The organism is Paraglaciecola chathamensis S18K6 (genome assembly GCA_000314955.1).
GTDB classification, from domain to species: Bacteria; Pseudomonadota; Gammaproteobacteria; order Enterobacterales; family Alteromonadaceae; genus Paraglaciecola; species Paraglaciecola chathamensis.
The window spans coordinates 1-57,671 of the sequence record BAEM01000038.1 but is presented as its reverse complement, the minus strand read 5'-3'; the positions used below and the strand labels follow the sequence as shown (position 1 = coordinate 57,671).

The following is a 57,671-nucleotide window of genomic DNA, read 5'->3' as shown; positions in this document are numbered from 1 at the left end:
AAACACGGCATGAATGGCTTGACCCGCGTAGCGGCGATTGAGCTAGGTAGCCACAAAATCAACGTCAATGAAATTTGCCCAAATCATGTCACAACAGGTTTAGGTGCATGGCAAAACGCACACTTTTCTGAAGTAACCGGTAAGGGTTATGAGCAGTACATGCAAGACATGCGAGACCGCATTCCTTTAGGGCGGCCGGGCTTGCAAGAAGACACGGCCAAAGCCTGCGCATTTCTATGTTCAGACCAAGCCAGTTACATCACGGGCGAATGCATGAACGTGTCCGGTGGCGAAGAATATCACTAGTCGTTAAAGCGCCCGTAAAGCAGAAATGTCCAAGAAAAAGCATGAAAGAAGATAAGAGAGCAATTTAATGTCAGATTTTAAATGGCCAAAAGACAAACGACTCGCCATGTCCATCGTGGTGAACGTAGAAGAAGGCTCTGAGTACAGTGTTAAAGAGGGTGACAAAGGCATGGAGCCAGTGGACGAGCTGCAAGTGCATCTTAAGAAGCCCATGCGCAATTACGGAAACGAGTCGAATTATCAATACGGCATTAATGAGGGGGCTCCGCGCATCATTAAGTTGCTCGACAAGTATCAAACGCCAGCCACTTGGACTGCCGCAGCGCTGAGCTTAGAACGCGCGCCGCAAATAGCACAAGCGATACGCCGCAGGAATGACGAAACTTGCTCTCACGGTTATCGCTGGGTATTTCAGTTTCGTATGGATGAAAACGAAGAACGTCAGTTTATCAAAGACGCTGTCACCAGCATTGAAAAAACCACAGGTAAGCGCCCTTTAGGTTGGCTATCACGCTATTTACTGACTGAAAATACTCGGCGCATTTTGCAAGAAGAAGGCTTCTTGTATCACATGGATGATTACAGCGCCGATGCGCCTTTTTGGGATGCAGTGCAAGGTTCAGATGAGCCCATGGTGATCGTGCCATACGCACTAGATTCAAATGATATGAAAATGTGGGTAGCGCCTTCGTTAACGCCAGATGCGTGGCTTAAATACGCTATTGATACCTTTGACGTGCTTTACGAGGAAGGTGCAGAGCAACCCAGAATGATGAGCTTGGGTTTGCATCTACGCATTATTGGACGCCCAGGGCGCATAGGTGCGCTTGAAGCGTTCTTGAAATATGTCAGCGAAAAGCCCGGCGTGTGGTTCGCAACACGCCAACAAATAGCTGAAACCTTTCAACAGCAGGTGCCCGCGCCAGATATTACACCCACTGATGGGAAGGGAGCGTAGTCATGAACGACGTTTTACGCTCTTTGTTGTTTGTGCCAGGTTCTCGCCCTGAGCGCTTTGAAAAAGCCTTAGGGGCAGGTGCTGATTTAGTCTGCATTGATTTAGAAGATGCTGTGCTACCGAATGACAAAGATTCAGCACGTGACGCCGTTTTAAAGTGCGTACAACAAACGCAATCGCTTTGCGTGCGCATTAACCCAGTGGGCAGTGAAGCGGGAGAAAAAGACCTACAGGCTTTTGCCAATGCGCCTCTAGCACCTGAAGTAGTGATGCTAGCTAAATGTGAATCAGCAGAAGATGTGTTGCATGCACAGAGTGTTATTGGCAACCCAAGTACACGCTTTTTGCCCCTCATTGAAACGTTAAAAGGGGTTGAAAACGCCTATCAGATAGCCAGCGCCAGTAAGCAGGTCGAGCACATCATGTTTGGCGGGGCGGATATGGCAGCAGAGCTACGCTGTGATTTTAGCTATCAGCCCTTGCTATTCGTGCGTAGCCAGTTGGTATTCGCCGCTGCGAAGGCCAATGTAGGCCTTATCGATGTGCCCTTTGTCGACATAAAAGACCAAGCGGGGCTGGCAGCTGAAACCAGCAAAGTGAAGGCCCTCGGGTTTAGTGCTAAAGCGGCGATCCATCCTTGTCAGATTCACACTATTCACCACACCTTTATGCCCAGCGAAGCGCAAGTAGCTTACGCCAAAGAAGTGATGGCGGCCGTCGATGGCCCTGATGCGGGCGTAGTGGTGGTAAACAATAAAATGGTCGATAGGCCGATAATTTTGGCCTGTCAACGAACGCTAGCGTTAGTTAATAGTGCTTCTTCAAATTGATAACCGAGAGAGAAAACTAATGGTACAGAATGTAAAAAAAGTCGGCGAAAACCGTTATCGTGAAACGTTCGGCAGATGTTTTGAAGAGTTTACCGTCGGAGACACCTACGAGCACCGTCCAGGTCGCACAATTACCAAAACAGACAACACCTGGTTTACTTTGTTAACCATGAATACCCACCCAATGCACTTTGACGACGAGTACGCCAAAGCCAGTGAATTTGGTAAATGTATCGTTTGCTCACCTTTCACCGTTGCTTTGATGGTGGGAATGAGCGTCACTGATGTCAGCCAAAAAGCGATTGCAAATTTGGGCTGGGAAGACATCAAAATGACCTACCCACTGTTTGAAGATGACACCTTGTATGCTGAGTCAAAAGTGATTGACAAGCGCGAGTCTAAATCGCGTCCAGGCGCAGGCATAGTGACCGTGGAAACACTGGGCTTTAATCAGGATGGCAAGCAAGTGTGTAGCTTTGTGCGCAAAATGCTTATTGCCAAACAAGGACACTCTGTAGAAGAGAAAGTTAACTATTAATCGGTAGATAATCAGTAGAGGTTTGCTATGTCTGAAGCATGGTCAAAAGAAGATGAGTTAGGGATCATAGACATGATCGACAAATGGGTAGAAAACGATGTTCGACCCATTGCCAAAGAGCATGATCAACAAGATAAATATCCCCATGCGCTTGCTGAGCAAATGAAAGAGTTGGGTCTATTTGGTGCCACCATAGGCCAGGAGTTCGGTGGCCTTGGATTACCCGCATCTATTTACGCCAAAATCGTGATGAAGGTGGCCTCTGCATGGATGGCCCCAAGTGGCATCTTCAATTCGCATTTAATTCAAGCCTCAGCGATTGAACGTTGCGGTACCCAAGCACAAAAAGAGCGGTTTTTACCGCGTATGGCAACAGGTGAACTACGCGGTGGCGTCGCATTGACCGAGCCAAATGCTGGCACCGATTTACAAGCCATTCGCACCACCGCAGTGAAAGATGGCGATGAATACATTATTAATGGCGCAAAAACCTGGATCACCAATTCGTTAAATGGCAATTCATTAGCTGTATTGGTGAAAACAGATCTCGACGCTGTGCCAGCCCACAAGGGCACCAGCATGTTTATCGTGGAAACCAAAGACGCACAAGGCAATTTCAAACCTGGGATCACCGTCTCAAAAATGACCAAGCTAGGTTATCGCTCAATTGATACTTGCGAAGTGGTGTTTGAAAACGTACGAGTGCCCGCTGCCAATTTAGTCGGCGAAAAAGAAGGTTCTGGCTTTAAACACGCCATTGGAGGCCTAGAGCTCGGTCGCATTAACGTTGCTGCACGCGGCGCTGGTATTGCTCAGGGAGCAACGGAGTTAGCAGTGCGCTACGCCCAAGAACGTGAAACATTTGGTAAGGCGATATGCCAGCATCAGGCTATTCAACTCAAATTAGGCGAAATGGCCACTCAGGTTGAAGCAGCTCGCTTGTTAATAGAGCAAGCGGCGACAAAGTATGACGCTAACGAACGCTGCGATATGGAAGCAGGCATGGCGAAATACTTTGGCTCAGAAGCTGGTGTGTTTTGTGCCAACGAAGCCATGCGTATCTTTGGCGGCTACAGCTACTCAGTAGAGTACGACATTGAGCGCTACTACCGAGATGCCATGTTGATGTGTATCGGTGAAGGCACGAACGAAATGCAGCGCATCATTATTGCTAAGCAATTAATCGATAAAAACAAAATTTAGAGACTTTCATTGCGCCATGATGAACACGGGCAAGTTCGCGTGATTATTTGGCGCATTACAACAGGACACAAGCATGACACAACTCCCTCTTGATGGTGTGAGGATCATCGCCGTTGAACAATACGGTGCAGGTCCATACGGCTCTATGTATTTGGCTGATTTAGGCGCAGAGGTCATAAAAATTGAGAACCCAGCCATAGGGGGAGACGTATCTCGCCAAACTGGGCCGTTTTTTATCGGTGAAAACGACAGCTATTTTTATCAGACTTTCAACGTGAATAAAAAAAGTCTTACCTTGAATTTAAAGTCAGAAGAAGGGCGCAAGGTGTTTGAAGAGCTGGTTAGAACCGCCGATGCCGTGACCAACAATTTACGTGGCGACCAACCGCAAAAGTTGGGCATTACCTATGAACAATTAAAACAGGTGAACCCTAAAATTGTGTGTGGCCATTTATCTGCCTATGGGCGTGATAATGACCGTGCCAGTTGGCCGGGTTATGATTACTTGATGCAGGCCGAAGCAGGCTTGATGTCGCTTACAGGTGAGCCCGACCAAGCGCCCACGCGTTTTGGGGTTTCCATGGTTGATTTCATGACCGGAGCTGTGGCGTCGTTAGGGCTAACCGCTGGCATACTTGGCGCCCATCGCACAGGTCAGGGCAGGGATGTTGACGTCTCATTATTTGATGTGGCATTGCACCAATTGTCTTACCCTGCAACTTGGTATCTGAATGAGCAGCATGTTGTGCAGCGGGTGGCGCGCTCAGCCCACCCGGCGACGGTGCCTTGTCAATTGTACAAAACCCAAGACAGCTTTGTATTTTTGATGGCCATGACAGATAAGTTCTGGGATGTGTTAGTCGATATTTTAGATGATGAAGTGTTAAAAGAAGACCGTTTTGCGCAAGTCGCCGGGCGGCGCGAAAATCGCGATGTTTTGACCACAGAAATCGATCGCGTTTTAGCTACTCATCCCACCGCACATTGGTTGGAAGTGCTAAAAGGGCGTATTCCTTGTGCGCCGGTTTACGATGTACCAGAAGCGTTGAATAACCAGTACATTCGAGACATTGGCATGGTGCAGTCTGTTCCTCATCCGCACAACCAAGATATGGAAATTCTAGCGAACCCTATCAAGCTTGACGGACAACGCCTATCAGGCAAAGCGGCGGTCGCTATGGGTAACGACACTGAGATTTTGCTAAAAGAGCTGGGTTACAGCGAGCAGGAAATAACCCATCTTAGCCAGAACAACGTGGTCTAATCCCTCAGCAAACTTCAGGAGCACAGCAAAGTGAAATTACAGGGTATTCGCGTATTAGATTTATCCCTCTTTTTGCCCGGGCCACACTTCACCATGATGATGGCCGATCACGGGGCAGAAGTCATCAGCCTTGAACCGCCAACAGGCGAACCGGTGCGAAACATTGGCCTGAAGCAAAACGGCCAGTCTGTGTGGTTTAGAAACGTATTTCGTGGCAAGAAAAGCATCAACTTGAATTTAAAAAGTGACGCAGGAAAACAGGCGTTTTATAAGCTGTGCGAAACCGTTGATGTGGTGGTTGAAGCCTTTAGGCCCGGCGTGGTTGAGCGACTAGGGATTGACTTCGATACCATCGCAAAGATTAACCCTAAGTTAGTTTACTGTTCTATTTCGGCCTATGGGCAAACCGGTCCTAAACGATTGAATCCGGCTCATGACCTGAGTATTCAGGCAGATTCTGGCGCCGTGCAAATTAACCAAGGGCAAGATGCTAAACCAGCGCAGCCCGGTATGCCAGTGGCTGATATGGCTGGCAGTCTAATGGCCTTTTCTGGAGTGTTGATGGCGCTGTTGCGCTGTCAGCAAACAGGTAAAGGTGACTACCTTGATATCTCTATGCAGGACTCTTTGGTCGCTTGGTATGCCAATGTCATGGGGCCGCCATTCGCCGAAAACCGTTCACCTGAGCCCAAACAGGAACGCAGCTGGGGCGGTGCCGCGATGTACAACATATATCAAACCGCAGATGACAAATATTTAACCCTAGGGGGGAGCGAACTTAAATTTGCAGTAAACCTGCTTACTGCGCTTGGCAGAGAAGACTTAATTAATTTGTGCCAGTTGCCACCGGGGCCAGATCAAGCACCAGTGACAGCCTTTCTTCAGTCTACCTTTTTAGAAAAGACACTTGACCAGTGGCAGGCATTTTTAGCGAACATTGATGTGTGTTGGTCGCCGGTTCGCAGTTTAAACGAGGCCGTACGTGACGAACATTTGGTGCAACGCGATATGTTGCTCAATGACGAGCAGGGCAACTTGCACCTGGGTGTACCCGTTAAGTTTCGCCATGAACCGGCTCAGCCGAATCTTACCTTGCCGTCCTTTAGTCAAGACACCCAAGCGCTGTTAGCAGAGCTGGGCTATAGCGAACAAGATATTGCCAATATGCGCAGTGAAAATGCGTTCATTTAACCAAGTAGGGAAAGTTATGAAACAGATCATCGCTGCACTTTGTGTGGCTGCTAGTTTAGTCGGTTGTGCGAGCCAAAAGAGCGCCACTCAAGAACGAGCCTCATCGACCCAAGCTCAGGTACAGGCCAAAGACACTATTCAAGAAGCGCTTTTTCATCAGTGGTTTGCCGCTGAGTTTGATAACCACGAACAGCACTGGCAAGACAATATCAATAAGGAAAAAGAGCCTGATTTACAGGTCCATGAGCATATCCATCATGTCTTTGCGCCACTGGCAACGCCAGCACTTGAAGGCACCACTTACTTTGTAAAGCAATACATGGACGGTGATCCGAGTAAGGTATATCGCCAGCGGTTGTACCAATTTCTGCCCAACGAAGATAAGGGCGCTTTGCAGCTCAATATCTTTCGTTTCAAGGACGAAGCTAAGTATGCTGATGCGCATTTACACCCCGAACTTTATGAAAAATTAAGCCGAGATGAAATTGTGACTTACCCAGGGTGTGAAGTGTACTGGCGATTTAACGGTAAGTACTTTGACGGCACCATGGGGCAGAACACCTGTAGTATTGTGTCTAAACGTAGCGGTAAAAAAATCTTTTTTAACGATACCTTGCGTCTAACAGACAACGAAATTTGGATCGCGGATAAAGCCGCAGATGAAGACGGTAATTATGTTTTCGGCAACAAAGCGGGTATTCCCCATAAAAATCGCAAAGTGACTTACTTTACTGGCTGGGGCGGCGCTCGAGTCGGCGGAAAAGAGGCCTCGGAAGATGCAAGATGGATTTTTAATCGTGACTTGTTACTGCACAACGAAGGGCAAATTGTTGCCTTGCAAGATGCGAAAACAGGGGAAAAAACGGGTTACTCGATTCAACTGGCGTTGTTGACCTATCAGAATACCTCTGACCCCATTTTTAAATTTGGTCTGATTGATGATGCCACTGGCAAAACCATTACCTATATTTGGAGCGACCGTAGCAACCCAACAACGGGAATGAATTTACGATGGATGCAAGCGGGCGTAAAAGTTAAACAAATCCGGCCCCATTTTAGCTTCTAAGCGCGCCGTTTCGGCGATACGTAAATAAGGCGGGCAATTAATGTCCCGCCTTTTTTTTGTATCACTGACAAGGAGTTACCTATACTTAAATAGGTAGATTTATCGCGTCTTTATAACTTTTTTACAGCTTTTTTATAACAGTGGTTAACTTTGACATTTGTCAAACGAATTTGATTGATAAATGTCAATCGAGGAATTTTTCAACGAATTTGTCCGTGCAAATTTGGCTAGAGTGATATCTGCCAACTAGAGACATTGTCGGTTTCGGGTTGCACATAACGCCAAATTATTACAATAAAGTTAGAGGACCACCCATGAACATGCATTTTAGCCGCAGTAAAGTAGCGCAAATGATCAAGCTAGCCTTAATGGCACCGCTTGTAAGTATGCCGCTTGGAGCAATGGCTCAAGAAACAGCACCTGATACAGAAACGGTGTTCGATCAAGAAGTGATTGAGCAAATTGAAGTTACGTCTCGTTATCGTAAAGAAACATTAAATAAAATCCCGATTTCAGTGACGACCTTTAGTGCGGACGATATCGAAGAAGCCGGTTTGAGGAATATCAACGATATCGCGGTGAGTGCCGTGGGTATGTCGATGGAGCGTACATTCGGACGCCAATCTGATATTCCTGTCATCCGCGGTGTGTCATGGATCCCAGGCTTTGGCTCTCAAAAAGCCTCGTATTTTATTGATGGTGTATATTTTGGAGGCTCGATTCAAAGTTTACCGCTGGATTTGATTGAGCGAGTAGAAATTGTAAAAGGTCCGCAAAGTGCTCAGTACGGCCGTCGTACTTTCTCTGGGGCAATTAACTTTATTACCAGTCGTCCGAGTGACGAGTTATCAGGTTACGTTAACCTCACGTTAGGTCAAAACGGAAACCAGAAATTAGCCGCCGGGGTATCGAGTAAGCTATCCGATATGTTTGCCTTTCGAGCGTCTATTTCTGCAGATAGTTATGATGGTGACTGGGAAAACACCAAGGAAGATGGCCCAGATGTTGGTGGCGAGAAAACCAAATCTGGCATGTTAGGTTTCTATTTTACACCGAGTAAAAATACTGATATTTCCGTTAACTACATATATAACGAAAATGATGATGAGGCGCAGCCTTTTGGTTATCAAGGGGCGGCTGATAACAACTGCTTTTTGGATACTAGGCCATATTATTGCGGAGAAGCGCTCAGAAATCAGCCCATTAGTATCGGTGGTGGCGGATTCTTAGATAATGATGATTATGGGCTAAGGGTAACCAGTGAGCATATTAGCTTTAAAGTTAATCACCATTTTGATTTTGGTACTCTTTCTTGGATCAGCGGCTGGAACTCGCGTGATGGGGAAACCGGTTTAGACCAAACTTACAATGGCGCTGAAGAATCCTTTAGTTTTGGGTTTTTCAGTGGTGGCCCTTTCTTAGTGCCAGCAGACTCATGGTACACCTTGGATTCATCAGGTACGGATGAGTACAGCCACGAAATACGCTTCAACTCTAGTGCTTTCGACGATCGTTTGTATTGGTCAGTGGGCGCATATTTATGGCATTCAGAAGCTGAACCAAATGCAGTGGATAGTTTTGCCGAAGAACTAGAAAACCAAGCATTGATGGCCATGGCGACCTACGAATTTACCGATGATTTTCGTTTGTCAGCTGAAATTCGTCGCTCCAGTGATGAAGTTAATACGCAGGCCTATGATGAGTTAATTCAAAACGCGGAATTTGCTAATGTCAGTAACGAGTTTGATAGCACCACCACGCGTTTTATCGCTGAGTATGATGTGAGTGACGACACGCTAATGTACTTAACGCGCTCTGAAGGCAACAGCCCTGGAGGGTTTAATACAAGTACTTTGCTGCCCAATGATTTGGTCGTTATAGACGAAGAAGACATGGTGATGTATGAACTTGGGGTGAAATCTACCTTGTTCGATGGAAGCTTGTACGTGTCAGCAGCCGCTTACACCATGGATTGGACCAAACAGCAGCTAACCGATAGCTTTGATGAAGTAGAAGGCCCGCCAGTTTCATATACATCTAATGCCGGCTCTACAGAAATCAAAGGGCTTGAGATTGAAGGTACTTGGCTTATCAATGAGAATTTTAGTTTAGAATTTGGTTTATCACGCACCGATGCGCAATTTGAAGAATTGTTTGATAGTAATCAGTGCCGCTTCTTTGCGCCGGGGGGAGCATCAAGCTTCTGTGTGGGGGATAACCTACGTGAATTTGGTGATCTAAAAGGCAATTCACCGCCTCAAGTACCGAAGAACGAAGCCACATTAGCACTGAGCTATTCCACGCAAGTAAAAGAAGGGGTAGAAGTCTTTAGTCGTATGGACTTTTCATATGATTCAAGCCGTTATGCCCACGTACACAACTTAATTGAGACAGGATCACGTCAGTTAGTTAATTTAAAAGCTGGGGTACAACTGGAAAATGTACGCTTAACCGCATGGGTAAATAATGTGACGGATAATGACACCCCAACCTATGTATTTAGGTATGTTGATGTGCAGAGTTTTGCTTATGGTTCGCGCGCGTTTCCTGTGGCGCCCAGCAGAGGCCGAGAAGTGGGCATAACCGCATCTTATAAATTTTAAGACGTTAGCCTAGCTAAAAATATAGCGGGCCAAGGGCTCGCTTCATTGCCAACCTTTAAAAGCGAGTTATCTCGCTTTTTTATTGACTACTATTCAGTGTTAGTTTCAACAGAGGTAAATCATGCATCGTAGGCAAATCATTAAAGGCTTAGGGGCTAGCTCATTAATGTTGGGCGCAGGTGGCATTACTGCGCCGTTGTGGGCTAGTGGTAGTCATCGCGCAGATGTCATTATTATCGGTGCCGGATTAGCCGGCTTAACCAGTGCCCGTTATTTAAAAGCGCAGGGGCTCAAGGTGTTACTGCTAGAAGCGCGCAAGCGCGTTGGCGGGCGAATTCAAACCATTAATACACATGGCATACATGCTGAGGTTGGAGGGCTGCAAATCGGTCAGGGGTACGGTTTAATGCGTACCTTTGCCCAGCAACTTGATTTACCTCTTGTGTCGTTGGGGCAATATGCTGAACAAAACACCTTTGTGATAAACGGACAACGTATAAGCGCCGATGAGTGGCCAACTCACCCGCAAAATTCGCTAGCAGCATCTGAAAAAAACACTCTGCCTTCACGTTTGTATTATCAGATGTTAAGCAAAGGCCCAGAATATGCTCTGCCTTGGGATTGGACATCAGAAAAATACGCACCGTTAGACATATCATTAGAGGCCTATTTTAAACAGCAAAACATATCCCCAGAAGCGCTGCGCTTAATGGATGCCAATATTAATGCTTTGAGCTTAAAAGAGTTGTCAGCCGCAGATGCGTTCTACCGTTTGAGTCTAGCCCGCATCGGCGGAAGAGGTGCGCAAAAAATCAAAGGTGGAAATAGCCGTTTTATTCAGGCTCTGGCTGATGATCTCACAGAGGAATTGCTCACGGCGAAAATCGTAACGAGTATAAGTCAAAGCAGCGATAAAGTGGCAGTGCGCTGTGAAGATGGCAGCCAGTATATTGGCAAGCGCTGTATTATCACCAGCCCATTTTCCGCATTAAAAGATGTTGATATTAAGGCCGATATCAGCCCGCAAAAACGCCATGCGATTCAGCATGCGCAGTATACACCCGTTACCCAAGTACATTTTGCAGTGAAAAATCAAGCGGATGTTTCTATGGTGCAGGCCACAAACTTGTGGACAGATAACGCTCTTGGCCGCGTGTTTAGTCAAGTCGATGATGCCGGTGAGTTGCGCTACTTAACCAGTTGGATAAACGGCCAGCAAGCTAAAGTGTTAGATAGACTTAGCACGAGCGAAGCGGTAAACATCGTCAAAAAAGCCCTAGATAAGCATTACCCAGGGCTAAAAGGTAAAACCGAGGTCGTTCATCATCAATCGTGGGCTAACGAGCGGTTCTCAAAGGGGGCATATATTCAATTCGCGCCTGGACAAGTACAAACATTAGTACCGCATATGGCCAGTATTGAGGGAAAGTTACATTTTGCGGGTGAGCATACAGAGTTTATGTACTCGGGTATGGAGTCTGCGATAGTCTCGGGGCAACGGGCAGCGCAAGAAGTCAGCGAGCGGCTCTAATACCAATCCGCATTAATAAGTGACCGTCTCAGAATGCGTCCAGCGGTTTTTGATTAAGCCCTTCCTATTATGGTTTTGCTGTGATGCTGCGCTGTTGTTCATTCGATTATGTTAGGGAAACCAAGATGAAGCCACACATTAAAGCTCATTTGCCAAAATCGTTACTCATATCATTTGTGATCGTTAGTATGCAGGCATGTAGCCCACAAGCGAGCATCGAAGATAAAAAACGCCAGGAGGCAGAAGATGCAAAGCAGTACACTCAGGTGATTTTTGAATGTGAGCGCAATGACCCTGTTACCGTGCGTTTTTACCAAGACAGTGAACGCGCGGTCATGACCCGTAACAACGAAGACATAGAGCTTACGCAGCAGCCCACAGCGTCAGGGTTTTCATACTCCAATGGACCGAACAGCATTCGCGGTAAAGGCGATGATTTAACGGTGCACATAGGCCGTATGGCAGCAATCCATTGCCGAGCGATGTAACCGCCTGAGGGCTTATTGTCCGCCTGAGGCCAATACCCGCCTGAGGCCAATAACCGCCAGGGGTCCGTTAAGGACGCAGTTATCGCGCGCCGCCGATGTAGTGCTGGGTTTTATCCAAATTCGTTACTGATCGTAAAAATAGCAATAAAGCACTGGCACAGTCACCGAGCTTAATACATACTTGAACAGTCGTTCATATTGGTGCGCAAACCGCTGCTTTGTTGGTTAAGTACCAATACTTATTATTACCTTAGTAGGACAAATTAAATGATTAAAGTCAGTGTGTTATACCCAAACAGTGAAAACGCCACCTTTGATATGGATTATTACCGTGCTACGCACCTGCCGCTTGTAGCCGAGTTAGTCGGTAAGGCGCTTGTGTCGGCTCATGCTGATTTAGGCCTAGCGGGTGGTGCTCCGGGACAAAGCGCTACGTACATCGCTATGGGGCATTTGGTGTTTGAATCGGTGGAATCGTTCCAGCAGGCATTCGGCCCTCACCAAGAAGTGATTTTGGCGGATTTAGTTAACTTCACCAATACGCAACCCAGCGTGCAAATCAGCGAAATTAAGCAATAAAGCCATAAAGTAATAAAGCAACAATTCACCTCTTTCGAAGCACGTATTAGAAGCAAGAATTCGAGACGTATTAATAACCTTTTACCAAAATAAAGTGAGCGTGCCCGCGCTCACTTTAACTTAAGTAAATTTAATCTAGGTAAAATCTAAGCGATGCAATTGGGTGTAGAATGCCCTGTGGGATGCGGTGTTCTCGCGTTTTTTGCTTTTCCGCTTTTAGGTTTATGTTTCACGCACTTATTTCTATCGATATCTCTCTAAAGGGTTACTGGCCTTTCGTTTACTGGTCGTTATAGTGCGTAGTCGTTTCAATAGTCTCTTCATTGGTCGCTTCAATACAGCATTGTATTCTTAGCTGTTGTCGTGTGCTTGATTCTGGCGTTAAAAAAACATTAACGGCAGTGCAGGACAAAATAAGTTTTCTGTTTGATTATAACCACTCATCATTAGATGAAATTATTCATGATCCCCCGAATCAATAATAATCGCTCTTGCGCAGTACGTGACACGGTCAGTTATCAGCTGATAACACAGGCCGTTATTTTGTGACGATTAATTCTATGACGAGTAATTTTATGATGAGTAAAGAGCAAGCCATTGAAAAGATAAATCAACATGCCCCTAAGTTCATAAGTTTACTTGGAGGAAAGTTGGTCGATTTTGACGTCGACAAAGACGCTTGTCGATTTGAATTCGATATAGGCAAAGACTATTGCCACTCCGTAGACATAGTACAGGGCGGCTTTGTCACTGCCATGCTTGATACCGCAATGAGCCACGCGGTAATGGCGCTAAGCAGAGATATTACCACTATTTCGTCATTGGAAATAAAAACTACCTACTTGGAGCCCACCCGCGCAGGAAAGTTACGGGTCGAAGGTTGGGCGGTGAAGAAAGGTTATAAAGTAGCCTTTATTGAAGGCCATATTTACAACGACAAAAACGTACTGACGGCTACTGCAAGCTCGGTGGCCAAGCTATCTAGAAGAGCCGAATAATAGTTTGCGTGCTATCCCTTAGGCCTATTTGCCTGAACACGCAACCAGCGTTTAATGTGTTAATAGGCACTTTTTAAGGTTAATCGCTACGGACTTTACCATAAATTCGGAAATGCTAATGTCGCAAAATCGCCCTAAAAATTATGCTGTACGACTACACGATGGTCACAAAAAAAGCACTACCTTGAATGTTTACGAATGGCAGGGCAGTGGTCCGCCGTTGTTACTGGTGCACGCTGCTGGGTTTCATGCGCGCGTATGGGATAAAGTTATAGCGCAATTGGGTGACAGGCATGTGTACGCAGTTGATTTACGTAATCATGGTTTAAGTGATAATTCAGCACCACCTTACAGTTTTCAGTTATTTGGCGATGATCTTGTCGCGTTAATCGAAGCGCTAGATTTGAGCGACATTACCGCATGTGGTCACTCAATGGGCGGGCATGTCGTTTTACAAGCTGCGAGCAGTTTGCCTCATCGATTCAAGCATATCTTGTTATTAGACCCTGTTATTTTTACCCCAGATTCTCCGGACCCAATAGAAACTGATCCGGCAAAAAGCCCCATCGCCGCTAGGCGCAACGAATGGGCGAGTGCAGATGAAATGTTTACTCGCTTTTGCAGCCTTTCGCCTTTTAGCGAGTGGGATCCACAAGTGCTGCGAGACTATTGCGAATATGGCCTTTTGCCAAAAAGCGAAAGTGGACTGTTTGAATTAGCTTGCCCGCCTTTGTGCGAGGCGGCGATTTACCAAAGTTCTGGCAATGGTTTGCTGCTCGAGCAGTTATCCTCAATCACAGCAACGGTAAAAATATTGCGGGTAAAAGAGCGCACAAAAGACGACGCGCCTTTTGATTTTCGCCCCTCAGCTACATTCAAAGGCTTAGTTGGGCTCATTCCAGGGGCAACCGAAAACTACTTACCGCAACATACGCATTTTATCCCAATGGAAGATCCAAACTTGGTAACCAAAGAAATTGATACCCTGCCACGTTAATTAATAAGTGAGCACTTATACCATTCCACGTTAATAAGTGATGACTCAGCGAGAGTTTAAAAGGGCTTAAACAAGGCGCATGACTGAATGAATAGTTGTTCTCTTTCGAAGTCATGCAACGCAGTGTAAGCCCTTTTAAAACTCGCCTACAAGGAATGCCCCAGCGGCTTTTGCTCTGCGTTCTCACTATTTGAAAGGGAACAACCATTACTACATAGCGACGCCTTAATCAAAAACCGCTGGACGCATTCCGAGGCGGTCACTTATTAATGCGGATTGGTATTATTAATGCCGATTGGTATTAATTTCATTTGGCGGCTTGGGTAAAAGTCGCTAGAGTTCTGGCTTATTGATTGTTTATCTTAGGAGCCAGTTAACATGCCTGATGGGCAACGCCTGCATATTAAGCCTCACTCACCATTGGCCGTCTATCAGTCGCAATTAGGGGAGACCTTAAGTGAAGACGCCTGTCAGCTTCAAGCGGTAGAAGCCCTTGACCGGCTGTATTATCAAATCACCGAGCCGAATCTGCATACCACCGTAGGGACAAAAGGGCTTTATATGTGGGGCGATGTGGGTCGGGGGAAAACGTTCTTAATGGATTTGTTTTATGATTGCTTGGCGCAAGAAGGCAAGTTACGGCTACATTTTCACCGCTTTATGGCACAGATACATCAATCGCTCAACGAGTACAGCGGGCAACAAGACCCATTAGTTAAGGTAGCAAAAGCACTTGTTGCGTCACTGGGCGATGGTCAGCGAGTAGTGTGTTTTGATGAGTTTTTTGTCTCTGACATCGGCGATGCGATGCTTTTATCCGGCTTGTTCGAGTGCCTGTTTAGTGAAGGGGTCGTGCTGGTTGCGACTTCGAATATTCCCATCGAACGCTTGTATGAGAACGGCTTGGCACGGCATAAGTTTTTGCCTTGCATTGGTTTATTGCAGCGCCACACGCAGATGATTCACCTCAACGGGCAGGTGGATCATCGCTTGCAGGATATGGCGCAAACGGACAATACTGATTGTTTAATACCTTCAGATTACATCGGGCTGAGCACGCAAATGGATTTTGCCAAGTCATTTAAGCAGCTTGCTCACGGGCGCGGTGTAAAGTGGCAACGAGATACCCACATTCAAATATGTCGGCGACACATTGATGTTATTCAGGTCACTCAAGAGGAACCACAAACGGCGCCAAGTATTGTTTGGTTTGATTTTCATGCACTGTGCGATGGGCCGCGCTCTCAACTAGATTACATGGAAATAGCCCAACAGTTTGCGATTGTCATGATAAGCAATGTGCCGGCACTTGGGGCAAAACCTCGTAATTGGATAAAAGCCCGTGGCACGGAAGATGGTGTGGGTAGTGACCAGGCAGCAACCACTGGGGAACGAGTCGTGAATTACTCAAAAAACGATAACAAGGCCAGGCGGTTTATTAGCCTTATCGATGAGCTGTACGACCAAAATGTTACGCTGTATTTAAGTTGCGATGTGCCGCTTACTGAGTTGTATTTAGATGGCGCGTTGATCTTTGAGTTTCGGCGAACCTACAGCCGGTTAGTTGAAATGAGCAGGGGACCAGCACAGATCCCCTCAAGTCATGCATTAAGCAATTAGCCGTTAAAAACGATACGTCATATCGATGCCCACTTGACGCCCGCGGCGAGCGGCACTGAAGAAAGCCCTAGGGGAGCCATTGTCAGCCCCCTCTGGCGCGGTGTTGAGAGATGAGAAGGTAAAGTAAGGGATACCCAACCAACGGGAAGTTAAAACAGGGGCGTCTTCATCTGTTAAATTTCTGGCATACAAACTTACTCGCCAGTTTTCGCCGTTTACCCCCATTCTAGCCCCCATGATAATGGCGCTGGGCACATAAGCTAAATTATGCACCTGCACGAATTTCTTCGACTCATAACTCGCATCGACATTAAAGAATGCTTCGAGATCCCCAGAAATAGGGGCAATATATTCTAAAAATGCACTGGCCTGATGTTTTGAACTTAGAGGGAAAGCATTGCCCTCGATAGAACAACTGGCTGGTGTGGTTATGCCAAAATCAGCGCGGAAATCCGTTCCCGTTGTTGTGCCAGGGGTTAGTACACCGCCGCCACTGGTTAAGGCCCACTGAAAGTCGTCACAGCCTTTGGTAAATTTGGTGTCAGCTAATGCATAAGTAAAACGCCCAGACAAGTTATCACTAAATTGAGCGTTGATATCCATTTCTACACCGAATACTTCTCCGGCCCCCTGATTGGTTGCCACAGATGTCACGTTACCGGAAGGCACATTGAGCGGGGTAGTGAGTTGCACATCGCTTACATCATTGAAAAACATAGAGACAGTCGCATAGACATTCTCTAGGGCACTGCTTTTTATGCCAATTTCGTAAGTGGTGATTTCTTCCTGTTCGTAGGTCGGCTTGCCTGTGTCAGCACCGGCTGAACCATTAATTCCGCCAGGTTTTACGCCCTGGGCTAAAATTCCGTAAAAGATAGTTTTGTTGTCGTAACGGTAATTTAGCGTGGCTCTGGGGGTAAAGTTGTTCCAACTACCCTGTGCATCAAATGTCGTTTGGCCATCTGGGGCAAACTCGGTAACCGTTTTTTCTTCTTCGGCCCAGCGGGCTTCAAGTGTACCGTCAAGCTTATCGCTAATTTGATAATCAATTGAGGCATAAACTGCTTTGTTGGTCACTGTACTGTTGTCTTGAAATATACCTACCTTGGCATCATCAAAGGTTAAGTCGAAGTTATCTCTGTCTTGGTCATAGTAAAAGGCACCTGCCATCCAAGCCAATTTACCCTCGGGAGAGCGCAAGGTAAATTCCACCGTTTTGTCTTCGGTTTCTTGGCGCGACGTATTGGCAAAAAACGCTTCTTGGCCTGGTGCGAACGTGTAGTTGACTGAGGTGTTATCACCATCTGAGCCTGTGCTCGTATCATCGTCGCGATAACCTAGCGCCAACGACATGCTATAGCCAGCTTCGGTTGCATAATCCATCGCTAAGCTCGAGATGATTAAGTCGCGACCAACACCATCGAAGGCGGTGCCATCGGCTGTGTCATACGGGGTACCAAAAAAGGTTGAGCCAGAAGGCAGAAAACTATTTACCGGTACACCGGGGACTTCATTTGGAATGCCATCGGCATCTGCTTTATCGTTAAGGGCGATAGGCTGGTTTTTAATTTCACCACAGTAATATTGAAAGTTATTCTCAGAGCCTGATGCTGCCCAAGAAGAAAGAGAACGGTAGCCAGGTGCGCAGTTGTTGTCGCTGGTGGGTGTTAAGAAAAACGGGCGTGTTTCATCTCTGTCTTCTTGGCTTTGAAAGCGAAAGCGTACGCCAAAATTATCAGAGGGAGCAGCGTCTAACACTAGGCTTACAGAGCGCGTGTCTTCACCGCCAACAATCTCATCAGTCACTATGTTGCGCCAATCGTCATCACCATCAACTTGGTAGTCTCGCACGCTTAAACTCGCCGCTAACCAATCAGTTAGTGGGCCACTGATATAGGCCGAAGCGGTGCGCTCAGCGTCTTGCGCTAGGTTCAACTTCACGTTACCAGTAAAATCACCGTGATCTGGGCCTTTGGTGATAAAGTTGATTGCACCTGAATAGGAATTACGCCCGTACAGAGCACTTTGTGGGCCTTTGACGACCTCTACTCGGGCGATGTCAGACATGTCTAAGCTTTGCACATCACCAGAGTAATAATTGCCATCTATAAAGTATGCAGCACCTGATTCAACACCAAACTGTATGCCAGCGAGCACGTTACCCATACCACGAATAACAGGGCGTTCTGTCGCGCGGCCGAAGGCTTTAGAGAAACTTAATCCTGATGAAAAGCGCGCGATATCATCGATGCTCTGGAAACCTTGTTGTTCAATCATGGTGTCAGAAAAAGCAGATACCGCCACAGGAATACGATTCAATGACTCTACTTTTTTACGGGAACTTACTTCAATTATTTCCAGAGATTCATCGCTGGCAGAGGCTGATGAGGCTTCTTGCGCGATAGTCGTTAATGATTGGGTCATCAAGATAGACGCAATCGCCAGAGGGAGCTTTTTTATTATTAATGTCATTGGCATTCCTGTTGTGTGTGGGTATGTACGGACAAATTATTGTTTTAATGGCTGCGCCAATCTAGCACCGGTTACTTATCACTGACTTGATAAAAATCAACAAAGCCATTTAGTGAAAATGACTGGTTGAGCAGTGAAAGCGTAGGCGTATTTACCGAGGGGACACGCAGTAAAACAGCAGAATAACGTTAGGTTATCCTGCTGTTTAAAAACGAGAGTGGGGTAGTGCTATGTATTGTACTGGGCTGGTTCTTTTTAATCGCTGGCTTTGGCTGGCGCGTCAAGCAACTGGTTAACTTCAATCCAGTAGCCATCAGGATCGCGTATCATAGACACCATTACCGCGATTTTTCCACCGCCAGCTCTAGGGTATTCAACATGATGAGGTGCTTCTATCACTTCTACCTCAGGCGATTTTTCGACGGCTGGCCAGCGGGTGTCTAAATCTGACACGTTCATTACCATAATGGGATCACCTGGAACCGGTTCATCGAAATGTTCCTGGCGTTGGGGTTTCACAGGGTGAATGTATTGCAACAACCCAAGTGCACCAATAAAGGTGTCATTGGCTTGCATCAGTACCAAGCGGCGTTTGCGTGTTTCACCGTTTTCCATGGGGCTGTTAATCATCTGGTCATAAATCACATTTAAGCCAAGGGCATCACGGTAGAGCTTTAGAGATGTATCAATGTCGTTAACAATAAAAGTGGTGCGACGTATATCCACAGATATGCGTTTATCCTCACTGACAGGCTCTGCTAAAGCGTGGGAGCTGACCAAGACGCACAGCATAAAGGCGAACAAAGAGGATGTTATTTTCATGATTGGTTTCCATTATATTGATAAGTGACATTGTTGAAGCGAGGCTTCAATATCAACGCCATTTGAAAATGGCGCATTGACAATGATCAACTGTGTCAGTTTGCATGCCCTTGCGCGTGCTTAATCTGTGCTCGTCTATAACGGGCAAGTTTTTAATCTGCGTAGGAAATCAGCTTTTCGTTGTCTAACACTGTGATGTGATAGTTACTTTCGATGTCGATTAACCCGTCCTTTTTTAACCGACTAAAGCCGCGGCTAGCGGTTTCTAAACTCATGCCTAAGTAATCAGCAATGTCTTGGCGACTCATAGGTAATAAGAATCTATGGGTACCACGGCCTAATCTGTGCTCCATATCAAGTAAAAAGTGGGCGAGACGCTGATGTGCCGATTTTTGGCCCATGATGAAGAGTTGGTCCAAAATCAGAGATAAAATATGCCCTGTCACATCATGGTAGCGTTTAGCAACCGATGGGTACTTGTCGAAGATGTCTTGCATCAATTTACGACTAATGCGAATCACCACGCAGTTGGTGAGGGCCTTTGCACTGAAGCTATAGCTCACACTTTCTGACAGGCCAGCGAGGTTTCCAGTGAACAAAAAAGCAAATACTTGACGTGAACCCGATGCCGTAGAGCGCTCAAGCATGAGTGAACCTGACTCAGGAATATACACATATTCCGGTGCGTCTTTTTCACGAAACACATATTCGCCTTGTTCGAAAGAAATCTCTTCGGCATCCTGAGCCAGTTCGTCGATGAAGGCATTTGCCCCTTCAACTTCTTTAAAATGACTACCAAAGCATGAAGCCAACGAGGTTTTTATAACTACTTTATTGATATCGAGTGACATGGTTTTAGCCTATTTTATTATTGTGTCTACTACCTGATAGAACTCTATCCATGTCCGGTCTGGCGTCCTGATTGCCAGCATGTCCACCTGTCCATATGGCGCTAACGTCAGGCTGGTTTGAGATACGATTTCCACTTTATTTTCAAACAGATGCGCGCGTAATGCAGCTAGATTGTCTACTGGAAAACGCAAGGTGACAATGCCTAAATTGGGTGGAGATGCCAATTCGCTGACATTTTTTCCCTGCGCACCATGAAATTGTAGCAACTCTATGGACCCTTCATTGCGTTTTTGCGGGTGTAATATGTACACAGAGCGGGGAATTTTAGTGGTCAAGTTGAAGGGTAACCCTAACACATTGGGGCCCGCTTCTTTACTGGCGCCCTTGTGCTGCAAATACACTTTGAAGCCCAGCACATCTCGATAAAAGGCTAAAGAGGAATCGATATCTTTTACCACTTGGGTAGAATTAAATACGCGGCTGAAGTGTTTTAGGTTTGGCCATCCCTCCAACACGGGTTTATGGCGCTGTATTAGGGCAAAACTGACCCCGTCAAATCCGGATGTGATCCACTCGGATACCTCGTAAGGCCCAAAGGTAAATGACACGGGATCGCTTGTTCCGCGCCAGCCTACATCTTGTAATTGTTTTCGTTTACTGGCCATATCAGCCACTCTGACATTCACATCGAATATACCGCCGACGTCCCAAGACTGTGTATTGGCACGGATCACTTGTTGCGGCACGTTGTCGATTTGTATCAAGCGAACATATCCGCGGTTTTCACCTTTATTGGCCAGTAAAACCTGTTGTAGTTTAGCTTGTTGGGGCAGTTGCCAAAGCTGTCTCAGCTCAGGTGATACTTGCGCTTTCGAGCGTACTTCCCAGCCTGCATAATCCTGATAAAATTGACTGCTTTTGTTTATATCAGAGACGATGAAAACGGCTTCAGTAAAGCCCTTTAAGGTAAAATCCTGAGCATGACTGACCCAGCTAAACACAAAGAAAAATGCTATGAATATGCGCATTATTCTTGTACCTCGAAAACTTCGATTAAAAAGCCGTTTGGCGCGCGCAGCGTCGCAACATCAACCGTACCGATCAGTGGGTCCGAAATGCTTTTTTTAACACTGACAACGTCTGCTTTGTAGGCTTTGGCATTATCAAGCACAGTTTGCAACGAACGCACTGGAAAGCTCCACATACCTAAGCCAAGGTTAGGCAAACTAGGGCGGTTCTTGGGTTTAATAGGCTGTATGTTGTGAAAATCAACGAACAACATGTGGCCAGTGGTCGCCCCTTTACTGTAGACAATCGCGAAACGAAATTCAGTGCCGTTGGGCAGGTTCATCGCGCCTTTGTCTCCAGCCGATTTAAATACCCGATCAGAGCGGATCTCTAAGCCTAAAACTTGGGTATAAAAGGTTAATTGCGATTCTGAATCTGTGATCACTTGAGCAGAGTAGGCTGGGCCGCCCAATCCGCTTTCATCGGTCGGGCCAAGCTGAGCCATTCCATTGCCGCGCGTAATTGCCACACCATGATTGAAATCGGGTGCATTAAAAATGGTCTCATCAATTTGATAGCTCGAACCATCAGGACGAGGTATAGGGTAGCTTTCAAGCGTATTTAATGCGCCAAAACCGACTTTGCGAATATGTTTGTCCAGCGCTACCGTATCGGTATTGGGAAATCCCAATGAGAAAGGCCCAAGCTCTCGAGAATCCCAACTATCATGGATACTGGGCATCGGTTTGCTAAGAACCAGTAAACGGATCTGAATAGCGTTATCAACTCCTTTACGGTACAAGCGGTACGTGTCCCAATCTAGATCTTCGGGCATGCCCCACAGTGTTTGCTGGGCTTGCTTTAATTCGCTAGCAATTTTCAATGGCCCTTCAACGGTTAGGCCCATGCCATCACGGTAAAACAGTAAACTTTGTTCCAAAGATACCGTGGCAATTGTCACTGTGTGTAAGGGCAAGGCAAGCGCATCTGTCACTTGGCTTTTTGGTGCTAAAGCGTCGTTACTAGCGGCATGAACTAAGCGCGCCAAACTGCTGACAGCGAGTAATGAGCCCATGATAAAAATCAAAACGAAGGGCTTTAATGTGTTATTCATTAAAATTTGTCCGTACAAATATTGGTGTCAATAAATCATATACAAGTACAGTCAAAAAGGTAACTAAATGAAAAAATAGTTGAATCTATCGATTTGGGGCCTGCTAGTAAGTGTGACTTGGGTGAATGTTAGTGAGTGTAAACCCTTGTCTGATAACGGATTTAGCGAGGTTTACGAAATTTTTATTGGCACAGGTAACGGGGTCACCTTGCTTAAATATCTTCACCAATTTGGCTTTGAGTAAATTGACAAAAATCAAATTGGCCTGAAAAAGTACATTGGGTATATGGCGTTGGCAGTGCCTTGACGCCTTAGCGTTTACAAATTGCTGCCACAGACAGTCATGCTTTCATTCGCATTCATGTTGTTTTTGCCGATGTACACAAGGCCGCGCAAATATACTTAGTTAACGAACCTGTGTACGCCGATTTATATGCACATGTTTGAAAAGCTGGTAGTTTTAGCAAATAAAAAATGCATTTTATTTGAAAAACGGAGCGCAAACAGATGCAGATAGCAGTAGATAGATTAACCTGCGATGGCGTGCGCGGCTTGTTAGAAGCGCACTTAGCGGATATGTATGCAACCTCGCCAGCTGAAAGTGTGCATGCGCTAGATATGCAAGGACTCAAACACCAGTCAATAACGTTTTGGTCAGCCCGTGAAAATGGCAAGGTGTTAGGTTGTGTGGCATTGAAACATTTAGCTGGAGAGCATGGCGAGATCAAATCCATGCGCAGCGCTGAAAATGCCCGTCATCGCGGTGTGGCTACTGCCTTGTTGCAGCATTTAATCACCCAAGCTAAACATAGGGGATATTGTCGTTTAATACCAATCCGCATTAATAAGTGACCGCCTCAGAATGCGTCCAGCGGTTTTTGATTAAGGCGTCGCTATGTAGTAATGGTTGTTCCCTTTCAAATAGTGAGAACGCAGAGCAAAAGCCGCTGGGGCATTCCTTGTAGGCGAGTTTTAAAAGGGCTTACACTGCGTTGCATGACTTCGAAAGAGAACAACTATTCATTCAGTCATGCGCCTTGTTTAAGCCCTTTTAAACTCTCGCTGAGTGATCACTTATTAACGTGGAATGGTATAAGTCTAGAAACAGGGACTATGGAATATTTCGAACCCGCTAAATCTTTGTACCGTAAATTTGGCTTTGTCGATTGTGGCCCTTTTGCTGATTATCCCCTAGATCCAAACAGTTGCTTTATGACATTAGTGTTAGAAAGAGCGCCTATTTAGCCTTTATATAAACGTACTGATGAAAGAGCCAACAGGTAAAAAAAAGGTGACGACTAAACGCTTCGCCACCTTTTACCGGGAAAATAGCTGACAGCAAGTCAGTAGCTGCCAGATGCTTGATACATCTGCATTTTCGATGGGCGAGGGCGCTTTCGATGAGGCGCGTATGCACCTTTGACCCGATCGAAATCGTCAGGCGTTCGAAAACTCGGAATAAAGTCTCCACTGGCTAAAATCCACTTATCAAGAATGTCACTGTGATGCCTAAGAACACTGAGGTAGTTTTCGTCAGTCGCCAGATTTGTCAGCTCGAATGGGTCGTTGAGTAAATCATACAATTCTTCTTTAGGCCTAGGCGCTAGAAAAGGTCTAGCTTGATGTTCAGTTAATGCGCCTTGTTCGAATAAGCGCGTGAGTTCCCACCATGTTTTGTGGTAAACCGTATCAGCACTGGGCGTGGCCGGTAAATCGTTGTAGTTGTTACGAATGTAGCGATATCGCTTAGTGCGTACCGAACGACCATGATCTTCAAAGTCATGCCAGTTCCGCTCTGATACTGCGTAATCGCGAAATGATGCGCTAGGGTTTTTAAATAGCGAGAAAAGGCTACGTCCTTCAAAAGAGGTAGGCGTATCGGCTTTGGCTAACGCGGTGAATGTAGGCGCTAAGTCTATGCTACTGATAATACTATCGCTGATACTGCCTTTGGCGATCCCGTCAGGCCAGTGGGCAATAAATGGCGTTTTTACCCCTGAGTCATACAATGTGGTTTTGTCTCTGGCGAAAGGGCGGCCGTTGTCGGCAACAAAGATGATCAAAGTATTGCCTTTCACTCCTTGTCTTTCGAGCGTACTGACCACCTTGCCAACGTGTTCGTCTAAACGAGAAATCTCGTCGTAATAGGCGGCGAAATCATTCATATAAAGTTCGGTCGCTGGATAATATGGGGGCAAGCGCACATCTTCTTGTGAATGGCTATGGGGATATTCCCCTTGATAAAATGGACGGTGCGAATCCCATGAGGCTAACCACAAGAAAAACGGTTTTTCTTTAGGGCGCATTTCTAAAAGGGGCACCCATTGTGCGCTACCCGATGGCTCGTCAATACCATATTTTGATTCTCGCACTTCATCAAAACGCTGTTTGGTGTCTTCGCCTAAGTGCCATTTGCCAGCTGCTGCTGTCCAATATCCTGCGTCGCGCAGCGTTTGAGAGACGGTTAGCTGCTCTTTTGGAAGTGGCCAGTGAAGTTGCTCTGCATCGGTATTATGCGGGTAGCGACCGGTGATCATACTCGCGCGGCTAGGGCTGCAAGAGCTAGCAGTTAAAAACGCGTTATCAAAGCGCATACCGTTTTTTGCGAGTTTATCTAGGTTAGGGGTTTTTACGCCAGTGTTGCCATAGGCGCCCAGATCGTCCCAATTCAGGTCATCGGCAACAATTAAAATAATGTTTGGACGCTGCTCAGCAAAAGCATTAGGCACAAGCAATAAAATGCACAGTGTTAGCAGTGATTGCCCTGGCGTTTTTAGACGCATGTTGTTTATAAAACTAAACATTCTGAGTTCCTTTATTGCGTTTACTAAAGACAGGGGCAATGTGCTGCACCCTGTCTTATTTTCAACTGCGTTAGAATTTAGCGCTGACACCTATGTTGTACCTAGCACCAAATTGCTCTGCACTGATGAGTTGATCAGCGAACCGGCCATGGCGACGGGTAGTTTCTTCGGTGATGTTTAATCCTTCAACAAACACAGACACATTTTCATTGATGTCGTAGCTCACATTGATATCCCACTGGCCATACGCTTCTACAAAATTAGGCTCGCCTTGGCGCTGTGGTTGGTAAAGTGCCAATAAGAAATCATCTCGCCAGTTGTAAGCAATACGTGCTTGAAAGCCGTCTTTCTCATAAAAAGCGATGAGGTTTGCAGAGTCGCTTAGTCCAGTTAAGGCAAAGGTGCTATCGACGTCGTAAACATCATATTTCACATTGCCGTCGACAAATGTCATGTTGGCGACGGTGCCAAAGCCGCTTTCACCGAACATGTGTTGTAGATTAAGCTCCCAACCATCGACTTCAGCGTCATTCAAGTTGTCGGGCGAGGAAATCAAGAAGGTTATTTGTGGATCATCCGAGGTCGAGAAACACGCTGGGTTACCGCCAACCACCTCATCTGGGCATCCAGGGCGAGGATTGATACTCGGATCTGTAAGGGGGTTGCCATTCACATCGGGCATGGTGCCTTCACGAGTGGTAATGCCAATAAAATTCTCGACGTATTTCTTAAAGAAGCCTACTGAAGCGTAGCTACCGTTGCCGTAATACCATTCTAGTGATAAATCGATATTTTTTGACTCAAGTGGAAGTAACCCAGGATTGCCGATAGATGCATTGTAAGGGCCGTCTGGGCGCGCATCGATAGTAGTAGATGGAAACAACGACGATAAATCAGGACGACTTAAGGTGGTGCTGTATGATACACGGCCCACTAGATCGTCGGTAAATTCAATGTTGAAGTCCATATTTGGCAGTAAACGCGTATAGCTGCCTTGCAGACTAATATTGGTTGGCTCATCGGTAAATACTTCGCCAAATCGCCCAGCGGTATTAACGTAATTTAAAGCCTTGATACCCCGTTGCAAGGATACCGATGTTACGTCTGTATCTTCCCAGCGCAGCCCTGCAGTAAATTTAATCGGCATTTGATTGAAATCGGTCTCGAAATCAAAGGACAAATAAAGGGCTAGGGTTTCCTCATTAACACCGTTATATACGGGGTCTTCTTGAAAATAAAAGCCTTGGTCCTTCACCAATTGCAATGCATCTTGGGCACTGTAATTTGAGAGCAAAGGGAAGAAGTTGCTATTGCCGCCTATGTCTTTGCCAAAACCATCACTGCTGTTGAATTGAATATCCAAACTTGAAATATCAAGTGGTACGAAAGCAATCGTTCTTTTGGCGTAGGTATCTATGGTGTAATCGGTATTGGCGATACCGAAATTAATTTTGCTTAGCGCACCGCTGTAAGCATTAACCCATTGACCATGTAGCTGGGCCTGCTTAATGTTGTTTTCAATTTCGTAGCCGCGGGTTTGAAACAAATCAAATTGTATGTTTTCACTGGCGTACGGGTCTTGACCAGGTAAATCGGCCGCATCAAAGAATATGTCTGGCCGCCCATTTGGGTCAGTAACTATGCTTACATCTACACCGCCACGATCGGCAATACCATCACCATTGGTGTCGTTAACCCGCGGGTTTTTTAGATTTGAGATGGTTTCCGAGTTACGCCCATTAGGCTGAGAGTGTGAGGTAGAGTCATGGTAATCGAAATTAAAGCTTAAATTTTCAGTGGCTTGATATTCAAGGTTTAAACCAATCGAGTCATTCTCGGTATTGAAGTAATTGTGATAGGACCAAAAGTTGAGTTCATCATCATTTCGAAACGGGTTAGTGACAGTGCCATTGGCATCTGCATCGCCACCCGTGTCGCCGTCAAACCAAAAACTAGTACGATTGATATTCGAGGTTTCTTCAAATCGGGAAAGGGTATAATCCAATGTTGCTACCAAGGTGTCAGTGGGCGCCATTTGCAGTACCAATTGTGCATTTTGTCGCTCTCTTTGGTTGTCGTGGGTATCAACACTGATGGCCAGTGGCGCCCAGTGGGTACGACTTGGATTTAGACTGGTATCAATGCCACTTTTATCCACATTAGAACCACGCTCAGGCACCCAGCCTGGTGTACCTACACGCTCTTTACGGCTGTCACGTTCAGCATGCGACAAAGACAAAAGCACACCCACTTTGCCATCAGCGAATTGCTGACTGACCATGCCTGATACCTCAGGTGTAACGCTATCACCGACTTCGACACTGGTATCAACCACACCTTTGACTGTTGCGACGGCTTTGAAGCCATCGTAATCAAAGGGCTTTGCTGTTTTTATATTGATAGTGGAACCGATACCACCCGAGGATATATTGGCTTTACCTGTTTTGTATACTTCTACGCCGGACACGCTTTCTGCTGCTATTTCGCGAAAGTTAAAGCTGCGATCAATACCGTCTTCTAACAAGGTAGATGAGGTTGGCATTTGACGATTGTTTAATGTGACGAGGTTAAAACTAGGACCAAACCCTCGTACGGTAACCTGATTGCCTTCATTATTTGAGCGGTCAATCGAAACCCCTGTTATACGCTGCAGGGATTCCGCTAAATTGGTATCAGGAAATTTACCGATATCTTGTGCAGTAATGGCGTCGACGACGCCGTCTGAATCGCGTTTAATGTTTGCTGCGCTAACCAGTGCACCTCTAACGCCTTTAACATTGATAACTTCTACGTCTTGTTCATCTGCTTGTTGAGCATACACAGGTGAAGTAGCGTGCAAACTCATTAGTGCAAACGTCACAGCACTGGCTAGCTTGGTATGAGTAAAACTGTGTGTAAAGTGTTTCATGCGTTTCTACCTTGTTGTCCGTAATTATATCTAAGTACCAGTTTGGTCTTGAACGAGACTGCTTAACTTCGCCTGTATAACCCACTGTATTTAAAAGTAATTTAACTATTCCCTCCTTGAGAACTGCTATTTTTCAAGGAGGATATCGTTAATTGCAACATTTAATTGTTAACAATTAAGGCGGATAATTGCACATTGTTTTAACAAGCTCAACACAATATTTGTATTTTTTGTGTGTTAAGTATTAAGGATTGTGTGTAATTTTCGTTTTGTAGGTAAGGAATTTAAGTTGTTTTTTTATGCGCTTTTTTATGCACTTTTTTGCGCTCAGCCAATGTTGCTGCGCACTTCAAATGAAAAAAGCAGTGAAAATAGCTAAGAGATAAAGCGCTCGTTGGCATAGTTGACGCAGTTGGCATAGTAGACGCAACGGTTAGGTTGAGCAGGCTGCAACGTAAAGGCACCGGACGGATATATTCAATGCAGTAATAGCAGGTTAATATAGTGCATTGTTGGGTCGTATCCCGCATTGCGTGTTATAGCACCACAGTAGCTTGGTGCTACTGAATCGAACGGGTGACAAGAGGCTGTCAATGTGTGCTGGTCTTAGTAAAATCAAGGTATCGAGTTAACCCTCTTTTTCTGCAAGTCAAAATAACAGGACCTCAATGAGTGAAAATAGTGTGTCAAATAAACAGGTGTTAACCTCGCCATTACTGGTCGAGCAAAACAGCATTTATAGCAAAATGCTAAGTGACATTATCAACGCCGTTTTCGTCAGTGGCGATCGATTAGTCACTACTCAGTTAGCAGAGCGTTATAACACAAGCATCAACCCTGTCCGAGAAGCGTTAAAACAGTTGCAAGGGGAAGGGTTTGTTAACATTGCCCTAAATTCGGGCGCCAGTGTGACAAAGTTTGAAGCGACTAATACGCGAGACGTATTCGAAGTATTGCAACTGCTCGACCCTTATTTGATGGAGTGGTTTGTTGAAGAGCACAGCGATGAGCAGCGCGATGAATTGTCAGAAATTCTATCGGCAATGGAAAAGGTTGCCTTAAGCGCCGAGCCTGCTCATGCGCTATACCGTCATTTAGACACGCAGTTTCATTGGCTTATGTATAAAGACCACTACAATAAAAATGCCGTAGAGTTATGGCGGCGCAACAGACTCATTTTGCATGTCGCTCACGCTAGTCTAACACTGAGTAAACGGCGTATTGAGCAAAGTATTTCTGAGCATAGAACCTTGCTGCAAACCCTTGAAAAACGCGATGTTGGTAAAACCTTAAAAACGCTGAAAGCGCACATCGCCAATAGCGGACGCTATTGGTCACGATACCAAGTTCGTTAACATGGATTTTAAACAATAAAAAAGTCGCTCAGCGTGCGGGCGTTGCGACTTGTTAATTAAACTGCTTTAAGTGAAATACAGTACTGACAGTTTAGGCCAAGAGCTTAGACATCGCCTTGTAACCTTGCTGAATAGTTTTCAATTTATCGTCTGTTTTGTCTCGTTCTACAAATCTGTGCTCAACGCCTGAAAGTGCAGATTGAGCGAAAATAGGCGCAAAATCTATTGTTCCTGTTCCTACATCGGCGAAGTTACCTGCTTCGTCCATGTCTTTTACGTGCCATAATTTAAAGCGACCTGGATGTTGCTTGAAGTAGCTGAGAGGGTCTTTGTTGGCTTTGAACATCCAAAATAAATCCATTTCCATGGACATCAAATTTTTGTCTGTTTCGTTAAGTAGCACGTCGTAAGGTAATTGACCGTCACGCATTTCAAACTCAAACGCATGGTTGTGATAAGCCAATTGCAGTCCCGCTTTGTTACATGCTTCACCAATAACATTACAGCGCTCTGCTAATTTTTTGTATACGTCAATGCCTGTTCCTCTTTGTTCTTCAGTCAAATACGGAATAACAACGTATTGATGGCCGACTTCCAAAGCGTGGTCGATGACACTATTGACGCCTTTATCAAATTCAGCAAGGCCAATATGCCCAGAAGGAGCGGTTAATCCTTCGTTGCGCAAAATGGTGTTAACTTCACTGGCTTTATGTCCGAAGTAGCCTGCAAATTCTAATTCTTTATAACCCACAGCGGCCACTAACTTTAATGTAGCGGGTAAGCTTACTGTCATCATATCTCGCAGGGTATACAGTTGTAGGCCAACTGCGGCTGGTGTGGTGAGCTTATTCGCGGCAAAAGCAATTGATACGGGCATGGCGGCGAGCCCCATGGCAGCCGCGCTGAGCTTAATGAAACGACGACGCCCTTTTTGCTGAGCCAAATCGAAATTTAACGTATCGGAACAAGATACGCTGCGAGCGGTGTTTTTCATGTTTATTCTCCGAGTGAATACGTGTGGATGAAGTATTAGCTAGTTGTTTGGGCGCTAGGCGCTGGCCCAGTACTGGCACGCACAACTAATTCAAATGGCATGATGACTTTGGGTGCTTTGGTTATCTTGCCTTCGAGTAAATCAATCAATAATGACACCGCACTTTGGCCAAACTCTTCCGCTGGCTGGGCGATGGTCGTCAGTGGTGGATCGCAAAACGCGGAAAATGAAATGTCATCAAACCCCGCTATTGAGACATCTTGTGGAATGTTAAGGCCTGCTTGCTTAAAGCACTGCATGGCCCCAATGGCGGTTTCGTCGTTCTCACAAAATACCGCTGTTGGGCGATGCTCACTGGCAATAATCTTGGTCGCAGCGTCATGACCTGATTGCAGCGTAAAATCACCGGGGTAGAGCAGGGATTCGTCAAATTTTAAACCTGCTTCGGTTAACGCATCACGATAACCTGCTAAACGATCACGCGTCAGCGGACTAGACTGAGGGCCTTTGATAAGCGCTATTCTTCGATGACCTTGTGCAATTAAATGCATGGTCATTGCTTTAGCTGCAGCGCGATTATCGAGGGTTACCACGGGGCAGTTAATGTCATGCATCACTTCACACACATTTACCATAGGCAACAATTCATTTGGCTTGTTAATGGATTCATCAAACGGGTTATGTGCTCTTAATTGAATAAGGCCATCCGCTTGAGAGGTTTGTACCATCTTGGCGTAATTCGCTTCGATACTGGCATCACCTAATGTGTTGGCGAGTAAAATTGAGTAACCACGTTCAGCAGCAGCTATTTGCATTCCACTTATAACCCGTGCAAAAAACACGTTTGCTACGGTAGGCACCAAGGCAACTAAATTATGGGTTTTGCCGGAGCGAAACTTCACTGCCATTAGATTTGGTTTATAGCCCACTTCGTTTACGGCAAGCATGACCTTATTACGTGTTTTAGGGGAAACACGCTCAGGTTGTTGCAGCGCTCTAGACACTGTCGCTACTGAAACACCTGCCATGTTGGCTACTTGACGAATATTACTCATATGGGCCTTTTAACGAACTCTTTGCGGATAACGTTCAAATGTAACCGTTAGCATTTGATGTAAAAATAATACCGAACTAAAACGAAAAAGCTAGATAATTTATCTTCTTTACAGCTTTATTACACCATTATGACAACGTTAAATTAACAATTGTCGATAATAAGTCATACTTATTGCCTTTTTCAGTTGACATGACCAAATGAAACCCGTTACATTTTAACGAGATTGTACATTTGTATAACAATTGGCTGTGGGCCTTAACAGCATGGGAGTGATTTGGTGGCAAAAATGAACAAAGTACGTATGGGCATGGTAGGCGGCGGCGAGGGGGCTTTTATCGGCGCTGTGCACCGTCACGCCTTGGCTCTTGATGGTCAAATTGAATTGGTTTGCGGTGCATTTAGTCGCGATGAAGGCAACAACCAACGGACCGCAGATGCCTTAGGTTTAGATGAAAATCGAGCATATCCCAGTTGGGAGGCGCTGTTAAAAGCAGAGCAAGCATTACCCGAAGATGAGCGCATGCAAGTGCTCATTATCGTGACGCCTAACCATCTTCACGTGCCAATTTCTATTGCAGCTGTTGAAGCGGGATTTCACGTATTTTGTGAAAAGCCGGCGGCTATTTCACTTGAAGAAGCAAGCCGTTTAAAAAGCACATTAAAAAATAGTTCGGCGTTATATGGCTTGGCGCACACCTATTTGGGCTACCCCATGGTGTGGCAAGCGCAACATATGGTGTCAAGTGGCGCACTGGGTACTATTCGCAAAGTTTACGTTGAGTATCCTCAAGGATGGTTGTCAGCCAACGAAGAAAGCCACAATAAACAAGCATCTTGGCGCACTGATCCTGCGCAATCAGGTGGCAGCGGCTGCATGGGCGATATTGGCACCCACGCTTTTGGCCTTGTGGAGTTCGTGCTTGGGCAACAAGTGACGTCACTGTGTGCTGAATTACAAACCCATGTTGAAGGTCGCAGATTAGATGATGACGGCGCTGCCCTTATCCGCACAGAGGGCGGAGCAAGCGGTGTGTTAATCGCAAGTCAAGTATGTGCCGGTGAAGAAAACGCCTTAAAAATTCGAGTATACGGTGATAAAGGCGGCATCGAGTGGCAACAAATGGAGCCTAACTCGATCATCTATCGTCCTTTAGGCGAACCTTTTCAAGTACTGCGTGCAGGGATGGGCCAGCCCGGTTTATGTGACGAGGCAACTGATCGTTGCCGTACCCCAGGGGGCCACCCAGAGGGTTATTTAGAAGCTATGGCTAATTTGTACAGCTACTTTGCCAAAGCGGTTAAAGCCGCAGACGCTGATGGCGCATCTCACCATGCCAATGCACTAGGCAAAGCTGCCGGTGTGCCTGGGATTGACTCTGGATTGAGAGGAATGGCATTTATTGACGCCATGTTAGCCAGCAGTGACAGTGAAATTAAGTGGCATGACGTGCCAAGTACTAACGAATGAATCAATTAAAGCACGCGGATTAAATGCATCTTTAGGTCATTAAAGCGCGAATAACAGCTAAACCTATCACGGTTTAGCGATGTGCAAAATTAAGGAGAAGGCAATGCCGGCAATCAAAGGCCCCGGAATATTTCTAGCCCAATTTATGAGTGATGAAGCGCCATTTAACGATTTGGAATCTATCGCCACATGGGCCGCTTCACTAGGTTATAAAGGAATACAAGTTCCTACTGGTGACACTGCTATTTTCGATTTAGAACGCGCGGCTAACAGTCAAGAATACTGTGATGAAGTGATGGCGATTTGTAAGAAGGCGGGTGTGCAAATTTCTGAGCTCTCTACGCATTTGCAAGGCCAATTGGTGGCTGTGCACCCAGCATATGACGAGCTGTTCGATAACTTCGCCCCTGAAGCGTTACGGGGCAAGCCAGCCGAGCGCACTGAGTGGGCAATTCAGCAAATGAAGTGGGCTGCAAAGGCAAGCCAGCGCCTTGGCCTCACTGCTCACGCTACTTTCTCAGGTGCATTTTTGTGGCATTTGGCTTACCCCTGGCCCCAGCGCCCTGCAGGTCTAGTTGAGCAAGGGTTTGCTGAATTGGCGAAACGTTGGTTACCGATTTTAGATGCATTTGATGAAGCGGGTGTCGATGTATGTTACGAGATCCACCCAGGTGAAGACTTGCACGACGGTGCCTCATTTGAAATGTTTTTGGATGCGGTGAATGGCCACCCACGGGCCAATATTTTATTTGACCCGAGTCACTTTGTTTTACAACAGCTCGATTATTTACAGTTCATCGATTTGTACCATGAGCGCATTAAGATGTTCCATGTAAAAGATGCTGAGTTTAACCCTAACGGTCGTTCAGGTGTGTACGGAGGTTATCAGGATTGGAAAGAGCGTCCTGGACGTTTTCGTTCATTAGGTGACGGGCAAGTCGACTTCAAAGGAATATTCAGCAAATTAACTCAGTATGGGTTTGATGGTTGGGCGATTTTGGAGTGGGAATGCTGTTTGAAAGACTCAAACCAAGGCGCTGCCGAAGGTGCACCGTTTATCGCAAATCATATTATTACCCCCGCAGGGCGTGCGTTTGATGACTTTGCCGGAGCAGAAAGCGACCAACAGCGTAATCGCAAAATTTTGGGCCTATAAGGCGTAAAGCGCTGCACTGACTGGACTATCGCCGGTCAGTGAAGCAAAGGACATGATGAGTCGGCGCGGACAAAAACTTGCCAGTGCCATAATCAAGGGTTAGAAAATGAATACGATAACAACGCGATTAAGCGTGATGATGTTTCTGCAGTTTTTTATCTGGGGTGGCTGGTTTGTGACCCTGGGCACGTTTTTGGCCAATACCTTACAAGCAACGGGCGGCGAAATAGGCATGGCCTTTTCTACCCAGTCTTGGGGCGCGATCATTGCTCCGTTTGTGATTGGCCTGATTGCAGATAGGTACTTTAATGCCGAACGTATTTTAGGTGTGCTGCACCTTATCGGCGCAGTATTAATGTACTGCTTATATCAAGCGGCTGATTTTGACGCTTTCTATCCTTTTGTGTTGGGTTACATGATTGCTTATATGCCGACCTTGGCGCTGGTGAACTCAGTATCGTTTGCGCAAATGGATAACCCATCGAAACAGTTTGGCAAAATTCGGGTGTGGGGAACCGTTGGTTGGATAGTGGCAGGTTTAGCAATTAGTTATGCCTTCTCATGGGATTCGAAGCAGGCCATTGAAGATGGCATGTTACGCAACACGTTTTTACTGTGCGCAGTGGCATCATTGATACTGGGCTTGTTTAGCTTTACGTTACCAAAAACACCCCCTAAAAGTGCTGGTGAGCAAGTAGGTTTAAAAGCCGTACTTGGACTTGACGCTCTGGCTTTACTCAAAGACAAAAACTTTTTAGTGTTCTTTTTATCGTCGGTTTTAATTTGTATTCCGTTGGCGTTTTATTACCAAAATGCGAACCCGTTTCTAACTGAAATAGGTGTGGATAACGCCACAGGGAAAATGACCCTAGGCCAAGTGTCAGAAGTGTTATTCATGTTGGCTCTACCGGTTTTCTTAAATCGCTTTGGTATCAAAATTACCTTATTAATTGGCATGCTAGCTTGGGTGGTACGTTATGTATTGTTCGCCTATGGCGATGCAGATGGAGGCGTAGCGTTATTACTTGTGGGGATTGCACTGCACGGGATCTGTTACGACTTTTTCTTTGTATCGGGGCAAATCTACACAGATTCAAAAGCCGGTGACAAAGTGAAAAGTGCCGCTCAGGGGTTAATTACATTAGCCACTTACGGCGTGGGCATGCTTATTGGCTTCTGGGTCGCTGGGCAAATAACCGATAAATACACAACGGGTACAGGCCATGCTTGGTTTGATATTTGGTTGTTCCCTGCGGCCTTCGCTTTAGGTGTATTTGTTATTTTCATGTTTACTTTCAAAGGCGAAAAGGTGTCAGCTAATGAGTAACTCTCGTCGAAATATGCTCAAGGGCATGGCGCTTAGCAGCGCCGCGCTAGCAGCCAGTACCGTGGTCAGTGGTTGTGCTTCTAGCGCAAATAACCAAGCGCCAGCGAATGCCAGCAAAGATGCGGTGCCCAGATTTAAAGGCAATATTAATCATTCGGTGGCCCGCTGGACCTACGGGGATTTATCGATTGAAGAGCTTTGCCAAGTGGTGAAATCGCTGGGCTTTTCGGCCATCGATTTAATTGGTCCTGAAGGTTGGCCGATCCTCAAACGCTATGGCATTGACTCATCCATGTGTAACGGGGCTGAGCTAAACCTAGTCGATGGTTTTATTCACCCTGAATTTCACGATGAGCTTGAACAACGCTACCTAAAGCACATCGACTTAGTGGCCGAGGCGGGTTACAAAAATCTTATTTGTTTTAGTGGTAATGCTCGGGGGATGAGTAAAGAACAAGGCCTTAAAAACGCTGTTGCGGGCCTTAAGCGTATTCTGCCCTACGCTGAACAAAAAGGTGTGGTGATACAAATGGAGCTGTTTAACAGCCGTGTTGATCACCCAGACTATATGGCTGATAGCTCAAAGTGGGGAGTCGATTTGTGTAAAGCGCTTGGCTCAGAGCATTTCAAGCTACTGTATGACATCTACCATATGCAGGTGAATGAAGGCGATATTATTCGCACCATTGAAGATAACCATCAGTATTTTGGCCACTATCACACTGCAGGTGTGCCGGGGCGCCATGAAATTGGAGATAACCAAGAGCTTTATTATCCAGCCATTGCCCGAGCAATTAGGGATGTGGGCTTTACCGGATACCTCGCACAGGAATTTATTCCTGCTGCAGAAACCAAAACAGGCAAAATCGAATCGCTACGTGAAGCAATTCATATCTGTGATGTGTGACTTTTTATCTACGCGTTTTTTATCGCAACGCAGCACACATTAGACATCACGCAACAAGAAGTTAGGGACCAAAAATGGCAAATAATCATTACGACGCAATCGTTGTTGGCTCAGGTATCAGCGGTGGTTGGGCGGCAAAAGAGTTAACCGAAAAAGGGCTTAAAGTGTTAATGCTAGAAAGAGGCAGAAACATTGAGCATGTTAAAGACTACACGAATGCCCATAAGGAAGCGTGGGATTACCCTCATCGCGGCGAGCGTACGCAGGAAATGATTGAAAATTATCCGGTGTTAAAGCGCGATTATCCCCTTAATGAGCCAACGCTTGGTATGTGGGCGAATGAAAAAGATAGCCCTTACGTGGAAGAAAAGCGCTTCGATTGGTTTCGTGGTTATCACATGGGCGGGCGCTCACTTACTTGGGGTCGTCAAAGTTACCGATTGAATAAAGAAGACTTTTTAGCCAACGCCAAAGAAGGTATCGCTGTTGATTGGCCTATTCGCTATGAAGATGTGTCACCTTGGTATGACTACGTAGAGCGCTTCGCTGGCATCAGTGGCAGCAAAGACGGCTTAGATGTATTGCCCGACGGTGAGTACCAAATGCCGATGCCTCTTAACTGCGTTGAAAAAGATGTGGCAGCAAGGATTCAGAAAACCTTTAAAGGGCAACGTCACTTAATTCCGGGCCGTACCTCAAACATGACCGAGCCAAAGCCGAAAGAAGGCCGCACAAATTGTCAGTACCGAAATAAATGCTGGTTGGGATGTCCTTTTGGTGGGTATTTCAGTACCCAGTCATCGACGCTTCCTGCAGCCGTTAAAACCGGTAACTTGACCGTACGACCTTATTCTATCGTGACCGAGATTTTGTACGATAAAGATAAAAAACGTGCCAAGGGTGTGGCGATTATCGATGCCGAAACTAATGAGACGTATGAATTCACCAGCAAAATACTGTTCGTGAATGCCTCATCATTCAATTCGACCTGGCTACTGATGAACTCTGCTACCGATATTTGGCAAGGGGGCTTGGGCAGCAGCAGTGGTGAGCTTGGTCACAACGTAATGGATCACCACTTTAGAATTGGCGCTCATGCCATGGTTGAGGGATACGACGACAAGTATTACTACGGGCGACGCCCAAGCGGCTTTTACGTGCCACGTTTTCGTAACTGGGGTGACGATAAGCGTGATTATGTGCGCGGTTTTGGTTATCAAGGCTCTGCTAGTCGCCAAGGCTGGGGACGTGATGTGGCCGAAATGGGCATAGGTGCTGACTTAAAGAATGCGATCAGTGAACCAGGTTCATGGCAGATAGGTATGACGGCATTTGGTGAAATGTTGCCTGATCACAGCAATCGAATTTTCCTCGATAAAACCAAGCGCGATAAATGGGGCTTGCCTGTACTGGCCATGGACGTTGAGATAAAAGACAACGAAAAACGCATGCGCAAAGACATGATGCAAGATGCGATTGACATGTTCGAAGCAGCAGGCATGAAGAACGTACAAGGTTATGACGGCAATTATTTCCCTGGTCAAGGCATACACGAAATGGGCACAGCACGTATGGGCCGTGATCCTAAAACCTCCGTTTTAAATGGCAATAACCAAGTGTGGGATGCCCTGAACGTATTTGTGACTGATGGTGCTTGTATGACCTCTGCATCTTGCGTGAACCCATCACTGACTTATATGGCATTGACCGCCAGAGCGGCTAACTTTGCTGTTGAAGAGCTGAAGAAAGGAAACCTGTAATCATGAGTATGAACAGACGCGAATTACTTAAAATGATTGCCGCTGCCACAGGCACGGCGTTTGTCAGTGCGAATGCGATGGCGTATGTCACGCTGCCGATGAAGACCATTAATCAAACGGCATTCTCAAAAGATGATGTGGCGTTTTTTAATGAGGTGGGCGAAGTGATTATTCCTCGCACTGATACCCCAGGTGCAAAAGATGTCAACGTCGGCTATATGATGGCGGTGATGGTAACAGATTGTTATACCCCAGCTCAGCAAGCGGCGTTCAAAGAAGGCATTGCTTCAATAAAGGCACTGGCAAAATCAACTTACGGTAAAGACTTTCTTTTACTCAATACTGACGAGCGTACACGCTTGCTAGCTACCTTGAATGATGAAGCCGATGTGTTTAATCGCAAAGCTAAATTGGCAAATGACGATGCGGAAAAACCTATGCCACACGGATTCACGTTAATTAAACAGTTAACTCTATTTACTTTTTTCACGTCTAAAGAAGGAGCAAATAAAGTCTTGCGCTATGTGGCTATTCCCGGTCGTTATGATGGTGAAATGCCGTATAAAAAAGGGGATCGTGCTTGGGCGACCTAGCGTAGTTGTCGCGCGTGATTTTGTAATTACGAGACTTGTAGCAACAATTGCGATGTTTAATTTTCAAAACGGATAATACATATGAAGTTAACAAAACACATTTTTAGCCTAACGTTAGCCTTGGCTAGTGGTGCGCTGCTTAGCCATACTGCAAGTGCCGAACAAAGCCAAGCTGAACGTGAAGCACAGGCCCAAAAGACCGAAGTATGGGAGCCAGTGCCGAAAAGCGTAGCGACGCCTATCGGCAAAGCGCCTTCAGATGCAGTGATTCTTTTTAGCGGAGATGATTTAAGCGCCTGGGAAGGGCTTAAAGGAGGAGAAGCACCTTGGACTATCAGTGGCGATGTGCTGACGGTTAAACCCGGGGCAGGTGATATTAAAACAAAGCAAAACTTCTGCGATGTACAGCTGCATATGGAATGGCGTACACCGACTCAAGTCGAAGGAATGCGCGGTCAGCAACGTAATAACAGCGGTATCTTCTTTCAGCAACGATATGAAGTGCAAGTGCTTGATTCTTATGAAAACCCTACCTATTCAAATGGGCAAGCGGGCAGTGTATATAAGCAAACAATCCCTCTTGTAAATGCAATGCGCCCCGCAGGCGAGTGGCAATATTACGACATTATCTATAGCGCTCCACGTTTCGATGGCGAACAGCTTAAGACGCCGGGCTACATAACGGTAATGCACAATGGCGTGGTAGTACAAAATCATACAGAAATTCAAGGTAAAACAGAGTGGATAGGGGCACCTAGCTACGAGGCTCACGGTTGTGCTCCTTTGCAGTTGCAAGATCATGGTAATTTAGTCAGCTTCCGAAATATTTGGCTGCGGGAACTCTAACCTATATTGATCTCGTTACTATCAGTGAAATGAGCCGCTTTTTGCGGCTCTTTTTGTACCATTACACCTTAATAAATGAGCATTAGGCGAGAATGTAAAACTCGCCTGATAGGATTGCACCAGCGGCTTTGCTCAGGGCCCTTTCGATTTGACAGTGTTATCTCGATTTGACAGGGTCCGCTCGATTTGACAGGGAATAGCCATCCCTTCATAGCACCACCTTAAAAAATAACGGCTGGATGCATTCTGAGACGGTCACTTATTAATGCGGATTAGTCTTATAGGTGCGCTAAAAGCAAGTGTAAAAAATGAAGTTGATAGGCAAAGCAAAAAGCGCGTTTTGCACAGCCCTCTTAAGCTCGTGTTACTAGCAAATTCATTGCTCTAGGTCTATTGAATTGCTCCATGAGTGTTGCAGAGTTTGTTGTTGGAGGCGTTAGACGTTATATTTCAATACAAGGTGAACCGATTTCATTTTCATTGGCGTTACTTAATAGTTGCTGTATGGTTTTTCATCATGGCTGACTAGAGCAACAAAGCTGAAGAGAAAAATAAGCTAAGCCAAAAGAAAAAGTCTGTTGGGTTTGTTCTTTGCAAAAGCAAACAGTCAAATTCGGCTAATAAAAACAAGGATAATAATAAATGCGCTATTCACTCGACCCCATCGATTTGGTGGTGTTTATCGTCTATGCCGTGGGCCTACTTGCGCTCGCACTATGGATCTCTCGTGAAGAGAAATCCCATAACCGTAGCACCCAAGATTACTTTTTGGCGAGTAAGTCATTGCCTTGGTGGGCGATTGGTGCGTCACTCATTGCGGCGAATATTTCTGCAGAGCAAATTATTGGTATGTCAGGCTCAGGTTTCGCTTTAGGCCTTGGTATCGCATCGTACGAATGGATGGCGGCGATTACGCTTATTCTTGTGGGCAAATACTTACTGCCAATCTTTCTCAAAAACGGTATTTACACCATGCCTCAATACCTAGAGCAGCGTTTTGACAGCCGAGTTAAAACCACCTTGGCACTGTTTTGGTTAGGGGTATTTATATTTGTAAATTTAACCTCAGTGTTATGGCTAGGTGGTCTGGCAATACAAAGTGTGGCAGGCATTGACTGGCTGTATGGCATGATTTTTCTGGCTATATTCTCTGTGGCTTATTCAACCTATGGAGGCCTAAAAGCGGTGGCGTATACCGACATTATTCAAGTCGTGCTGCTGGTTTTCGGCGGCTTCTTTTTAAGTTATTTAGCGTTGCAGCAGATATCCGGCGGGGAAGGGGTGCTCAAGGGTTTTACCCTGTTGACAGAAAAGGTGCCGGGGCATTTTGATATGATTTTAAGCCCAGATAACAGTGAGTATATGAATCTGCCTGGAATATCTGTACTGGTGGGCGGCTTATGGGTAATGAACGTCGGTTACTGGGGCTTTAATCAATATATTATTCAGCGGGCTTTGGCGGCTAAAAACATTCAAGAAGCGCAAAAAGGCATTGCCTTTGCTGCTTATTTAAAGTTACTGATGCCAATTATTGTGGTACTTCCTGGCATTGCAGCGGTTATATTGTTTCCTGACATTGAAAAGCCCGATCAAGCGTATCCATCTATGATGTCTTTGATGCCGGTAGGGATAAAAGGCTTGGTGTTTGCTGCGCTTGTGGCGGCAATTGTTTCATCTTTAGCGTCGATGACCAACAGCATCTCTACCATTTTTACTATGGATATTTACCGCCCTATGCGTGCGGACAAAGACGAAAATCATTATGTAAATATAGGGCGTTTGTCGACGGTGACATCTCTTATCGTAGCAGTGTGTGTGGCACAGCCTCTTATCGGCCAGTCAGAGCAGGCGTTTCAGTACATTCAGGAATTTACTGGCTTGTTTTCTCCTGGTATTACTGTGATTTTCTTAATGGGTATGTTTTGGAAGCGCACCACCTCATCAGGAGCGTTAGCTGCAGCAATTGGCTCTGCGTTGTTTTCTGTACTGTTTGCCGTTTACGTTCCAGAGTTACCCTTTATGGACCGAATCGGAATAGTATTCTTAATGTGCTTAGGATTAACGTATTTCGTCTCTGCTAGGGGCACAGCTCCTAAAGATGATAGCAGTGTCGACATAAGCGATGTGAGCTTTGCGACCACGTCTAGCTTTAATATCGCAGGTATCGGGTGCGTGCTCATATTGATTGGCTTGTACGCCACTTGGTGGTAACGCACTAAAAGTACTTATAGTAGGGCTGCAGTTGCAGCTCTACGTTTCTTTATAACGACTTTTCTTTTCTATTTTCTGCTTTTTAACACTTATCTCGTTAACCTCGTAAGAGAGTTTTTTGGCTCGTCTGATCCTAATAGCGCGTCATTTACTCGGATTACATTTTGCCGACGGGTGTGGATGCTAAATATATGAGGTAAACCGATTTCATTTTGTCTGGTGTTTGTGCTTTTTTTATCGTATGTTTGTACTCAATCTATCTTAGCGTGAAGCGTATTTTTGATGATAAAAGCCAGCTTTTTCATTTCTTTTCGTATGTGTAGTGCCCCCTTGATGCTAATAAAACGGCTACAGCAATGGTTTTGGTCGCCTCGATACCTTTATACAGTGTGCTGTATATGTGGGTGGGTTGTTCAGCCTGCGACATTAAATGCGCAAACATTACTCAAAGCGCAAGGTAATGAGCCCTTGGTTAGCGTTCGCGAAGAAGTATGGGGGCATTATCAAGGACAAGATATCAAACGATTCACTTTATCTAATGACAATGGCATGCAGGTTAGTGTGACCAATTGGGGCGCCTATGTTACCTCGATTTTAGTGCCGGATAAGAACGGCCTGATAGAAGACGTGGTGCTAGGCTACGACAGTGCTGAAGAATATATCAATGACTGTTGTTATAACGGCGCGACGGTCGGGCGCTTCGCGAATCGTATTGCAGGTGGGCGTTTCCAAGTTGATGGAAAAGCCGTACAGTTAAGTGTTAAGCAGGCGGGGGGGAATAAAGGCAACCACGCCCATGGTGGGGAGGTCGGCTTTAATAAAAGGCTGTGGCAAGCCAAGCTAATCGCAAATGGGGTAGAGATGCATTACATATCCCCTGACGGTGAAGAAGGCTATCCAGGTAACGCGCAAGTGAGCGTGCGTTATAGCTTGAATAGAGACAATGAATTTACCGTTCACTTTAGCGCTTCAAGTGATAAAACAACGCCAATCAACCTTATTTCTCATATTTATTTTAATTTAACCGGTTACCAGAAGCGTAATATCGAGCAGCATAAATTACAGGTTAACGCGCATAAAATCGTGCAGGTAAAAAAGGGGCTATTGCCCACAGGTAAATTGATTGATGTCACTGGCACACCGTTTGATTTAACGTCACCGGTAGCATTGCATCGCCCTTTGGCCAGTATGCATGAGCAATTGAAGCTGGCTCAGGGGATGGATAAAGCTCACGGCGGTTTTGATCATACTTGGGTGTTTGACCAGTATGATGGTAAGTTGCGTTATCAAGTTCAGCTTAGCGAGCCTAACAGCGGCCGAGTGTTGGATATCTTGACCACGCAACCTGGCGTGCATGTGTACACGGGCAATTTCATGAACGGCAGCGCAAAAGGCAAGCAAGGTAAGTTGATAACATTTCGCAGTGGTGTTGCGCTAGAAACGCAGCACTTTGCTGATTCGGTTAATCAACCAGGGTTTCCTAATACGCTTTTGCGACCGGGGCAAGCCTATAGTGAATCTACTGTTTATCGTTTTGGGAGCAAACATTAAAACGCAATGGCAACCATTAAAGATGTAGCAAAATTAGCCGGTGTATCTCCGGCCACTGTTTCTCGGGTGCTTAGTTCGACTGTGGTCGTCAGCCCTAAAACAAAAGCGCGAATAGAAAAAGCGATCGCAGAGCTCGATTTCAGGCCAAATGCTCACGCGCGCGCTTTGGTCAGTAAAAGCACACACACGATAGGCGTGGTAATTTCCCAGCTTGCAGATCCTTTCTTTGCGCAAATGGCGAGCAGTATTGAAAATGTCGCCAAGAAACGTAAGTTTAAAGTTTTGGTCAGTACAGGGTCATTGGATGCGCAAAAAGAATTAACCGCGATAAAAAGCCTGCAAGCACAGCGCTGCGAAGCGATGGTGGTTAACAGCAAGGCCTTACCCGATGACGTACTCATTGACTTGGCGCAGCGAATTCCAGGATTTGTGCTGATCAACAAGTTCATTCCTCAAATCAGCGAGCGCTGTGTTTGGTTCGATAATGTGGGCGGCGGTAAGGTGATGGCGGATCATATAGCGTCGCTCGGACATACCCAAATTGCTGTTATTTCTACTAAAGATCGTATTTACGATGCCACGCATAGACTCAATGGCATACGCGAGTCGTTAAATGATTATCAAATTCCTTTGCTTGACGAATATATTGCCCATGGCACCCCAGATTATGACGGCGGGCGCGCAGCGGTGGAAAGCCTTGTACTCAGAGGTTGCCAATTCAGCGCTGTATTGTGCTACAACGACGCGATGGCAACCGGGGTTATATCCGCCTTAACGGATTTGGGTAAAAAAATCCCAGATGACGTGTCAGTGGTGGGGTTTGACGATGTGTTGCTAGCAAAGTATTGCATGCCCAAATTAACAACCGTTAAATACCCAATCGATATTATGGCGCGCAAAGCAACAGAGTTGGCTCTGAGCTTTATTAGTAAAGACCAACCCGTCAAGCAAGTTGTTAAAGATTATCAATATAAGCCCTTTCTGGTGAAGCGTGAGTCAGCGACAAAATATTAAGTTATTGGCAAATTGAATGCTGCCTTTACCTGATATATCACGTCAGCACAAAGTCGCGCTCGGTTTTGGGTTTCTTGCTCTGTTTTTTGCCAATAACAGCTTAAGCGCTATGGCTGTACCTTACTTTCAAATGACACTTGGCCTAGACCCTTTTTGGCTGAGTTTAGTGATTGCTGCTCCAATCATGTGTGCGGCCTTTATCAGCCAAGTTGTGGGGCGTGTTTCAGATAGATTAAACACTAAGCACGGCAATCGCCGATTTTTGCTACTGGTATCCGGCATCTCTTCAGGTGTGCTGTTTAGCGCAATTTGGCAGGTACCTAGTGACGCCAGCCAAATTGCAATTTTAGCCTATGTATTGACCTTCAATTTTTTGTTTTCTGTTGCCCTAACGTTTCTGACTATCAACGTTAAGTCCTTGGCATTTGACCTGAGTCGAAACGAAACTCAACGGGTTAACGTGATGGCATTTGGCTCTTTTTTTGAACGCTTGGGGACCTTTGCCTATTTCTGGTTGTTTCCTTTGGCGCAATTATCACTATGGGGCGGCGTCTATATTGGTATTCAATACGTTGGCTGGATAGTTGGCATTGTCTTGATTGGTTTATTCTCAATCGTCACTGCCTGGTGTAGTGCCACCGTGCAAAGAAATACTGAATCACGTACCGATTCTAGGCAAAAGCCTGTCAACGTTAACCCTATTGTTTTGCGCAATCGGGGCCAAACGCCACATGATGTAGCTTTAGTGCGAGACCCTAAAATTAAGCTGGCTTTGTATCTGTTACTTGGGCTAACGCTGATTAAATTTGGGGCCATCAGTATCTTCACGAGTTTCGATTATTATCTTCTGGTGTATTTTGTTAAACACGGCGACATAGCTACAGGGGCCTACTGGAAAGGGATTTTGTCGTCCGCCTTCGCATTGTTTACGCTGATCATGATCCCTATTTTTTCACACCTGACATTGAAACTAGGTAAATTAAAAACGTTATCTATTATATATTGGCTGACAGCGCTGGGCGCTTTACTCAAATGGTTTATTTATCAGCCAGGCTTCGAGTGGATGGTAGTGATCGATGCGCTATTAGGCGCTCCGTCGTGGGTTGCTATATCCGTGGTTATTCCAAGTATGTTGGCTGATTTATGCGCATACGAACGCAGGTTATCAGGGCACAATAAAGTAGGTTATTTTGTTTCAATTCAAAACAAAGTGATCAACTTTGCACTAGTGAGTACCATGATAGGGGCGGGGATGTTACTGAATATAGTGGGCTTTGATGCGAATGCCGGTAGTGAGCAAAGCGCAAGCAGTATATTTTGGATGCGAGTATGCTTGGCAGGAGGCCCGTTGATTTTGTGTTTTGTTTCTTTATTTTTGGTGAAAATGTATCCCTTATCCGACCAACAAATGGCATTGAATGAAAATGCCCTAGTACAGACTTAAGATGAGCATATGTAATGCCTACCATTAAAGATATTGCCAAAGCGGCTGGAGTATCACCTGCGAGCGTTTCGCGGGTCATTAACAACGGGCCTAAAGTTGGTGCTAAAACCCGTGAAAAAATTAAGCGTATTATTCGTGAAATGGAGTATCAACCCAACGCGAATGCCCAAGCGATCAATATGCAAAATAATGCATCAATCGGGATCGTGCTGGCAGATTTAACTGACCCCTTGTTTGCCAAAATGGCTCACGGTATTGAAAAGGTAGCAGCAGAGCAGAATCTACAGATTTTTCTAAACTCTGGAGCCTTTGACAGAGCGAGCGAGCTTGATGCTATCGAAGTGTTACTTGAACACCGCTATCAAGCATTAGTGGTACACAGCGCCATGATAGACGATAAAACCTTGATTGATTTTGCCCGTAAGGTGCCAGGGTTGGTGCTGCTTAATCGCTATATTAAAGAGATTGAGGACCGCTGTATTTGGTTGGATGACAAATTAGGTGGAGCATTAATGGCCGACCATATTGTGGAAAAAGGCCACCAGAAAATCGCTGTTATTGGGGTTGATGGGATCTTGAATAACACTCGCTATCGCCTCGAAGGCATAAAAGCTCAACTCAATAAATACCCAGTGCAATTTGAAGTTGAAATGTTGGAACAAGGTGCGGCGACCTATGAGGGCGGGGAGGTTGCTGTACAAAATTTACTTGCCAGAGGTGTCGAGTTTAGCGCTATTTTGGCTTACAACGATGCTATTGCCATAGGGGCAACCTCCATGTTGAAGGCTCACGGCCTAAGTGTGCCGAAAGACGTCTCCGTTGTTGGCTTCAATGATTTAATTTTAGCTCAGTGCATTAAACCTAAACTGACTACCATTCATAACCCGATAGAAGAAATGGCGATGAAGGCGACCAAATTGGCGCTAAGCTTGAGCAAAAATAGTGACTTGGGTGAGATAGAGTCTGTAGCTGATAAACATAAATATGTGCCGGTTTTAGTACAAAGACATTCCGTTCAAGAGATTAGTTGATCTGCGCGAACCAAGACTCATATCTGAAATTCGCTCAGGTGAAGTCAGCTGAGTTCACAGTTAAAGAGGTATCATGACTACATTTGAATCCATACCTAGAGTTGATATTACCCACAGCCCAACACCGATTGAGAGCTTAGCTAGGTTAACCGAGGAACTTGGCCACAAGGTGTTTATAAAACGTGATGATTGCACAGGACTGGCGGGCGGTGGCAATAAAACCCGTAAACTAGAATATTTAATCGCCGACGCACAATTAAAGGGGGCTGATACGCTTGTTACAGTGGGCGGGTTACAGTCTAACCATGCTCGGCAGACAGCAGCAGCCGCCGCTAAATTCGGCTTAAAGTGTGAGCTTGTGCTTGACGACGTAGAAGGTACTCCCAAAGCAGACTATTACCAAAACGGTAATATATTGTTAAATCGTATTTTAGGGGCAAATATTCACACATTGAACCTAGGTGATGACAGCGAAAGCTACGTTATCGGGTTGCTTGATACGTTAACCCAAGCGGGTCGTAAGCCGTACCTTATTCCTATGGGGGGCTCAAATGTGATTGGTAGCTTCGGTTATGTACGTTGCGCCAAAGAAATTTTGCAGCAGTTGGCTGATACTAATCTACATATTGACCAAATTATTCTGGCTACTGGCAGTGCTGGTACGCAAGCGGGGTTGCTCGCTGGGTTAATTGCTGAAAATTCAGACATTCCAGTATTCGGTATTTCAGTTAGTCGTAGCGCTGAAATGCAAACTCCCTTGGTACAGGACCTTCTTGAACACACCTTAACTTACTTAGATATTGACCCTGGCCGAGCGACAGGCAAAGTGCTCACCAACGGGGATTACGTCGGTGACGGATACGGGATAGTCACGCAATCTATGGAAACGGCGGTAAAGCGCTGCGCTCAACTAGAAGGCTTGTTGTTAGATCCGGTATACACAGGAAAGGCGATGGCTGGTTTCATCGATTTGTGCACTAAGGGGGAGATTGCTTCTAGTAGCCAGTCGTTATTTCTTCATACAGGTGGCAGCCAAGGACTTTTTGCTTACCGTGAGATTTTTTAGCTCGTGGTTTTAGTTCGTGGTGTTAGTTCGTGGTGTTAGTTCGAAATAGTACTCAAATATAATAACGCATTGGATATACTCTATTTGCAGCGTTGAGTGCAGTGCTTTGTGCATCTAAACTATCATTTTTATGCGCTAAATTGGGTGTCAGACATGCCACTTACAAGTGGAATGGCAGTAGCTGATCTTTACACTTACTAGGTTGTTTATTCGAGTATCTATCTGATTTTACTTGCAGTTATCAATTAAGATGACATATAAAGTACCTAGCTAGTGCGTATATTTTGGAGTAACGACTATCAAATTTTTTGCAAAGTTACAGGGCATCTTTCACGGTTGTTTTTCAGCTAGTTGGCCAAAGATGCCTATCCAAAAGGTCAATACTACCCGCCTAATCATCATGATACTTTGTGCTACGACGTTGACCAGTGCCCAAACAGTCAATGTGGAATTTGAAAAGCTTATCTCTTTGTTGCACCAACAATATGACCCTATGCGTGCTGATGTAGGCCGAGAGATGCAAAAAATGCTAGCAGACCTCAAGGGAGTAGATGAAATAGAAAAGGTGAACACAGTGAATGCGTTTTTTGACGAGCAGTTGACCTATCAAACTGATATCGCTTTGTGGCACGAAAAGGACTACTGGGCTACGCCTTTAGAAACGTTAGGCAAAGGACGAGGGGACTGTGAAGATTACGCCATCATCAAATATTTTATGTTGCGCTATTTGGGAATAGCAGAAAGCCAATTACGTCTGGTGTATGTAAAAGCGCGAATTGGCGGACCTAGAAGTAAAATTACTCAGGCACATATGGTGCTGTCTTACTACTTACCCAAACAAAGTGAGCCGCTTATCCTAGATAGCTTGCTTGCTGATGTCGTACCCGCTTCTCAGCGTACGGATCTTATTCCCGTTTTTAGTTTTAACACCGAAGGCCTTTGGGCAAAAGGCTCAACTAAATCAGTGGCGAGCCCTACCGCACGTTTATCACGTTGGCGTAATGCCCTTGAAAAAATAAAGGCAGAGGGGATCACGTGGGGCTAGCATTGGCCGTTCATAATGAGGTTACTCGCCCATGTCACTAGTTCGGCAGCTATGGTTGTCTGTTATTCTTATTTTGTTGGCCAGCTCACTGACTAACTTTGTGATCAGTACCTATTTCGAGCGGAAGAACTTACAAGAGCAACTTTATTTAAAAAACGTAGATGATGTTAATTCCCTAGCGATGATGTTGTCGCAAGACGATAGGCAACTAACAGATATTCAGTTATTAATTTCTGCCACCTTCGATGCCGGGCATTACCAACGGATAGAGCTGATTAATCCTGAGGGGATCAGTGTTTTTCTCCGCGAGTTTAAGGGGGAAATGGAATCTGACATTCCGGCACTGGCAAAAGATTTTTTCAACTTCCAGGTCAAACCGGGTATTGCACAAGTGAGCAGCGGCTGGAATCGAATAGGCACCTTGTATTTAGAAAGCCATTCCCATTACTTGCATGAAGCACTGTGGCATCGAACTCAAGCCTTTTTCCTTAGTTTTATCGTCATTTCATTAATCGCAGGGGCGATTGGCTCCTTTGTATTACATTTTCTATTGAAGCCTTTAGAAATGGTAGTTGAGCAGGCCCATCGTTTTTCAGAAAAGCGCTTTATGATGCTACCTGTACCGCGTACTGCAGAATTTGCCAAAGTGATCACGGCAATGAATTCATTAGCACAACGCTTTAAAAGCATCATTGAAGACGGAAATAAACGTTTAGACGAACTGCGTTATAAAAGTCAGCATGATGATTTAACCGGTTTGGCCAATTGCGAGGCTTTTGAGACCTTACTTGATGCTCAGTTAAAATACCGTGACAGAGAGGGGCACAATGTACTTTTCATGGTAAAAATTTTCGGTATGAATGAGATATCTTTACGACTTGATAAGCAAAAAGTTGACAAAATTATTGTCGATTTCGCCCACGTAATACAGGACTTTACCAAGCAAATAGAAGGCCGATACACTGATGTTCGTTTCGGGCGGTTAAGTGGTTCCGAGTTCGCTATTTTGTTAACCGAAGCTGAGGATATTCAGCAACTGAGTGACATTCTGGTAGATTTAGTGCGCACGTTTAAAGGCCGTTCTCGTGATTTATACGATTTGTACGTGTTGCATGCTGGGGTTTATCTTGCCCCTGACGAATCACGAACAACATTAATGCGTCGAGTGCAGTCACTTCTGATTGAAGCATCTAAGGAGAGAGCCCTTGCATTGATTGACAACAAGTTGACCATAGTTGCGCCTTACAATGATGATATCCAATGGCGCAAAGCTCTAAATGCTGCGCTTAACGACAATATACACTCGGTGACTTTTCCCGTCGTCAAAAAAGATGGCAGTGCGATTCATTATCAGGCGTTGATGGGGTTGGAATTGGATAACGAGGTCCGTAAAGGGGGCTATTTTGTTCACTGGGCACGTAAATTAGACATGATCCCGCAGATCGACTTTAAAATGATTGAGTTCATTCTTAATAAGATCGAGCAAGAAAGCAGTGCTTATGATTATGCTATTTTGTTGTCTTACGAAACCATGGTCAGTGAGCCATCTTTGCAGCGCATATCTCAGTTACTAACTGAGCATAGCGCGGCGGCTCAGCATATCTGCCTAGAAGTGCGCGAAAGTGTCGCCTCTGCAAATTTTGAGCTATTTAGACACTTCACTCTGACGCTCAAAGCAACCGGGTGTAAGATTGGTTTAAAACGCGTGGGCGACTCATTTTCAACCTTACTTGATTTACAAGAGCTGGGCTTGGATTACATTAAAATTGATAGCGCGTTTGTATTTAACGTGGCGATCAATGCATCAAACCAAAACTTTCTTCGTGGCTTGTGCTCGTTAGCACACTCATTGGGTATCGTCGTCATTGCGGATGGAGTGACCAGTAAAGAAGACGCAGATTCGCTTTACGAGAATGGCTTTGACGGGATTATTTCCCTCATGCAACAATTTTAGTTCGCCCCTTAATGATGTTAAATAGGGCGACATTAATTCATTAACCGCACCGTTGCCATTGCCCTTATAAATACTGCTTTAAGAGGCTATGATTTGAGGCTTAAGGTATTATTTAACGCTCAGTCATAGCAATCGACGTGGCGCGAAGCAGCGGTTTTAAAATGTAGTCCAGTACGGTTTTTTTACCCGTTATGATGTCGACTTGGGTTGTCATGCCGGGGATAATTTGCATACCGTTTTTAAAGCTATTTGAGTCGGTTTGCAATCTAACCACATAATAGGTTTCGTCGTTTTCATCGGTAATGGTATCTGCACTAATGTGCGTGACTTCTGCTTCAAGACCACCGTAAATCACAAAGTCATAGGCGGTAAATTTGACCATAGCCGTTTGGCCGGGGCGCAAAAATGCGATGTCTTGAGGTTTAATTTTTGCTTCTACAATCAATTGGTCATCCAGCGGAATAATTTCAATCACGTCACTTCCAGGTGGAACAACTCCTCCTATCGTATTGATAAACAGCCGCTTTATGGTGCCTTTAACCGGTGATTTTAAGTCCGCTTGATATACCACATCAGCAAGACCAGATTCTGTTTCTTTGAGGGAATTGAGCTCAGTGGATACATCACTTAGCTCATTGCGCCAGCGGTTGGTTGTGGTCAGTTCTTTTTCACGTATCTTGGATTTAGCCTCTTTGATTGCTGATTCATTGCGGCGTATTACTGACTCGTTTCGTTTTATTTCGCCTTCAATCTCAACTAATTGTCTCTCAAGACGAATAATATCAATATCGGATATGGCGCCTGACTTAAGCAAGGGGCGAGTTACGGCAAGCTCTCGCTGAATTAAATCTTTGGTGCGAACATATTGCTCTTTTGTCGATTGGGCCTCTTGAAGCTCATGCTCTCGCTGCCTCGTTTGTTGTTGATACATAGAGATGTGTTGGGCTAACTCTTCCACATTGGCGGCATACTGATTTTGTTCCGAGCGAACAATTTCAGGTGCTTGCTTCACTAATTTTTCAAAAAACACCGGCTCAGTATTTTCAGTTAAGGCTTTTAAGCGCGCCAATTTAGCACTTAGCGATAAAAACTGGCTGCGATTTTCGCGCAGCGTTGACATAAATCGCGTGGGGTCAAGCTTTAGTAATATGTCACCAGCATTGACGGTTTGCCCTTCTCGCGTCAGGATTTCTTTAACGATTCCTCCGTCGTAAGACTGCACAACTTGCAACTGATTTGATGGTACGACTTTGCCGTCGCCGCGAGTGACTTCATTGAGTGTGGCATTTGCAGCCCAAAGCAATAATGCAATTAAAGCAAATACGATAAAGTACAGTAACATTCTCGCTTTCAAAGGGTTTTGCTGTAGCTGCTCCCAGTCTGCGTCGAGCACCCAATCATTGGTATTAGGCGGTGATAACCATCGATTAAATATACGCCCGACATAACTCGGTTTAGGCTCCTCGTTGCTGCCAAAAAGAGTGCCTAGTTTATTGAATGAGCCTTGCTCAGTGGTGGTATTTCTTGCTTGTTTTTCGTTCATATTGTAGCCCTCACATTACCGCTCTTTAGGGCTTCGAGTACTTTGTTTCTTTCGCCTTTAATGACGACCTTACCTGCATCTAACACTATGATTTGGTTGACCATTGATAGTAAAGATACGCGGTGGGTTACCATTAGCATGGTACGGCCAGCGCTGACGCTCTCTAGTGCTGATTTTACTTGGTCTTCTGCTTGGTGATCTAGCGACGATGTGGGCTCATCGAGCAGTAAGAATGGGGGATTAGCCACAATGGCTCTTGCAATAGCGACCGCTTGTTTTTGACCGCCAGATAAATGATGCCCGTGTTCTCCCACTTGCATATCTAGGCCATCCGGGTGGTTATTGACCACAGACATTAACCCGCTGAGCTCAAGCGCACGCGTGAGGGCTTGTGGTTCAGCATGTTTGGCTAAGTACATAATATTGTCTCTGAGTGAGCCAAAGAATAGAGATATTTCTTGGGGCACATAGCCCACGTTATTACGTAATTCTGATAATTCTAATTGTTGTAGTTCAATACCGTCTATGTAGATGTGCCCTGAGGTCGGGGTATACAAACCCAACAGCAGCTTTTGTATGGTACTTTTCCCCGAACCATTCTTACCCAGTATCGCGACATGATCACCTGCATTAATTTTGAAACTCACATTCGATAACACATCCTTGGAGTCATCGTCGTAACGAAAAGTGACGTTTTTAAACTCAATGTCACCCTTGAAGGTCGCGTGTTTGATTTTATGGGTGTTAACTGGGCGCTCTAAGGGTTGATCCATTAAGGTGTTAAGCATCTCCATCGAGGTAGCAGCGTTGTGATATTGTGCGATGACGCCGGCTAACAGATTAATGGGGTTCATTGCTCTACTGCTAAGCATATATGCGGCAATAAGTGCCCCTTGGGTAAGTTCACCTTCGATTATCAAATATACCCCTATAATCAGTATAACGATACCAACCAGCTGTTGGATAAATTGTGAGACGTTGCTGATTGAAGAAGAAATAAAACGAATCTGTGACTGGGTTCGAGCGAGAAAGATAGTGCTTTTCTCCCAATCTACTTGGACTTTCGATTCTGCGTGAAAGCTCTTTATTTCCTCTATGTTGTCGATGCTTTCTACTAGAATAGCGTTACGTAAAGCGCCAGATTGCATCGCACCATTAGCAAGACTATGTAGTTTCTTTTGTGCGGAAAACGCGTAGCCAACGATAAGCAGGGAGCCAACAATAATAGGTAGCACAAGCACAGGTGAAATTATGGCAATAATCACACTAAACAGAAGAACAAACGGTAAATCAACAAAGGAAACCAAGGTCAGCGAGCTGAGCAAGGCGCGAATGGACTCGAACGATTGAATACCACTGGCGAACGCACCAGATGAAGGAGGCCTGTCTAATAGCCGGATATTGAGTATTTTTTCCATTAATGAAGAAGACACTTTGACGTCGATGCGGCTGGCGGCAAGCTCGACGTAATAGTTACGGACCATCTTTAGCACTAGATCAGCAAGCAATACAATAGCGACACCCGAGGCAAGCATCCACAGTGTTTCAACTGCGCCATTTGGCACCACTCGGTCATATATATTCATAACAAATAATGGCATGGCAACAGAAAACAGGTTGATTACCACCGCAGAAATAATCACATCTCGGTAAAGGCCTCTGCATTCTTTGATGACTCCCCAAAACCAGTGCCCAGTTGTATTTCGCTTAATTTTTGGTGTGCGTTCATCAAATTTGTGTTTTGGACGAGCAAAAATCACTTGTTGCGTATAACGTTTAGAAAGCACTTCTAACGATTCCTCTACGTCCGCACCAGGTAAATCAGGGTATATGACACTAACCGTTTGTTGTTCATTATCTATGCTCATGAGCACACAAGCAGTGTTGTTTTGTAGGATCAATACTGCAGGTAAAAGGGAAGGGTTTATTTGCTCTAAAGTGCGCGTTGCAATTTTGCTGTTAAGTCCAGCTCGTTCTGCTGCTCTTGAAAATATGGACGGAGTGAGATCGCCATCCATTAAGGGTAACCCTGACAGTAGAACATCTTTTGAGTAATCTAAATTGTAGTGTTCACATATTACATATAAACAATTACTCAAATCTTCTTTTTCTATTTTCCCCGAGGTACTTTCCATATTTCACTCTCGATTACTGATTAGGGATGAATGTACGCTGCGCTTTGTTATGATTTTTCATACCTATGTATTAAAGCGAAAACGCAGAAGGTTGTTTATTTGATTCACTTTTTAAGAAGTTAGTTAAATTAAGTAGTATAGGAATAATGCAAATTCATTCTTTAATTCTTTGGGCAAGCATACTTTATATCTGAGTGAATGTTTGCTTTATCTAAATTATTAATATTAGGAAGGTTGTTTATTGAAATTTCTAAACTTTTTACCAATATTCCTATTTCAGCTAAAACATTTATTAATGCTTGTTTTTGGCGGAATTGAGCATCGATATAGGCACGGCTAGATTCAAAGTACTCATTCTCCGCATCAAGCACATCAAGTAGGGTTCGCTGACCAATATCAAACTGATCTTTGTAAGCCGTTTTAACTCGGCTTGAAGATAGCTTATGTTGGTTTAATACAGGTAAAAGGCGATTGGAAGTTGTGTATTCGTTGAAAGCAATTTGAATGTTTTGGCGCACATCACGACAGGTTTTATCACGTAAATCTTTTGCCACATTCACTTGCTCTTGTGCTTGTTTTATTGAGGCTTTATCTTGGCCACCACGAAATAGATTGTAGCGAAACTGCAGCCCTACAGAGCCCTCGGTTATGGTGTTATTTAAGCCAAACTGATCTCTTCCTTGGCTACCGTAACTCGCGATAAAATCGACCTGAGGTTTATAGTTTGATTTCTGCGTTTTAACACCGAGTTTTTCTGCTTCAATGTTATGCATACTGGCAAAAAATGACGGGCTGGTGCGGTAAGTCTTCTCCAGGATTTCTTGCAAATTATTCGGTAAATCAATACGTTGAACCGGAATTTCTTGCAAATCTTCTTTAGGCCCTCGCCCCACAATACGCAGAAACCTAGCACTAACATCGTATAAGTTATTTACGTCCGTTATGACGTTTGATTCTGATAGCGCTAAACGGCCATTTATCTGCTCTAAATCAGCAGCTCGGGTTACGCCTGCACTGACGCCTTCTTCAATTTGTGAAAATACTTTTTCATGGGTAGTTAAGTTCTCTTGTGCAAGCTTCACTAACGCTTGGTATTGCTGTACATCTAAGTAAGCGAGAGCCGTTTCCCGTGCGGCATTCTCGACACTGTTGGCGAACTCAAAATACCGAACCATTTGTATCTGTCTAAACCGATTCACCTCATGTTTAACCCGGGAGCCGTTATACAAAGATTGGGTTAAAACCATCTCAATATCGTTGCTTGAAAACTCGGTATCACTGCCGTAATTGCGATCTTGGTAACGGGTGTTGGCGACCAAGTCGATGGTAGGTTTGTTACCCGCCTTTGCAACCCTCAGACTATGTTTTGCTGCGTAAAAGGTATGCCATGTGGCTTGCACATCTGGGTTGGTTTCAATCGCATCGAGGATAGCGTTCGAAATGCTATCTTTTTCTTGGGCGTAAGTTGTTGAAGATAATAGAAAACTAATGGAAATAACAAGATGAGAAAACTTCATAATTAATGCTCGTGTAGAGTAAGAAAACTAAATTATTGAGATTTTTATAACGAAAAATAAACTAACTTAACCTCCTGTTAATACACTGATTTACTTTCATATTCTCTAACGGTAGACGTAAATTTATTTTTTTCAAGTTTTAAATTTTTAAAAAAATTAACCGATTAAATTCTTAAACTTAGGTCTTATAGACTGAACTATCATACTTATTACAATTCAAATTTTGTTGACCAAGCTAGAGGTTTTTATGGCTGATTTTGAATATATCGTAACGCGTATTGATGGTGATGATTCAATTACTGTAATAAATGATGATGGCGATATTCGATTTGTATCAGAAGGTGAAGTTGTCAGTGTTGGCGATACCATTTTGTCGATTGAAGGGGGGCAAGTTGTTTTAACCGCTGGTGGACAAAATATCTTTCTTGATAACAGCGTTGATGTATTTATTGGAGCTGACCTCGCTCCTCAACAAGATATTCAAACTGCAGATGAGTCAGAAATAGATATTGATGATGATTTTCTTGCGGCACTTGATGGAGATGGCGATCTTCTCGATTCATTAGAAGCTACAGCCGCAGGTGCTGAATCGGGCGGTGAAGGAGGAGACGGCTCATCATTCGTTCGCGTTGATCGCGTGTCAGAAGATGTCGATCCCGTTGAATTCGAATACAACCAAACAGATAGAGACACCGCCGAATTAGAAACTCAAGAAGCAGTGGCAGCTGATTTCGATATTGAGTTTGATCTAGCTGAAGAAATTAATGACGTTACTCCAACAATTACAGGAACAACATCTGCTCCTGAGGGCACGCTTATTCAAGTCGTGGTCACAGATCAAAATGGTAACTCTCAAAATGTAACGAGTGTGGTAGAAAATGATGGAACATTTACGGTTAATGTGGATAGTGCGCTTCCAGAAGGCGGGTTTACAGTTGAGGCAAGCATTACCGACAACCAAGGTAATACCACCACGGTTTCCGTTAATTCTTCTGTCGACATTACTGCTCCAGCTATTAATAATTTAACGATTGACAGCGATAGTGATACCCCAAGCATAGCTGGGGATACTGATGCACAGCCTGGTACAAACGTCATTATTACAGTGACAGATGCCAATGGTGACAGCCAAGTGATTAACTCGGTGGTGCAAGATGACGGTAGTTTTAGTGGTACGCCTGACACCGCATTAGCAGACGGCGAGTTCACTGTGGTAACACAAGTGACTGATGAAGCGGGTAACACCACTTCTCAAACCACAACAGGCAGCGTCGGTACCACAACCCCTACTGTGACCGATACCACGACAGCAAACAACAATACTGATACGCCCACCTTTACAGGTAACACCAATGCTGAGCCGGGCAGTGAGGTTACTATTTCAGTAACCGATGCCAATGGCGACACTCAAGTTATCAATGCTGTGGTGCAAGACGATGGCAGTTTTAGTGGTACGCCTGACACCGCATTAGCAGAAGGTGAGTTTTCAGTGGTAACAGAGGTAACTGATGCAGCAGGCAATACGACCTCTACTACTTCAACGGG

45 protein-coding genes (1 of these 45 running past the window's edge) are annotated in these 57,671 nt (G+C 45.2%); 33 read left to right on the top strand and 12 right to left on the bottom strand.

What is annotated here, in order from left to right; translation table 11 throughout:
- The 15 genes from GCHA_RS14465 to zapE form a co-directional block, all read left to right on the top strand.
- Positions 1-306 carry the end of an SDR family NAD(P)-dependent oxidoreductase gene (locus GCHA_RS14465; protein WP_007989470.1) on the top strand. The gene continues 537 nt to the left of window position 1, outside the view, so 306 of the gene's 843 nt are visible here — the last part of the coding sequence; its start codon lies beyond the left edge, outside the window; the stop codon is at positions 304-306.
- 67 nt (positions 307-373) lie between these two features.
- Positions 374-1,264 carry a polysaccharide deacetylase family protein gene (locus GCHA_RS14460; RefSeq protein WP_007989469.1) on the top strand — a complete coding sequence of 297 codons (891 nt, stop codon included), beginning with the start codon at positions 374-376 and terminating at the stop codon, positions 1,262-1,264.
- A 2-nt stretch (positions 1,265-1,266) separates the two neighbouring features.
- A complete protein-coding gene (locus tag GCHA_RS14455; protein ID WP_007989466.1) occupies positions 1,267-2,094 on the top strand; it encodes an HpcH/HpaI aldolase/citrate lyase family protein in 828 nt (275 codons plus the stop codon).
- A gap of 19 nt (positions 2,095-2,113) precedes the next feature.
- Entirely contained in the window at positions 2,114-2,632 is a 519-nt protein-coding gene (locus GCHA_RS14450; RefSeq protein WP_007989464.1) for a MaoC family dehydratase, read from the top strand.
- A 27-nt stretch (positions 2,633-2,659) separates the two neighbouring features.
- Positions 2,660-3,835: an acyl-CoA dehydrogenase family protein gene (locus GCHA_RS14445; protein WP_007989463.1), complete on the top strand. Its 1,176-nt coding sequence runs from the start codon at positions 2,660-2,662 to the stop codon at positions 3,833-3,835.
- 73 nt (positions 3,836-3,908) lie between these two features.
- Positions 3,909-5,099, top strand: coding sequence for a CaiB/BaiF CoA transferase family protein (locus GCHA_RS14440; RefSeq protein ID WP_007989461.1), 1,191 nt, complete (start codon positions 3,909-3,911; stop codon positions 5,097-5,099).
- 30 nt (positions 5,100-5,129) lie between these two features.
- Positions 5,130-6,290, top strand: a complete 1,161-nt coding sequence (locus GCHA_RS14435) for a CaiB/BaiF CoA transferase family protein (protein ID WP_007989459.1) — start codon at positions 5,130-5,132, stop codon at positions 6,288-6,290.
- A gap of 16 nt (positions 6,291-6,306) precedes the next feature.
- Positions 6,307-7,356 carry a chromophore lyase CpcT/CpeT gene (locus GCHA_RS14430; RefSeq protein WP_007989457.1) on the top strand — a complete coding sequence of 350 codons (1,050 nt, stop codon included), beginning with the start codon at positions 6,307-6,309 and terminating at the stop codon, positions 7,354-7,356.
- Between the two features lie 314 nt (positions 7,357-7,670).
- Positions 7,671-9,959 (top strand): TonB-dependent receptor, encoded by a 2,289-nt coding sequence (locus GCHA_RS14425; protein ID WP_007989455.1) that lies wholly within the window; start codon positions 7,671-7,673, stop codon positions 9,957-9,959.
- A 121-nt stretch (positions 9,960-10,080) separates the two neighbouring features.
- Positions 10,081-11,490: a flavin monoamine oxidase family protein gene (locus tag GCHA_RS14420; RefSeq protein WP_007989453.1), complete on the top strand. Its 1,410-nt coding sequence runs from the start codon at positions 10,081-10,083 to the stop codon at positions 11,488-11,490.
- Positions 11,491-11,615: 125 nt separating this feature from the next.
- Positions 11,616-11,978 carry an MliC family protein gene (locus GCHA_RS14415; protein ID WP_007989451.1) on the top strand — a complete coding sequence of 121 codons (363 nt, stop codon included), beginning with the start codon at positions 11,616-11,618 and terminating at the stop codon, positions 11,976-11,978.
- Between the two features lie 267 nt (positions 11,979-12,245).
- Complete coding sequence (locus GCHA_RS14410) at positions 12,246-12,557, top strand: EthD family reductase (RefSeq protein WP_007989450.1); 312 nt, start codon at positions 12,246-12,248, stop codon at positions 12,555-12,557.
- Positions 12,558-13,132: 575 nt separating this feature from the next.
- A complete protein-coding gene (locus GCHA_RS14405; protein WP_007989447.1) occupies positions 13,133-13,555 on the top strand; it encodes a PaaI family thioesterase in 423 nt (140 codons plus the stop codon).
- Between the two features lie 118 nt (positions 13,556-13,673).
- Positions 13,674-14,552 carry an alpha/beta hydrolase gene (locus GCHA_RS14400; RefSeq protein ID WP_007989446.1) on the top strand — a complete coding sequence of 293 codons (879 nt, stop codon included), beginning with the start codon at positions 13,674-13,676 and terminating at the stop codon, positions 14,550-14,552.
- 378 nt (positions 14,553-14,930) lie between these two features.
- Positions 14,931-16,172, top strand: coding sequence for a cell division protein ZapE (gene zapE / locus GCHA_RS14395; protein ID WP_007989443.1), 1,242 nt, complete (start codon positions 14,931-14,933; stop codon positions 16,170-16,172).
- A gap of 3 nt (positions 16,173-16,175) precedes the next feature.
- Here zapE and GCHA_RS14390 read toward each other — a convergent pair whose 3' ends face one another.
- The 5 genes from GCHA_RS14390 to GCHA_RS14370 all read right to left on the bottom strand — a co-directional run bounded on the left by GCHA_RS14390 (position 16,176) and on the right by GCHA_RS14370 (position 22,440).
- Entirely contained in the window at positions 16,176-18,644 is a 2,469-nt protein-coding gene (locus tag GCHA_RS14390; RefSeq protein ID WP_007989442.1) for a TonB-dependent receptor, read from the bottom strand.
- Positions 18,645-18,899: 255 nt separating this feature from the next.
- The gene (locus tag GCHA_RS14385; RefSeq protein WP_007989439.1) at positions 18,900-19,466 is read right to left on the bottom strand and encodes a VOC family protein; all 567 of its coding nucleotides are present in this window, start codon (positions 19,464-19,466) and stop codon (positions 18,900-18,902) included.
- Positions 19,467-19,618: 152 nt separating this feature from the next.
- Positions 19,619-20,317: a Crp/Fnr family transcriptional regulator gene (locus GCHA_RS14380; RefSeq protein ID WP_007989437.1), complete on the bottom strand. Its 699-nt coding sequence runs from the start codon at positions 20,315-20,317 to the stop codon at positions 19,619-19,621.
- Between the two features lie 9 nt (positions 20,318-20,326).
- On the bottom strand, positions 20,327-21,346 hold the full coding sequence (locus GCHA_RS14375; RefSeq protein WP_007989435.1) for a VOC family protein: 1,020 nt from the start codon (positions 21,344-21,346) through the stop codon (positions 20,327-20,329).
- Entirely contained in the window at positions 21,346-22,440 is a 1,095-nt protein-coding gene (locus GCHA_RS14370) for a VOC family protein (RefSeq protein ID WP_007989433.1), read from the bottom strand. Before GCHA_RS14370 ends, GCHA_RS14375 begins: the two co-directional genes overlap by 1 nt.
- A gap of 507 nt (positions 22,441-22,947) precedes the next feature.
- Between GCHA_RS14370 and GCHA_RS14365 the strand changes: the two genes are divergently transcribed.
- Positions 22,948-23,292 (top strand): GNAT family N-acetyltransferase, encoded by a 345-nt coding sequence (locus GCHA_RS14365; protein ID WP_318248986.1) that lies wholly within the window; start codon positions 22,948-22,950, stop codon positions 23,290-23,292.
- Between the two features lie 491 nt (positions 23,293-23,783).
- Here GCHA_RS14365 and GCHA_RS14355 read toward each other — a convergent pair whose 3' ends face one another.
- Positions 23,784-25,244: a sulfatase family protein gene (locus GCHA_RS14355; RefSeq protein ID WP_007989429.1), complete on the bottom strand. Its 1,461-nt coding sequence runs from the start codon at positions 25,242-25,244 to the stop codon at positions 23,784-23,786.
- Positions 25,245-25,314: 70 nt separating this feature from the next.
- Complete coding sequence (locus tag GCHA_RS14350; protein ID WP_007989427.1) at positions 25,315-28,152, bottom strand: TonB-dependent receptor; 2,838 nt, start codon at positions 28,150-28,152, stop codon at positions 25,315-25,317.
- Between the two features lie 668 nt (positions 28,153-28,820).
- Here GCHA_RS14350 and GCHA_RS14345 point away from each other — a divergent pair.
- Complete coding sequence (locus GCHA_RS14345; protein WP_007989424.1) at positions 28,821-29,507, top strand: GntR family transcriptional regulator; 687 nt, start codon at positions 28,821-28,823, stop codon at positions 29,505-29,507.
- A gap of 91 nt (positions 29,508-29,598) precedes the next feature.
- On the opposite strand, the gene GCHA_RS14340 is transcribed toward GCHA_RS14345, so the two are convergent.
- On the bottom strand, positions 29,599-30,501 hold the full coding sequence (locus GCHA_RS14340; protein ID WP_007989423.1) for a sugar phosphate isomerase/epimerase family protein: 903 nt from the start codon (positions 30,499-30,501) through the stop codon (positions 29,599-29,601).
- 35 nt (positions 30,502-30,536) lie between these two features.
- Positions 30,537-31,556 (bottom strand): LacI family DNA-binding transcriptional regulator, encoded by a 1,020-nt coding sequence (locus GCHA_RS14335; RefSeq protein WP_007989422.1) that lies wholly within the window; start codon positions 31,554-31,556, stop codon positions 30,537-30,539.
- Between the two features lie 288 nt (positions 31,557-31,844).
- On the opposite strand from GCHA_RS14335, the gene GCHA_RS14330 reads away from it, so the two are divergent.
- The 15 genes from GCHA_RS14330 (at position 31,845) to GCHA_RS14260 (ending at position 50,931) form a co-directional block, all read left to right on the top strand.
- Entirely contained in the window at positions 31,845-33,026 is a 1,182-nt protein-coding gene (locus tag GCHA_RS14330) for a Gfo/Idh/MocA family protein (protein WP_039992558.1), read from the top strand.
- A 103-nt stretch (positions 33,027-33,129) separates the two neighbouring features.
- Positions 33,130-34,182, top strand: coding sequence for a sugar phosphate isomerase/epimerase family protein (locus GCHA_RS14325; RefSeq protein ID WP_007989418.1), 1,053 nt, complete (start codon positions 33,130-33,132; stop codon positions 34,180-34,182).
- Positions 34,183-34,288: 106 nt separating this feature from the next.
- A complete protein-coding gene (locus GCHA_RS14320; RefSeq protein ID WP_007989416.1) occupies positions 34,289-35,509 on the top strand; it encodes a nucleoside permease in 1,221 nt (406 codons plus the stop codon).
- Positions 35,502-36,416, top strand: coding sequence for a hydroxypyruvate isomerase family protein (locus GCHA_RS14315; RefSeq protein ID WP_007989415.1), 915 nt, complete (start codon positions 35,502-35,504; stop codon positions 36,414-36,416). The genes GCHA_RS14320 and GCHA_RS14315 overlap by 8 nt, the downstream gene beginning before the upstream one ends.
- 74 nt (positions 36,417-36,490) lie before the next feature.
- Positions 36,491-38,176 (top strand): GMC oxidoreductase, encoded by a 1,686-nt coding sequence (locus GCHA_RS14310; protein ID WP_007989413.1) that lies wholly within the window; start codon positions 36,491-36,493, stop codon positions 38,174-38,176.
- Between the two features lie 2 nt (positions 38,177-38,178).
- Positions 38,179-38,769: a gluconate 2-dehydrogenase subunit 3 family protein gene (locus GCHA_RS14305; RefSeq protein WP_007989411.1), complete on the top strand. Its 591-nt coding sequence runs from the start codon at positions 38,179-38,181 to the stop codon at positions 38,767-38,769.
- Between the two features lie 81 nt (positions 38,770-38,850).
- A complete protein-coding gene (locus GCHA_RS14300; RefSeq protein WP_007989408.1) occupies positions 38,851-39,615 on the top strand; it encodes a 3-keto-disaccharide hydrolase in 765 nt (254 codons plus the stop codon).
- 642 nt (positions 39,616-40,257) lie between these two features.
- Positions 40,258-41,826, top strand: a complete 1,569-nt coding sequence (locus GCHA_RS14295; RefSeq protein WP_007989402.1) for a sodium/sugar symporter — start codon at positions 40,258-40,260, stop codon at positions 41,824-41,826.
- Positions 41,827-42,159: 333 nt separating this feature from the next.
- On the top strand, positions 42,160-43,377 hold the full coding sequence (locus GCHA_RS14290) for an aldose epimerase family protein (RefSeq protein ID WP_318248985.1): 1,218 nt from the start codon (positions 42,160-42,162) through the stop codon (positions 43,375-43,377).
- Between the two features lie 6 nt (positions 43,378-43,383).
- The gene (locus tag GCHA_RS14285; RefSeq protein WP_007989400.1) at positions 43,384-44,391 is read left to right on the top strand and encodes a LacI family DNA-binding transcriptional regulator; all 1,008 of its coding nucleotides are present in this window, start codon (positions 43,384-43,386) and stop codon (positions 44,389-44,391) included.
- A gap of 16 nt (positions 44,392-44,407) precedes the next feature.
- Positions 44,408-45,835 carry an MFS transporter gene (locus GCHA_RS14280; protein ID WP_007989399.1) on the top strand — a complete coding sequence of 476 codons (1,428 nt, stop codon included), beginning with the start codon at positions 44,408-44,410 and terminating at the stop codon, positions 45,833-45,835.
- A 14-nt stretch (positions 45,836-45,849) separates the two neighbouring features.
- The gene (locus GCHA_RS14275; protein ID WP_007989398.1) at positions 45,850-46,866 is read left to right on the top strand and encodes a LacI family DNA-binding transcriptional regulator; all 1,017 of its coding nucleotides are present in this window, start codon (positions 45,850-45,852) and stop codon (positions 46,864-46,866) included.
- A 73-nt stretch (positions 46,867-46,939) separates the two neighbouring features.
- Positions 46,940-47,932, top strand: coding sequence for a D-cysteine desulfhydrase family protein (locus GCHA_RS14270; RefSeq protein WP_007989397.1), 993 nt, complete (start codon positions 46,940-46,942; stop codon positions 47,930-47,932).
- 361 nt (positions 47,933-48,293) lie between these two features.
- Positions 48,294-48,977, top strand: coding sequence for a transglutaminase-like cysteine peptidase (locus GCHA_RS14265; RefSeq protein ID WP_007989396.1), 684 nt, complete (start codon positions 48,294-48,296; stop codon positions 48,975-48,977).
- A gap of 31 nt (positions 48,978-49,008) precedes the next feature.
- Positions 49,009-50,931: a bifunctional diguanylate cyclase/phosphodiesterase gene (locus GCHA_RS14260; protein WP_007989395.1), complete on the top strand. Its 1,923-nt coding sequence runs from the start codon at positions 49,009-49,011 to the stop codon at positions 50,929-50,931.
- Positions 50,932-51,043: 112 nt separating this feature from the next.
- Here GCHA_RS14260 and GCHA_RS14255 read toward each other — a convergent pair whose 3' ends face one another.
- From GCHA_RS14255 to GCHA_RS14245, 3 genes are all read right to left on the bottom strand, one after another.
- Positions 51,044-52,474 carry an HlyD family type I secretion periplasmic adaptor subunit gene (locus GCHA_RS14255; protein ID WP_007989394.1) on the bottom strand — a complete coding sequence of 477 codons (1,431 nt, stop codon included), beginning with the start codon at positions 52,472-52,474 and terminating at the stop codon, positions 51,044-51,046.
- Positions 52,471-54,609, bottom strand: a complete 2,139-nt coding sequence (locus GCHA_RS14250) for a type I secretion system permease/ATPase (RefSeq protein ID WP_007989393.1) — start codon at positions 54,607-54,609, stop codon at positions 52,471-52,473. Before GCHA_RS14250 ends, GCHA_RS14255 begins: the two co-directional genes overlap by 4 nt.
- A 161-nt stretch (positions 54,610-54,770) precedes the next feature.
- The gene (locus GCHA_RS14245) at positions 54,771-56,126 is read right to left on the bottom strand and encodes a TolC family outer membrane protein (protein WP_007989392.1); all 1,356 of its coding nucleotides are present in this window, start codon (positions 56,124-56,126) and stop codon (positions 54,771-54,773) included.
- A gap of 247 nt (positions 56,127-56,373) precedes the next feature.
- Here GCHA_RS14245 and GCHA_RS14240 point away from each other — a divergent pair.
- Positions 56,374-57,671: retention module-containing protein (locus GCHA_RS14240; protein ID WP_039992554.1), on the top strand; the 1,298-nt coding region annotated here is incomplete at its 3' end.

Bases quoted from the DNA above. Each gene is read 5' to 3' on its own strand.
- GCHA_RS14455 (WP_007989466.1), top strand. From the start codon at position 1,267: ATGAACGACGTTTTACGCTCTTTGTTGTTTGTGCCAGGTTCTCGCCCT.
- GCHA_RS14410 (WP_007989450.1), top strand. From the start codon at position 12,246: ATGATTAAAGTCAGTGTGTTATACCCAAACAGTGAAAACGCCACCTTT.
- GCHA_RS14280 (WP_007989399.1), top strand. From the start codon at position 44,408: ATGCTGCCTTTACCTGATATATCACGTCAGCACAAAGTCGCGCTCGGT.
- GCHA_RS14365 (WP_318248986.1), top strand. From the start codon at position 22,948: ATGCAGATAGCAGTAGATAGATTAACCTGCGATGGCGTGCGCGGCTTG.
- GCHA_RS14275 (WP_007989398.1), top strand. From the start codon at position 45,850: ATGCCTACCATTAAAGATATTGCCAAAGCGGCTGGAGTATCACCTGCG.
- GCHA_RS14305 (WP_007989411.1), top strand. From the start codon at position 38,179: ATGAGTATGAACAGACGCGAATTACTTAAAATGATTGCCGCTGCCACA.
- GCHA_RS14450 (WP_007989464.1), top strand. From the start codon at position 2,114: ATGGTACAGAATGTAAAAAAAGTCGGCGAAAACCGTTATCGTGAAACG.
- GCHA_RS14385 (WP_007989439.1), bottom strand. From the start codon at position 19,466: ATGAAAATAACATCCTCTTTGTTCGCCTTTATGCTGTGCGTCTTGGTC.
- GCHA_RS14415 (WP_007989451.1), top strand. From the start codon at position 11,616: ATGAAGCCACACATTAAAGCTCATTTGCCAAAATCGTTACTCATATCA.
- GCHA_RS14355 (WP_007989429.1), bottom strand. From the start codon at position 25,244: ATGTTTAGTTTTATAAACAACATGCGTCTAAAAACGCCAGGGCAATCA.
- GCHA_RS14350 (WP_007989427.1), bottom strand. From the start codon at position 28,152: ATGAAACACTTTACACACAGTTTTACTCATACCAAGCTAGCCAGTGCT.
- GCHA_RS14270 (WP_007989397.1), top strand. From the start codon at position 46,940: ATGACTACATTTGAATCCATACCTAGAGTTGATATTACCCACAGCCCA.
- GCHA_RS14290 (WP_318248985.1), top strand. From the start codon at position 42,160: ATGCTAATAAAACGGCTACAGCAATGGTTTTGGTCGCCTCGATACCTT.
- GCHA_RS14370 (WP_007989433.1), bottom strand. From the start codon at position 22,440: ATGAATAACACATTAAAGCCCTTCGTTTTGATTTTTATCATGGGCTCA.
- GCHA_RS14460 (WP_007989469.1), top strand. From the start codon at position 374: ATGTCAGATTTTAAATGGCCAAAAGACAAACGACTCGCCATGTCCATC.
- GCHA_RS14255 (WP_007989394.1), bottom strand. From the start codon at position 52,474: ATGAACGAAAAACAAGCAAGAAATACCACCACTGAGCAAGGCTCATTC.
- GCHA_RS14345 (WP_007989424.1), top strand. From the start codon at position 28,821: ATGAGTGAAAATAGTGTGTCAAATAAACAGGTGTTAACCTCGCCATTA.
- GCHA_RS14315 (WP_007989415.1), top strand. From the start codon at position 35,502: ATGAGTAACTCTCGTCGAAATATGCTCAAGGGCATGGCGCTTAGCAGC.
- GCHA_RS14420 (WP_007989453.1), top strand. From the start codon at position 10,081: ATGCATCGTAGGCAAATCATTAAAGGCTTAGGGGCTAGCTCATTAATG.
- GCHA_RS14325 (WP_007989418.1), top strand. From the start codon at position 33,130: ATGCCGGCAATCAAAGGCCCCGGAATATTTCTAGCCCAATTTATGAGT.
- GCHA_RS14445 (WP_007989463.1), top strand. From the start codon at position 2,660: ATGTCTGAAGCATGGTCAAAAGAAGATGAGTTAGGGATCATAGACATG.
- GCHA_RS14400 (WP_007989446.1), top strand. From the start codon at position 13,674: ATGTCGCAAAATCGCCCTAAAAATTATGCTGTACGACTACACGATGGT.
- GCHA_RS14425 (WP_007989455.1), top strand. From the start codon at position 7,671: ATGAACATGCATTTTAGCCGCAGTAAAGTAGCGCAAATGATCAAGCTA.
- GCHA_RS14405 (WP_007989447.1), top strand. From the start codon at position 13,133: ATGATGAGTAAAGAGCAAGCCATTGAAAAGATAAATCAACATGCCCCT.
- GCHA_RS14340 (WP_007989423.1), bottom strand. From the start codon at position 30,501: ATGAAAAACACCGCTCGCAGCGTATCTTGTTCCGATACGTTAAATTTC.
- GCHA_RS14380 (WP_007989437.1), bottom strand. From the start codon at position 20,317: ATGTCACTCGATATCAATAAAGTAGTTATAAAAACCTCGTTGGCTTCA.
- GCHA_RS14300 (WP_007989408.1), top strand. From the start codon at position 38,851: ATGAAGTTAACAAAACACATTTTTAGCCTAACGTTAGCCTTGGCTAGT.
- GCHA_RS14295 (WP_007989402.1), top strand. From the start codon at position 40,258: ATGCGCTATTCACTCGACCCCATCGATTTGGTGGTGTTTATCGTCTAT.
- GCHA_RS14320 (WP_007989416.1), top strand. From the start codon at position 34,289: ATGAATACGATAACAACGCGATTAAGCGTGATGATGTTTCTGCAGTTT.
- GCHA_RS14310 (WP_007989413.1), top strand. From the start codon at position 36,491: ATGGCAAATAATCATTACGACGCAATCGTTGTTGGCTCAGGTATCAGC.
- GCHA_RS14265 (WP_007989396.1), top strand. From the start codon at position 48,294: ATGCCTATCCAAAAGGTCAATACTACCCGCCTAATCATCATGATACTT.
- GCHA_RS14440 (WP_007989461.1), top strand. From the start codon at position 3,909: ATGACACAACTCCCTCTTGATGGTGTGAGGATCATCGCCGTTGAACAA.
- GCHA_RS14285 (WP_007989400.1), top strand. From the start codon at position 43,384: ATGGCAACCATTAAAGATGTAGCAAAATTAGCCGGTGTATCTCCGGCC.
- GCHA_RS14330 (WP_039992558.1), top strand. From the start codon at position 31,845: ATGAACAAAGTACGTATGGGCATGGTAGGCGGCGGCGAGGGGGCTTTT.
- GCHA_RS14260 (WP_007989395.1), top strand. From the start codon at position 49,009: ATGTCACTAGTTCGGCAGCTATGGTTGTCTGTTATTCTTATTTTGTTG.
- GCHA_RS14250 (WP_007989393.1), bottom strand. From the start codon at position 54,609: ATGGAAAGTACCTCGGGGAAAATAGAAAAAGAAGATTTGAGTAATTGT.
- GCHA_RS14390 (WP_007989442.1), bottom strand. From the start codon at position 18,644: ATGACATTAATAATAAAAAAGCTCCCTCTGGCGATTGCGTCTATCTTG.
- GCHA_RS14335 (WP_007989422.1), bottom strand. From the start codon at position 31,556: ATGAGTAATATTCGTCAAGTAGCCAACATGGCAGGTGTTTCAGTAGCG.
- GCHA_RS14430 (WP_007989457.1), top strand. From the start codon at position 6,307: ATGAAACAGATCATCGCTGCACTTTGTGTGGCTGCTAGTTTAGTCGGT.
- GCHA_RS14375 (WP_007989435.1), bottom strand. From the start codon at position 21,346: ATGCGCATATTCATAGCATTTTTCTTTGTGTTTAGCTGGGTCAGTCAT.
- GCHA_RS14245 (WP_007989392.1), bottom strand. From the start codon at position 56,126: ATGAAGTTTTCTCATCTTGTTATTTCCATTAGTTTTCTATTATCTTCA.
- zapE (WP_007989443.1), top strand. From the start codon at position 14,931: ATGCCTGATGGGCAACGCCTGCATATTAAGCCTCACTCACCATTGGCC.